Consider the following 57,671-nt stretch of genomic DNA (forward strand, 5'->3'; position numbering starts at 1 on the left):
GCCGGTCCCAAGGGTATGGCTGTTCGCCATTTAAAGTGGTACGCGAGCTGGGTTTAGAACGTCGTGAGACAGTTCGGTCCCTATCTGCCGTGGACGTTTGAGATTTGAGAGGGGCTGCTCCTAGTACGAGAGGACCGGAGTGGACGAACCTCTGGTGTTCCGGTTGTCACGCCAGTGGCATTGCCGGGTAGCTATGTTCGGAAGAGATAACCGCTGAAAGCATCTAAGCGGGAAACTTGCCTCAAGATGAGATCTCACTGGGATCTTGAATCCCCTAAAGGGCCGTCGAAGACTACGACGTTGATAGGTTGGGTGTGTAAGCGCTGTGAGGCGTTGAGCTAACCAATACTAATTGCCCGTGAGGCTTGACCATATAACACCCAAGCAATTTGCTGACGCAGATTGCCGTGGTGAAGACGAAACGAACCGAAAGTTCGCACTGCTCACAAAAGCACCACAGATATCGCATATCCGAATTCGCTGGGCTGTCCATCTGGACATTCTGGCAACAGAATTTCTTGACGACCATAGAGCATTGGAACCACCTGATCCCATCCCGAACTCAGCAGTGAAACGATGCATCGCCGATGGTAGTGTGGGGTTTCCCCATGTGAGAGTAGGTCATCGTCAAGATTCATTTCGCAAAACCCCTATCTGCGCACGCAGGTAGGGGTTTTGTCTTTAAGTAGGAACTACAGAGATTTGCAGGCACGTCCGAGGGACGGTCCAGCACACAGAATTTCTTGACGACCATAGAGCATTGGAACCACCTGATCCCATCCCGAACTCAGCAGTGAAACGATGCATCGCCGATGGTAGTGTGGGGTTTCCCCATGTGAGAGTAGGTCATCGTCAAGATTCAAATCCAAAGCCCCTGTCTGCGATGCAGACAGGGGCTTTGTCTTTTCCGGTGGGGCATCAGGCGAGCGCGCTTCCCGTGTAGGAGCGGCCTTGTGTCGCGATCGGAAGCGCAGCGGCCGCCATAGACTCAGAACTGATAGCTGACCGTAGCGCTGACATTGCGCTCTTCACCCATGTAGCAGTAGTTCAGGCTTGCACAAGAGGCGATGTAGCTTTCATTGGTAAGGTTGTTGGCGTTCAGGCGCACATCCATCCCCCGGAGGCCGACCTTGCCCAGGTCATAGCCGATCGAGGCGTCGAACAAGGTATAGGAAGGTACCTTCATGCTGTTTTCCGCATCCACCCAGCTGTACCCCACGTACCGCACCCCACCGCCCAAGCGCAGGCCATCCAGTGCCCCCTGGTGGAAGTTGTAGTCAGCCCAAAGCGAGAACATCTGTTTCGGTGCCTGGGTTGGTGAATTGCCCTTGTTATCAAGACTGGCCGACACCAGGCTGGGCATCGACTTTGCGTACTCGATATCGGTAAAGGTATAGCCGCCAAGCAGTTTCAGGCTATCGGTCAGCTGCACATGGGCCTCCAGCTCTAGCCCTTGTGAGCGCACTTGCCCTACAGGGCGATAGAAGTCCTCGTCAGGCTGCTTCGAGGCCAGGTTCTCCTGCTCGATGCGGAACACCGATGCGGTGAACAGGTTGTCGCTACCCGGCGGCTGATACTTGATACCAGCCTCCCATTGAGTGCCCTCGGTCGGTGCCAGAGGGCGGCCTTGCTGGTCGGATACGGTATTGGGGTTGAACGACTCCGAGTAGCTGGCATAGGGCGCAATACCGTTCTCGAACAGATAGAGCACACCCGCGCGGGTAGTGAACCTGGAGCGCTGGTCACTGATCTTTGTGTTGCTGTCGCGATTCTCCTCGGACACCTTCACCCAGTCCTGGCGCAGCCCCAACGAGAAGCGCCATTGGTCCAGCTCCACCAGGTCCTGCAGGTAAACGCCCGTTTGCTGCAGGCGCCGCTGGTAGCGGTTCTCGCCAAGTACCTGAAGGTTGCCATTGCCGTACTGCGGGTTGCCGGCATCCAGCGGGTCGACTGTGCCATAACGCCAGGCCACGTCGGCCTTGCGTCGCTGGTAGTCGGCGCCCAGCAGCAGGGTATGTTTGGCGGCCCCGGTGAAGAATTCGGCCTGCAGCATGTTGTCGATGATGTACGAATGCAGGCGTTCGTCGCCGCCGGTATAGGCGCGGTTGAGGATATTGCTGTTGGCGTCCGCCCAACCGGCGGAATACACCTGGTCCATCGACACGTCAGAATCCTGGTAGCGGAAGTTCTGTCGCGCAGTGAACACATCGTTCAAGCGATGCTCGAACTGGTAGCTGAAGGATTGTTGGGTGCGCTCGTAGTTGTCGATACCTGGCTCGCCTTCGAAGAAGTGGTCCGACAGACGCAAGCCGTTGCGCTTGTGCAGCATGCCGTCTGCAGGGTTACCGCCGTGGTAGCCGCCGTTTGGATCGTGTTGCAGGTAGGCCTGCAGGGTCAGCGAGGTGTCTTCGTTGAAGTCGATACTGACGGCCGGCGCGATGGCGTAGCGTTCTTCCTTGTTGTGGTCGAACTGCGTGTCGGAAGCATCCGCCAGGCCTGTCAGGCGATAAGCGATACGCTTGTCGTCATCCAAAGGGCCGCTGAAGTCGAAACCCGTGCCACGTTGGCCCTGTGTACCTAGGGTAGCCTGGACTTGATGGTAGGGGGTAAACAGCGGCTTCTTGGTAGTCAGTGCCACCAGGCCTCCTGGGGAGCTACGGCCGTACAGTACCGAAGACGGTCCCTTGAGAATATCGATGCGCTCAAGGAAGTACGGGTCCACCTGCATGGTGCTGTAGGTTCCGTTATCGCCCATCGACTTGAGCCCGTCGACGTAGATGTTGTCTACCGAACCGTCGTTGAAACCACGCATGGCCACATAGTCATAACGATGGGTCGCACCGTAGGGGTTGGTCAGCACCCCCGGTGTGTAGCGCATGGCTTGGGCGACGGTTTGGGAGCCTTGGTCGTCCATCTGCTGACGGGTGACCACCGAGACCGATTGCGATGTCTCTACCAGTGGCATGCTGGTCTTGGTCGCAACCTGGCTGTGGGTAGCGTTGTAACCCTCCATGCTGCCCAACGCATTGCCAAGGGTGAAGCTACGGACATCGGTGTCTGGCAATGACAATGCAGCGCCCTGGGGTTGTGCCTGCAGCACGTAGCTGCGGCCATCCTGACTGACGGCTTCCAGGCCGCTGCCATTGAGCAACTGGCGCAGTGCCTGATCGGTTGGGTACTGCCCCTGCAGGCCGTTCGACTGCAAGCCTTGGGTGAGCTGAGGTGTACTGGACAAGGTAATGCCAGCCTTTCGGGCGAACTGGTTGAGCACGTCATCCAGTTGGCCGGCCGGGATCGCATAGTAGTGGCTCACCTGGGCCGTTTCAGCTGCCATGGAAAGTTGCGGTGCGGCTGTCAGGCCCAACGCGGTGCCGAACAGGGCAGCACGGACTGCTTTGCGCAGTGGCGCTGATTGCAAGACAGGTCGAAAATCATTCGCGTTAAATGTGTGCGCGGAGTCGGTAGGCATGAGGGGTCCGTTGAGGTGTGAGGGCAGGAGGTGTCGCTTACTCTCCTAGCCGGACCGGCATTCAAAACCCGTCAAAAAAGTTGTTGCGGCGCGAAGCGGCCCTGAACGCAATAGCCGCCTTCAGTTCAGGCCAGCCCCTCCACGCGAACCCACCAGCGTGTACGTTGGCGAAGCCGAATGGGCAGCGTCCGTGGCAGCAGCTGCAGCAGTTGCTCCGGGTCTTCGAGGCGGAATACACCGGACAGGCGTAAATCGGCAATGTCGTCGCTGCAGCCCAGGTAACCGTGGCGATAACGGCTGACCTGCGCGAGGAAGTCGAGCAGGCGCATGTCCCGGGTGACGATCAGGCCCTCGGTCCAGGCCATCGCATCCATCGCCACCTGCTCTAGTCGGTGTGTACCTAGCGCATCCAGGCGCCAGTTCTGGCCGCTTTCGATCCATTGCAACTGGCCAGGCCGGTGTATCGCCACTCTGCCATGGCTGACACTGACCTGCGTGCAGTCGCTGTCCTGGCGTACCACAAAGCGCCCTTCGAACCCTTCCAGTAACGCGTCTCGAGTTTCTACAAGCAAGGAACGCTGCGGGTTGCAGGCAATCATCAATTCCCCTTGCTTCAGGCGGACCATGCGCTGCTGGTTATTGAAGACCAGGTCGACGGCACTGCGGGTATTGAGTTGCATCAGCGAACCATCGGGAAGCGTAAAGCTGCGTCGTTCGCCCGTGCCGGTGGCGTAGTCCGATGTCCAGGCGTTGACCGTATCAAGGTCTTTTCCCACCCATGCCGCCGTCCCCACCATGGCAGCGCCGCCAAGCAGCTTCAGTGCCTGCCGACGGTACAGGCGGCGCTGGCTGGTTTCCAGGGTCTGCAAAGCCAGCCCGGCGCCAGGGACGGCACGCAGGTCGAGGTCCTGATGCAGGTGAGTCACCCGTTGCCAGGCCTGTTCGTGTTGGTGGTGGGCTGTGCGCCATTGCCTGCACTCTTGCTGCAGGGCAGGGTCATGCCCGCTCTCGCGCAGCCTCAGCATCCACTGAATGGCCTGCTTTACCGCTGTTGCGCCAGGCTGTGCGGCGGTCATCGCGTCAGCACTCGTCGGCGTAACGCAGCAGGTAGCAATGGTAGAGCGCGTCGGCAATGTAGCGCTCCACGGTACGTACCGAGATCCCCATCTGGTCGGCAATGGCCTGGTGCTTTAGCCCCTCGCATTGGGCCAGCAGGAATGCGCGGCGTACTTTGGGCTTGAGGCCGTCGAGCATGCGCGCGATGCGCTCCAGCAATTCCAGCAGCAGCTCACGGGTTTCGGCCGAGGGGGCCTGTGCTTCCGGCACCTGGGCAAGTGCCTCGAGGTAGGCCTTGTGCAGTTCCTCGCGCCGCCAGTGATCGATCACCAACCCACGCGCAACAGTTCGCAGGAAAGCCCGAGGAGTGTTCAGCTGCAAGTGTTCGCGACGCTGCAGCAGGCGCACGAAGGTATCCTGGGCCAGGTCTGCGGCATCGGCGGCGTTGCCCAGCTTGCTGCGTAGCCAGGCATGCAACCAGCCGTGGTGGTCACTGTAGAGCGTTTGCACGGAATCGTTGCTGGGCATGGGGAGGGCGCTGCCACCAATGGACATGAATGATAATTAGTCTCATTGTTGACAAGTGCCGATCAATTTGCAACCCATCCGACCGCCCATGATGCAATCACTACTTGCTAGCGGCGCAGTTGAGTATCCAGGTACTTGCGGATTACCCGCGATGCGTTATTCAGGTGCCGTTCCAGCACCGTTACCGCTTCATCCACCAGCTTGTCGCCAGCGGCATCCGCCAGTGCGTTGTGATCATCCTGGGTGAGCTTGCCCAGGCCCATGGACGAAAGATGAAACCGCAGGAAGCGCTCTTCCTCGTTCAGTTCGTCCTCGATCAGGCGCAGCAGCTTCTTGTTCGGCGCTTTGTTGTACAGCGACATGTGGAACAGGCGATTGAGGCGGCCGATTTCAGCGTGACGGGTTTCGTTTTCCAGTTGCTGGATATACCCGCGCGCGCTGGCGATGTCGTTGGCATCGAGCAACGGAATGGACTGGCGCAGCGCCTCGGTCTCGAGCAATACGCGCAGGGCATAGGTGTCCACCGCGTCCTCGCCGATCAACGGCGCAACAACCGCGCCCTTGTGCATCTCAACCTTCAGCAGCGATTGCGCTTCGAGCTGGCGCAGGGCTTCACGAACGGGCATGCGGCTGACACCGAACAAGGTAGCGAGCTCTTGCTGGCGTATGGCAGTACCTGGGGGCAAGCGGCCATCAAGAATGGCGCTGCGCAGGCGTTCTTCAATCACGCCACGGGCCTGGTGCGGCAACAGCTGCTCGCTGGCCAGCACATTGCTCAATTTGATTTTCTCGGCCACGCGACGCCTGCCTCAACGATGACTAAAGTTGGATCCAATGACACTAGTAACAGCTCTTCGGGGTGTCAAACCTGTACTTGTGATGGAACAGGCGCCCCAAAGCGCGGCTATGGTGGATGAAGTCGCCGGGCAAAGGAAGCGACCTATAGAAGGTTATAACCAGAAAGTGTAGGTCGACTGACCGGCGGGTGCATGATTGCAGGGTGCCATTGTTTTTTGCCCTGGCAAGCCGCACCATCGCTGCTTTCGACTGGCCTGAACAGGGCTACGCAGTGGCGATATCCTGGATGCTCAAAACCGTTGTGCAACGTGTCGGCCTTGCTGCGCTGTTGGGCAGCCTGCTGCTGGGCGGCTTGCACGCGGATTGGGACTTTTCCCAGATCAGCCGCAAGTCGCAGGCCCTGTATGGCCCCTTGGGTGCCGGGCAAGGCCGTATCGATGCCTGGCAGAACCTGATGGCAACACAGAAGCAGGGTACGGAGCTTGAGCGGCTGCAGGTGGTCAACCGCTTCTTCAACCAGCAATTGCGCTATGTCGAGGATATCGACCTGTGGCGCGAGGTCGATTATTGGGCCACGCCGGTGCAGGCACTGATCAAGGGCGCAGGGGACTGCGAAGACTACGCCATCGCCAAGTATTTCAGCCTGCGGCGCATGGGCATCCCCAGCGAAAAGCTGCGCATCACCTACGTCAAGGCGCTGCGACAGAACCGGGCACACATGGTCCTGACCTATTATTCAAGCCCACAGGCACAGCCATTGGTGCTCGACAGCCTGATGGATGCCATCAAGCCGGCCAGCCAGCGTACCGACCTGCTGCCGGTATACGCCTTCAATGGTGAGGGTTTGTGGCTGACAGGCGCCGCAGGCAACAAGAAGGTCGGCGATACCAAGCGGCTGTCTCGCTGGCAGGATTTGCTGAAGAAAATGCAGGCCGAAGGGTTCCCGGCCGAGCCGGTTTACTGAAGGAGCACAGATGTCACTGTTCAAACAATTGCTGTTGGCCATTTGCCTGTTCCTGGTAGTCGCCTTCAGTGGCAGTTTCATGGTCAGCCTGGAAAGCTCGCGCAGCCAGTACGTCAACCAGTTGCGCTCGCACGCCCAGGATGCGGCGACAGCGCTGGCGCTGTCGCTGACGCCGAATATCGATGACCCGGCGATGGTCGAGCTGATGGTCAGTTCGATCTTCGACAGTGGTTACTACTCGAGCATCAAGGTTGTCGACCTGGGCTCCAATGCTGTGCTGGTGGAGCGCCACGCCGAGCCGGACCCCGGCGGTGTGCCGCGCTGGTTCGTGCACCTGATCGGCCTGGAAGCCGCCGGTGGCGATGCCATCGTCAGCCGCGGCTGGCAGCAGGCCGCACGCGTTGAAGTGATCAGCCACCCGATGTTCGCTGTTGCCAAACTCTGGCAAAGCGCCTTGGGCAGCCTGGGTTGGCTGCTGTTGTGTGGCGCGGCCAGTGCGGTACTCGGCGCCTTGCTCCTGCGTCGCCAGTTGCGGCCGCTGGACTACATGGTCGAGCAGTCCCACGCCATTGCCCGCCGCGAGTTCCTCAGCCTGCCCGAGTTGCCCCGCACGCCGGAGCTGCGTCGGGTAGTGCAGGCGATGAACCAGATGGTAGAGAAGCTCATGGCATTGTTCACCGAGCAGGCCGAGCGCAGTGAGCGGCTACGTACCGAGTCCTACCAGGACAGCCTGACCGGGCTGTCCAACCGCCGTTATTTCGAGATGCAGCTGAACACCCGGGTGAGCAACCTGGAAGAAGCGCGTGCTGGGTACCTGCTGTTGTTGCGGGTCCAGGGGCTGGCAGGATTGAACGCCCGCCTTGGCGGCCAGCGCACCGACCAGTTATTGCAGGCCGTGGGTGAGCAGTTGCGTCGCACCTGTGCCAGCTACCCGGAGACCAACGACCTGATTTCCCGCAGCCGCGGGGGCGAGTTCGCCGTGCTGGCGCCGGGCATGGTGCATGAAGAGGCGGTGCAGCTTGCCCAGGCCTTGGAAGCAACACTGCACAGCCTGCACGAAACGGGTGCCAGTGATATCGACCCGGTGGCTTGTATCGGCCTGGCGCCGTTCAGTCCCGGTGATTCACCACAGGCATTGCTGAAGCTTGCCGACGAGGCGCTGGCCCGCGCCGAGAACCAGCCAACGCCGGGCTGGGTGTGCCTTGAACAAGGTGTGGCAGCAGTTGCTGCGGATAGCCAGCATGTCTGGCACGAGCGGCTGGACCAGGCGTTCAACAACGGGCATTTCGAACTGTTCTTCCAGCCAGTGGTGGATTGCGCCTCTGCGCAACGGGTACTGCATCACAAAGTGATTTCGCGTTTGCAGGATGGCCAGGGCGAGGCGCTGCCGGCAGGCCGCTTCCTGCCCTGGCTGGAGCGCTTCGGGTGGATGCCGCGGCTTGATGTGCTGGTGTTGGAGAAGGTGCTGGCGCACCTTCGAGGGCATGATCAGGTGCTGGCACTGAACCTGTCCGCCGCCACCCTGGCCGATCCCAAGGCCCTTCAGCGTGTCTTCGAGCTACTGGGCCAGAACACGGCCCTCGGCCCTAGGCTGGTTTTCGAAATTGGCGAGGAACAGTTGCCTGAGCAGGCGGCCCTGGAGCAACTCACCCGGCGCCTGCACGCGCTTGGCTTCGGCCTGGCGCTGCAACGCTTTGGTGGGCGTTTCAGCATGATCGGCAACCTGGCGCACCTGGGCCTGGCGTACCTGAAAATCGATGGCAGCTACATCCGCAACATTGACCAGGAGCAGCACAAGCGGCTGTTCATCGAAGCGATCCAGCGCGCCGCACACAGCATCGATCTGCCGCTGATTGCCGAGCGGGTCGAGACGGAAGGTGAGCGGTTGGTGTTGAGGGAAATGGGTGTGGGCGGGATTCAGGGGCAGTTGGTTGGTGAGCCTGCCCCCTGGCGCTGACAACTTGCAAGTATCGACGAGGTATGCAGTCCCTTGTAGGAGCGGCCTTGTGTCGCGAAAGGGCCGCACAGCGGCCCCAGGATTTCAGCAAATATGCATAAATCGCTGGGGCTGCTGTGCAGCCCTTTCGCGACACGAGGCCGCTCCTGCCGCGATCACGGTAGGGATGGCGATCAACGCTCGCGCAACGCTTCCGAACGCGCTTTCATGATCGGCTTGAGCAGGTAGCTCATGATGGTTTTCTTGCCGGTCATGATATCGACCGTCGCCACCATCCCCGGAATGATCAGCAGTGGCTTCTCGTCAGTGCCCAGGTGGCTGCGGTCGGTGCGCAGCTTGATCAGGTAGTAGGTGGTCTTCTTGTCTTCATCGGTGATGGTATCGGCACCGATCTGCTCCAGCTTGGCCTTCAGCCCACCGTAGATGGTGTAGTCATAGGCCGTGAACTTGACCGTCGCCTCTTGCCCCGGGTGGAGGAAGGCGATGTCCTTGGGCAGGATCTTCGCCTCGATGACCAGTGAGTCGTCCAGCGGCACGATTTCTATGATGTCGCTGCCGGGCTGGATCACCCCGCCAATGGTGTTCACCAACAGCTGCTTGACGATACCGCGTACCGGCGAAGTGACCATGGTCCGGTGCACGCGATCATCCAGCGCCTTGCTGGTCGCCGTGGCCTTGCTCAGCTCGGTGCGCGCTTCGTTCAGTTGGGTCAGTGCTTCGCTGCGGAATTTGCCACGGGTCTCTTCGATCTTGCTTTGCACCTCGCGAATGGCCGCCTCGGCACGCGGGATGGCCAGCGCCGTGGAATCCAGCTGACCGCGGTTCTCCACTTCGGCACGGCGCAGGCGCAGCACCTCAACCTGGGAGATCGCGCCGGTGGCCACCAGGGGCTCGGACATGCTGATCTCCTTGCGCAACAATTGCAGGCTGTTGGCGTACTGGGCGCGCTTCGAGCTGAACTCACGCAGTTCCTGCTGGCGCTGGACCAGCTGTTGTTGCAAGCCACCAATTTCGTCCTGCAGTTGCTGGCGCCGGCTCTGATACAGCGATTCTTCGTTTGCTGCCTGGCTTGGCGCGGCTTTGCGCAGTTCCTCATCAATCTTCAACGGGGTGTCACCCACTTCGGCACTCAGGCGCTCGACGCGCAAGGCCATGGCCAGGCGGTCGGCCTCGGTTTCACCCACGTTGGAGGCGAAGCGGGTTTCATCCAGGCGCAGCAATGGCTGGCCCACTTCGACGATCTGCCCTTCCTTGGCGAAGATCTCGGCGACGATACCGCCCTCCAGGTTCTGGATCTTCTGCACCTTGGACGACGGAATGGCCTTGCCTTCACCCCGCGTAACTTCGTCGATGGGCGCGACGCTGGCCCACACGATCAAGAACACGAAGAACAGGATCACGCCCCAGATGGTCAGCCGCACGACTCGTGGCGCATCCTCGATCAGGGCCTTGTTGACCTCTGGCAGCGGCTGGCCACCCAATGAATCGGAACCTTTGAAATAACGCCGCAGGCCGTCCTTGAATTGCCCTACATCCAGCTTATGCAACACTGATCTGCCCCTTCTTCAGCGCATCCATGACCGCGGCTTTCGGGCCGTCGGCGACAATCTGCCCGCGATCGATCACGATCAGTCGGTCCACCAGTGACAGCAGCGAGGCACGGTGCGTGACCAGCAGCATCGTCTTGCTTTCCACTACCGCCTGCAGCCGTTGCTTGAGGCGTTCTTCGCCGGTGTTGTCCATGGCGCTGGTCGGTTCGTCCAGCAGCAGAATCTGCGGGTTGAGCAACAGTGCACGGCCCAGGGCGACGTTCTGTCGCTGGCCGCCGGACAGGTTCTGCCCACGCTCACCCACCTGCAGCTCGTAGCCGTCCGGGTGCAACCGGGCGAACTCGTGCACGCCTGCCAGTTCGGCAGCCTGCAGAATCAGCTCATCCTCGATGTAGCGGGCCCCGCTTACCAGGTTATCGCGCAGGGTACCGGCCAGCAGCTGGATGTCCTGAGGCACGTAGCCGATGTTGTGGCGCAGCTCGCTGACGTCGATCTGGCGAATGTCCACGCCATCGACCAGCAGCGAGCCGCCATCGGCCTCGTACAGGCCGACGATGAGCTTGGCCAGCGAGCTCTTGCCCGAGCCGCTGCGACCGATAATGCCCACTTTCTCGCCGGGGCGGATGGTGAGGTTGATGTTCTTCAGCGCCTGGTTCTGTTGGTTCGGGTAGGTGAAATCGACCCCGCGGAACTCTACGCTGCCCTGTAGCACCTTGCGGCTCAGCGGGCGTTCTTCGAAGTTGCGCTCTTGCGGCAGTTCCATCATGTGATCGGTGGAGACCATGGTCACCTTGGCTTGCTGATAGCGAGCGAGCAGCCCGTTGAGCTGGCCCAGCGGGCCGAGGGCGCGACCGCTGAGCATGTAGCACGCCACCAGGCCGCCCATGCTCAGGTTGCCGTCGATGATCAGGTACACGCCAACGCAGATCATTGCCACGCCTGCCAGTTGCTGGATCAGCAGGGTGATGTTCATTGCCAGGCTCGACAGCACCTTCACCCGCAGTTCCAGGCGGCTGAGGGTGCCGAGTGTCTGCTCCCACATGTACTGGCGTTCGCTTTCGGCATTGTTGACCTTTACCGCATCCAGGCCGGCAAGGGTCTCGATCAGGCTGGACTGGCGCTCCGAGGCCAGGGCCATGGTCCGCTCCATGGTCGCCATCAGTGGCCTTTGCAGTGCGTAACCGATGCCCAGGGCCAGCGGGAAGGCGATGATCGGGATCCACACCAGGTGCCCGCCGATGACAGCAATGACGATCAGGATCAGGACGGTGAACGGCAAGTCGATCAGGCTGGTCAGGGTCAGCGAGGCGAGGAAATCACGCAGGCCCTGGAACTCGTGAATGTTCTGGGCGAAGCTGCCGACTCTGGCTGGGCGGTACTTCATCGACATGCCGACGATACGTTCGAACAGCGTTGCCGAAATGATCAGGTCGGTCTTCTTGCCAGCCAGGTCCAGGCACAAGCCGCGCAGGCCCTTGAGGATCAGGTCGAAGATGTAGGCGCCGGCGATGCCGATGGCCAGGACCCAGAGGGTCGAGGTGGCCTGGTTTGGTACCACCCGGTCATATACGTTCATCACGAACAGTGGCGCGGCCAGGGCGATCAGGTTGATCACCAGGCTGGCAGCAATGGCGTCGATATACAGCCATTTGCTGCGCAGCAAGGTATCGCGGAACCACGACTTGGCCCGGGGGATGAGGTTGCCGTGGTTGACGTCGAACTTGTGCTGCGGCTGGGCAAAGAATACCCGGCCACTGTAATCGCTCTGCAGGGCTTCGCGGCTGACATGCACCTCGCCACCATCGCTCTCGCTGAGCAGCAGGCGTGCGGTGTCTTCGTTCTCCCAGCCCAGCAGGACGGCGCTGCGGCCTTCCTTGAGCAGCAACATGGCTGGCATGGCGATGCTCGGGATCTGCTCCAGCTTACGCTGCAGCAGGCGCCCCTGCAGGCCGGCCCTGGCGGCGGCGCGGGGCAGCAGCTCGGGGCTCAGGCGCTGGGCCGGCAGCGGTAGGCCGGTAGTCAGCATGACCCGGCTGGCGGGCTTCTGATGCAGGACACACAGGCTCAACAGACTATCCAGCAGGGGATCGTCATGCTGACTGCGTGGATCGTGGCTGAGTTGGACTCGACTGACTTCGGATTCCACGCGGCGCTCTCTTCATCCTTGGGTAGGTGGGGTGGGTGTTCCGCCGTTCAGGCTGGCTCACCCTGGCTTTCAACGGTGCTGCCAGGCAATGATCATGAGGCTACGGCACCTAGGCGTACGGGCCAATGGTCGCCTTGAATCGGTATTGAGTAAACAATTCTACGGTCTTCATTCCTGGCAGACGATGCTGGGAGGTGGATGTTTCATTTTTGATCCAGTCAGCTCCAAGCCGAATCAGTTTCAGCATAGCCTGCCATCTGGCTGACGACAGAGGTGTAGTCGGTATCGACTCATGCCACGTCAATAAGTAGGCGCTTATTTATTGACGGTGCTCAGTAAGTAAGTGCGCAAGATATATTTGTTGGCAAGCAGGTCGCCAACAGACTTGGCTGGACAATCGGCAACGCTTTCTCATTTTCGAGCTTGCAGTATTTGCACAGTGCCTCTATCTCCTTGATCTACAGCAAGTTACGCAGCGGTACCACCTTTAGGCAAGGTTTGTGCTTGTGTCCAAGCAATGGCCCGAGCTAGCGAAAGTAACTTGACGCTTGAATCTTTGTTAGCTGCCGATGAGCGGTTGTCCTGGCGCGGTCTTTACGATACTCAGGTCGGGAGAAGATGCTGAAAAGTACCCACTGAACGCGCTTTCGATGATGTACGGCACTTATTTACAAAACGCGTGGCTAGGATCCAAATATCAATGTGACATTACATTGTTGATTGTTTAGGATTGCATTATATAAGGTCAATTGTTTGGCATTTGGTCAATTCCAAAAAGTTATAGACGGGATATTGACGCCAGTAAGCGGCCAGAGATCATCGACATAGTTCCGCCTGAAGTGGTCTGCGAGCGCCGCTCTGGCAGGGAAGTACCCATCGGGTCACACGGAGAGTCCAATGAGCAGCGTTGTAGCCATCGTCAAAAGTATTGTCGGCCAGGTTATTGCGGTATCCCCAGAGGGCATTCGACGTGTTCTGATCGAAGGGGACCGCCTGCTGGCTGGTGAGGAAGTACTCACCGGCCCGGGCGGTGCAGTCACTTTGGAACTGGCCGATGGCCGTGTGCTCGACCTTGGGCGAGACAGCCAGTGGAGCGCTGATGCGCCGGAAAGCAGCACCGACCTGAGCCAGGCTACCGCGCAGGCCGCACCGTCGGTGGAGGAACTGCAACAGGCGATCGCTGCCGGTGTCGACCCGACTACCGAGCTTGAAGCGCCCGCGGCTGGCCCATCGTCGGCGGGCGGTGGTGGCGCACTGGGCGGTGGCCACAGCTTTGTCATGCTCGAAGAAACCGCGGGCCGGGTCGACCCTACCGTCGGCTTCCCGACCGACGGGCTGGGCTTTGCTGCCGTGCTCGATGGAGAAGAGGTTGGCGTGCTGGATACCACCAGCAACAACCAGGTGACTACACCGGCGGCGGACACCAACGTTGCTACCGACCTGGTTCTTGGCGCTACCCCTTCCATCAGCGAAGCGGGTGGCGTAATCGTTTATACCGCTACGGTTGGTCAAGCGCCGAGTACCAACCTGGTCATCACCCTTTCCAACGGGGCCGTAATAGTCATTCCGGCCGGGCAGACCTCGGGTAGCGTCAACGTCGTGGTCCCGGCAAACGATACCCCATATATCGACGGCGGCCAGATTTCGGCGACCGTAACGGGCACCACCGGGGGCGGCGGGCTGACGGTGACTGTGCCGCAAACGCCAGCGATTACCCAGGTTACCGATACCGTCGACACCACGACTGCGACTCTGACCGCTTCGCCAAGCGTGACTGAAGGCGGTGTCATCACTTACACCGTGACCCTGAGCAATCCGGCGCAGACGCCGGTGACCGTGACCCTGTCCAATGGCCAGACCATCACCGTTGAAGCCGGCAAGACCCAGGGCAGTGTCGACTTCCAGACCCCGGGCAACGACGTCTACAACAACGGCTCGACTGTCAGCACGACGATTACCGGTGCTACCGGCGGGAACTTCGAGCAGCTGACCCCGAATCCGACCCCGGCTCAAACCACGATCAACGACTCGGTCGACACCACCACCGCGACGCTGACGGCGACTCCGTCGGTGACCGAAGGCGGTGTGATCACCTACACCGTGACCCTGAGCAACCCAGCCCAGACTCCGGTGACCGTGACCCTGTCCAACGGCCAGACCATCACCGTCGAAGCCGGCAAGACCCAGGGCAGTGTCGACTTCCAGACCCCGGGCAACGACGTCTACAACAACGGCTCGACTGTCAGCACGACGATTACCGGTGCTACCGGCGGGAACTTCGAGCAGCTGACCCCGAATCCGACCCCGGCTCAAACCACGATCAACGACTCGGTCGACACCACCACCGCGACGCTGACGGCGACTCCGTCGGTGACCGAAGGCGGTGTGATCACCTACACCGTGACCCTGAGCAACCCGGCGCAGACCCCGGTGACAGTGACCCTGTCCAACGGCCAGACCATCACCGTCGAAGCCGGCAAGACCCAGGGCAGCGTCGATTTCCAGACCCCGGCCAACGACGTCTACAACAACGGCTCGACCGTCAGCACCACGATTACCGGTGCGACCGGTGGCAACTTCGAGCAGCTGACGCCGAACCCGACTCCGGCTCAAACAACGATCAACGACTCGGTCGACACCACCACCGCGACGCTGACCGCTTCGCCAAGCGTGACCGAAGGCGGTGTTATCACTTACACCGTGACCCTGAGCAACCCAGCCCAGACGCCGGTGACCGTGACTCTGTCCAACGGCCAGACCATCACCGTCGAAGCCGGCAAGACCCAGGGCAGTGTCGACTTCCAGACCCCGGGCAACGACGTCTACAACAACGGCTCGACCGTCAGCACCACGATTACCGGTGCGACCGGTGGCAACTTCGAGCAGCTGACCCCGAATCCGACCCCGGCTCAGACCACGATCAACGACTCGGTCGACAACACCACCGCGACGCTGACCGCTTCGCCAAGCGTGACCGAAGGCGGTGTTATCACCTACACCGTGACCCTGAGCAACCCAGCCCAGAGTCCGGTGACCGTGACCCTGTCCAACGGCCAGACCATCACCGTCGAAGCCGGCAAGACCCAGGGCAGTGTCGACTTCCAGACCCCGGGCAACGACGTCTACAACAACGGCTCGACCGTCAGCACCACGATTACCGGTGCGACCGGTGGCAACTTCGAGCAGCTGACCCCGAATCCGACCCCGGCTCAGACCACGATCAACGACTCGGTCGACAACACCACCGCGACGCTGACCGCTTCGCCAAGCGTGACCGAAGGCGGTGTTATCACCTACACCGTGACCCTGAGCAACCCAGCCCAGAGTCCGGTGACCGTGACCCTGTCCAACGGCCAGACCATCACCGTCGAAGCCGGCAAGACCCAGGGCAGTGTCGACTTCCAGACCCCGGGCAACGACGTCTACAACAACGGCTCGACCGTCAGCACCACGATTACCGGTGCGACCGGTGGCAACTTCGAGCAACTGACGCCGAATCCGACCCCGGCTCAAACCACGATCAACGACTCGGTCGACACCACCACCGCGACCCTGACGGCGACTCCGTCGGTGACCGAAGGCGGTGTGATCACCTACACCGTGACCCTGAGCAACCCAGCCCAGACCCCGGTGACCGTGACCCTGTCCAATGGCCAGACCATCACCGTTGAAGCCGGCAAGACCCAGGGCAGCGTCGATTTCCAGACCCCGGGCAACGACGTCTACAACAACGGCTCGACCGTCAATGTCACCATCGATAGCGCCACCGGCGGCAATTTCGAGCAACTGACGCCAGACCCGACGCCAGCATCGACTGTCATCAATGACAGCATCGATACCGTCACCGTTAGCATCGTCAGTAATGGCAACGTGACCGAGGACCAGCAGCCGTCCTTCACGGTGAAAGTAAGCCAGGCACTGGACCGTCCGTTGACGGTTACCTTGTTGAACGGCGACACCGTGACCATCGAGGCCGGCAAGACCGAAGTGGAATACAAGACCGCCGCCCAGGGGGATGACGTCATCCAGGATGCCGGCTCCGTCACGCTCAGCGTCACGGATGCCACCGTCTCGGGTGCCACCTTCGAGAAGCTGACCTTCGGAGGCCCGGCTACCGTTGAGATCTCGGACACCATCAGTGAAGTCGTCGCCAAACTGACTGCTACCGAGTCCGTCACCGAAGGTGGAGAAATTACCTACACCGTTACGCTGACCAGCAAGGATGGCCTGCCGCTCAACAACCAGTCGCCGCTGTATTTCACCCTCAGCGATGGCAAGACCGTTGTTGAGGTACCGGCCAACAGCACAACCGGTTCGATCACCGTTACCGCGCCAGACAACGTCTACATGGGCGCCAATCCGTCGGTGGTCAACGCGATCGACTCGGTCAGCGGTGCGGATGTGTGGAAATTCGAGAAACTGACCCTGGACAAGACCGAGGTCAGTACCACAGTGACTGACGAGCCCGGCACCCCCGGCACTGGGGGCGATCTCGTCCTGGTCAGCATCGAGGCCGACCAGGTGTCGGTCCCCGAGAACCAGAACCCGACCTTTACCGTGAGGGTCAACACCGTTCTGGCGCACGATCTTGTCGTGACGTTGAGCAACAATGCCCAGGTCACGATCAAGGCGGGGCAAACCAGCGCGCAGTACACCCACACCGAACAGGGTGACGACGTCTACCAGGATGCCGGCACCATCGGTGTTGGGATCAAAGCGGCGACCGATAGCGCAGGCAGCACTTTCGAGAACCTGCAGTTTGGCGGCGACGCGTCGGTGAAAGTGACTGACACCATCAACGAAGTGGTGGCCAGGCTGACGGCTACCGATTCCGTCACCGAAGGCGGCCAGATCACCTACACCGTCACGCTGACCAGCCAGGACGGCCTGCCGATCAACAACCATCAGCCGCTGTACTTCACCCTCAGCGACGGCAAGACCGTTATTGAGGTGCCAGCCAACAGCAACACTGGCTCGATCACCGTAACCGCGCCGAATGATGTCTATGTAGGCGCTCAGCCCGTAGTGAACGCGATCGACGCGGTCAGCGGCGCAGACGCCTGGAAGTTTGAAAAGCTGACCTTGGACAAGGCTCCAGTCAGCACAACGGTCACTGATGGCCCAGGCTCCGAGGACACTACCAGCCTGACGCTGTCTGCGACGCCGACAGTGGCCGAAGGCGGCAAGATCACCTACACCGCCACCTTGACCAACAAGGCAGGCACCGACCTGGTGATCAAACTGAGCAACGGTGAAAGCATCACCATTGCTGCGGGCCAAAAGGAAGCTTCGATCACCATCGACGCACCGAGCGACGACGTATATGTCGATGCCGCCAACCTGAGCGTGACCGTCACCGGTACCACCGGTGGTGATTTCGAGAAGCTGGATGTCAGCAGCACGGCAGCTGTGACCAAGGTGACCGACACCATCGACACCACCACCGTCACCCTGACGGCGACTTCGACTGTCGCTGAAGGCGGCGTTGTCACCTACACCGCGTCGGTCAACCACAAGGTCACCGGTTCCGACCTGGTGGTGAAACTGGCCAACGGCCAGACCATCACCATCCCGGTGGGCGAGTCGTCTGCTTCGGTACCGTTCACCGCGCCGAACAATGTCCACCACACCAACCTGGACCTGAGCAACAAGATCACCAGCATCTCGGGTGGCAACTACGAGAAGACCGTGGCGGTTGGCGAGCCAGTGACCACCGTCACCGACAACCCTGCGAACCCGGACATCACCACGCTCTCGCTGACTGCGACCGACACCGTGGCCGAAGGTGGCAAGATCACCTACACCGCTACGCTGTCCAACCCGGCGGGTACTGCTCTGACCGTCAAGCTGAGCAACGGCGAGAGCATCACCATCGCGGCAGGTCAGAAAGAAGCCTCGATCACCATCGATGCGCCGAGCGACGACGTCTACCTCGATGCTGAAGACCTGAGCGTGACCGTCGCCGGCACCACCGGTGGTGACTTCGAGAAGCTGGACGTCAGCAGCACTGCGGCTGTGACCAAGGTCACCGACACCATCGACACCACCACCGTAACCCTGACCGCCACGCAAAGCGTGGTCGAGGGCGGCGTTGTCACCTACACCGCATCGGTCAATCACAAAGTCACCGGTTCGGACCTGGTGGTGAAACTGGCCAACGGCCAGACCATCACCATCCCGGTTGGCGAGTCGTCTGCTTCGGTGCCGTTCACCGCACCGAACAACGTTCACAACACCAATCTGGACCTGAGCAACAAGATCACCAGCATCTCGGGTGGCAACTACGAGAAGACCGTGGCTGTAGGCGAGCCAGTGACTACCGTCACCGACAACCCTGCGACCCCGGATATCACCACGCTTTCGCTGACTGCGACCGATACCGTGGCCGAAGGCGGCAAGATCACCTACACCGCCACTTTGAGCAACAAGGCTGGCACTGACCTGGTCATCAAGCTGAGCAACGGCGAGACCATCACCATCGCGGCCGGCTCGAAGGAAGCGTCGATCACCATCGATGCGCCGAGCGACGACGTGTACCGCGATGCCGAAGACCTCAGCGTAACGATCACTGGCACCACCGGTGGTGACTTCGAGAAACTCGACGTCAGCAGCATTGCGGCTGTGACCAAGGTGACCGATACCATCGACACCACCACCGTGACCTTGACCGCGACTTCGACTGTCGCCGAAGGCGGCGTGGTCACCTACACCGCGTCGGTCAACCACAAGGTCACCGGTTCCGATCTGGTAGTGAAATTGGCCAACGGCCAGACCATCACCATCCCGGTTGGCGAATCGTCGGCATCGGTGCCGTTCACCGCGCCGAACAACGTCCACAACACCAACCTGGACCTCACCAACAAGATCACCAATATATCGGGTGGTAACTACGAGAAGACCGTAGCCGTTGGCGAGCCAGTGACCACTGTCACCGACAACCCGGCGACCCCGGACATCACCACGCTCTCGCTGACTGCGACCGACACCGTGGCCGAAGGCGGCAAGATCACCTACACCGCCACCTTGAGCAACAAGGCCGGCACCGATCTGGTGGTCAAACTGAGCAACGGCGAGAGCATCACTATTGCCGCGGGTCAGAAAGAAGCTTCGATCACCATCGACGCACCGAGTGACGATGTGTATGTCGATGCGAAAGACCTGAGCGTGACCGTCACCGGCACCACCGGGGGCGACTTCGAGAAGCTGGAGGTCAGCAGCACGGCGGCTGTGACCAAGGTCACCGACACCATCGACACCACCACCGTCACCCTGACGGCGACTTCGACTGTCGCTGAAGGCGGCGTTGTCACCTACACCGCGTCGGTCAACCACAAGGTCACCGGTTCCGACCTGGTGGTGAAACTGGCCAACGGCCAGACCATCACCATCCCGGTTGGCGAGTCGTCTGCGTCGGTACCGTTCACCGCGCCAGACAATGCCTACAACACCAACCTGGACCTGACCAACAAGATCACCGACATCTCGGGCGGCAACTACGAGAAGACCGTAGCTGTGGGCGAGCCGGTAACGACCGTGACCGACGGGCCAGGCACCAAGGACATGACCCACCTGACCCTGAGCGCGACACCGACGGTTGCCGAGGGTGGGAAGATCACTTACACCGCGACCTTGACCAATAAGGCGGGCACCGATCTGGTCATCAAACTGAGCAATGGCGAGACCATCACAATTGCTGCCGGCTCGAAGGAGGCCTCGGTCACTGTCGATGCCCCGGGCGACGACGTCTACATCGATGCTGAAGTGCTTCAGGTCAAAGTGACCGGAACCTCGGGTGGTGATTTCGAGAAACTGAATGTAAACAGCGGCGCAGCCGTGACCAAGGTCACCGACACCATCGACACCACTACCGTGACGCTGACGGCGACTTCGACCGTAGCAGAAGGCGGCGTGGTCACCTACACCGCATCGGTCAACCACAAGGTCACTGGTTCGGATCTGGTAGTGAAATTGGCCAACGGCCAGACCATCACCATCCCGGTTGGCGAATCGTCGGCATCGGTACCGTTCACCGCGCCGAACAACGTGCACAACACCAATCTGGACCTGAGCAACAAGATCACCAGCATCTCGGGTGGCAATTACGAGAAGACCGTAGCCGTTGGCGAGCCAGTGACCACTGTCACCGACAACCCGGCGACCCCGGACATCACCACGCTCTCGCTGACTGCGACCGACACCGTGGCCGAAGGCGGCAAGATCACCTACACCGCTACGCTGTCCAACCCGGCGGGTACTGCTCTGACCGTCAAGCTGAGCAACGGCGAGACCATCACCATCGCGGCGGGTCAGAAGGAAGGCTCGGTTACCATCGACGCGCCTAGCGACGATGTGTACCTCGATTCGGGTAACGTGCAGGCCAAGATCGATAGCGCCAGCGGCGGCGACTTCGAGAAACTGGAAGTCAGCAAGACGGCAGCCGTGACCAAGGTGACCGATACCATCGACACCACCACCGTGACCTTGACCGCGACTTCGACTGTCGCCGAAGGCGGCGTGGTCACCTACACCGCGTCGGTCAACCACAAGGTCACCGGTTCGGATCTGGTAGTGAAATTGGCCAACGGCCAGACCATCACCATCCCGGTTGGCGAATCGTCGGCATCGGTACCGTTCACCGCGCCGAACAACGTCCACAACACCAACCTGGACCTGACCAACAAGATCACCAGCATCTCGGGTGGCAATTACGAGAAGACTGTAGCCGTTGGCGAGCCAGTCACGACTGTCACCGACAACCCGGCGACGCCAGACGTCACCACGCTGACGCTGACTGCGACCGACACCGTGGCCGAAGGTGGCAAGATCACCTACACCGCTACGCTGTCCAACCCGGCGGGTACTGCTCTGACCGTCAAGCTGAGCAACGGCGAGACCATCACCATCGCGGCGGGTCAGAAGGAAGGCTCGGTTACCATCGACGCGCCTAGCGACGATGTGTACCTCGATTCGGGTAACGTGCAGGCCAAGATCGATAGCGCCAGCGGCGGCGACTTTGAGAAACTGGAAGTCAGCAAGACGGCAGCCGTGACCAAGGTGACCGATACCATCGACACCACCACCGTGACCTTGACCGCGACTTCGACTGTCGCCGAAGGCGGCGTGGTCACCTACACCGCGTCGGTCAACCACAAGGTCACCGGTTCGGATCTGGTAGTGAAATTGGCCAACGGCCAGACCATCACCATCCCGGTTGGCGAATCGTCGGCATCGGTACCGTTCACCGCGCCGAACAACGTGCACAACACCAATCTGGACCTGAGCAACAAGATCACCAGCATCTCGGGTGGCAATTACGAGAAGACCGTAGCCGTTGGCGAGCCAGTGACCACTGTCACCGACAACCCGGCGACCCCGGACATCACCACGCTCTCGCTGACTGCGACCGATACCGTGGCCGAAGGCGGCAAGATCACCTACACGGCTACCTTGAGCAACAAGGCGGGCACCGACCTGGTGATCAAGCTGAGCAACGGCGAGACCATCACCATCGCGGCCGGCTCGAAGGAAGCTTCGATCACCATCGATGCGCCGAGCGACGACGTGTACGTCGATGCGAAAGATCTCAGCGTGACCGTCACCGGCACCACCGGTGGTGACTTCGAGAAGCTGGACGTCAGCAGCACAGCGGCTGTGACCAAGGTGACCGATACCATCGACACCACCACCGTGACTCTGACCGCCACTCAAAGCGTGGTCGAGGGCGGCGTGGTGACTTACACCGCGTCGGTCAACCACAAAGTCACCGGTTCCGATCTGGTGGTGAAGCTCGCCAACGGCCAGACCATCACCATCCCGGTTGGCGAATCGTCGGCATCGGTGCCATTCACCGCACCGAACAACGTCCACAACACCAACCTGGACCTGAGCAACAAGATCACCAGCATCTCGGGCGGCAACTACGAGAAGACCGTGGCGGTTGGCGAGCCAGTGACCACTGTCACCGACAACCCTGCGGCCCCGGACATCACCACGCTCTCGCTGACTGCGACCGATACCGTGGCCGAAGGCGGCAAGATCACCTACACCGCCACCTTGAGCAACAAGGCCGGTACCGACCTGGTGGTCAAACTGAGCAACGGTGAGAGCATCACCATTGCCGCCGGCTCGAAGGAAGCGTCGGTCACCATCGACGCACCGAGCGACGATGTGTATGTCGATGCCGCCAACCTGAGCGTGACCGTCACCGGCACCACCGGTGGTGACTTCGAGAAGCTGGACGTCAGCAGCACTGCGGCTGTGACCAAGGTCACTGACACCATCGACACCACCACCGTGACCTTGACCGCGACTTCGACTGTCGCTGAAGGTGGCGTGGTGACTTACACCGCTTCGGTCAACCACAAGGTCACTGGTTCGGATCTGGTAGTGAAACTGGCCAACGGCCAGACCATCACCATCCCGGTGGGCGAGTCGTCTGCTTCGGTGCCGTTCACTGCACCGAACAACGTCCACAACACCAACTTGGACCTCACCAACAAGATCACCAATATATCGGGTGGTAACTACGAGAAGACCGTGGCGGTTGGCGAGCCAGTGACCACTGTCACCGACAACCCCGCTAGCCCGGACATCACCACGCTCACCTTGACCGCGACGGATACCGTGGCCGAAGGCGGCAAGATCACCTACACCGCCACCTTGAGCAACAAGGCGGGCACCGATCTGGTGATCAAGCTGAGCAACGGCGAGACCATCACCATTGCGGCCGGCTCGAAGGAAGCGTCGATCATCATCGATGCGCCGAGCGACGACGTGTACGTCGATGCGAAAGATCTCAGCGTGACCGTCACCGGCACCACCGGCGGCGACTTCGAGAAGCTGGACGTCAGCAGCACTGCGGCTGTGACCAAGGTCACCGACACCATCGACACCACCACCGTGACCCTGACCGCCACGCAAAGCGTGGTCGAAGGTGGCGTGGTGACCTACACCGCGTCGGTCAACCACAAGGTCACCGGTTCCGATCTGGTGGTGAAGCTCGCCAACGGCCAGACCATCACCATCCCGGTAGGCGAGTCGTCTGCTTCGATGCCGTTCACTGCACCGAACAACGTCCACAACACCAACCTGGACCTGAGCAACAAGATCACCAGCATCTCGGGCGGCAACTACGAGAAGACCGTGGCGGTTGGCGAGCCAGTGACCACCGTCACCGACAACCCGGCGACCCCGGACATCACCACGCTCTCGCTGACTGCGACCGACACCGTGGCCGAAGGTGGCAAGATCACTTACACCGCCACCTTGAGCAACAAGGCGGGTACCGATCTGGTGATCAAACTGAGCAACGGCGAGACCATCACCATTGCGGCCGGCTCGAAGGAAGCGTCGATCATCATCGATGCGCCGAGCGACGACGTGTACGTCGATGCGAAAGATCTCAGCGTGACCGTCACCGGCACCACCGGTGGTGACTTCGAGAAGCTGGACGTCAGCAGCACGGCGGCTGTGACCAAGGTCACCGACACCATCGACACCACCACCGTCACCCTGACGGCGACTTCGACTGTCGCTGAAGGTGGCGTGGTCACCTACACCGCGTCGGTCAACCACAAAGTCACCGGTTCCGACCTGGTGGTGAAACTGGCCAACGGCCAGACCATCACCATCCCGGTTGGCGAATCGTCGGCATCGGTGCCGTTCACCGCACCGAACAACGTCCACAATACCAACCTGGACCTCACCAACAAGATCACCAATATCTCGGGTGGTAACTACGAGAAGACCGTGGCGGTTGGCGAGCCAGTGACCACCGTCACCGACAACCCGGCGACCCCGGACATCACCACGCTCTCGCTGACTGCGACCGACACCGTGGCCGAAGGTGGCAAGATCACTTACACCGCCACCTTGAGCAACAAGGCGGGTACCGATCTGGTGATCAAACTGAGCAACGGCGAGACCATCACCATTGCGGCCGGCTCGAAGGAAGCGTCGATCATCATCGATGCGCCGAGCGACGACGTGTACGTCGATGCGAAAGATCTCAGCGTGACCGTCACCGGCACCACCGGTGGTGACTTCGAGAAGCTGGACGTCAGCAGCACGGCGGCTGTGACCAAGGTCACCGACACCATCGACACCACCACCGTCACCCTGACGGCGACTTCGACTGTCGCTGAAGGTGGCGTGGTCACCTACACCGCGTCGGTCAACCACAAAGTCACCGGTTCCGACCTGGTGGTGAAACTGGCCAACGGCCAGACCATCACCATCCCGGTTGGCGAATCGTCGGCATCGGTGCCGTTCACCGCACCGAACAACGTCCACAACACAAACCTGGACCTGAGCAACAAGATCACCAGCATTTCGGGCGGCAACTACGAGAAGACCGTGGCGGTTGGCGAGCCAGTGACCACCGTCACCGACAACCCTGCGACCCCGGACATCACCACGCTCTCGCTGACTGCGACCGACACCGTGGCCGAAGGTGGCAAGATCACTTACACCGCCACCTTGAGCAACAAGGCGGGTACCGATCTGGTGATCAAACTGAGCAACGGCGAGACCATCACCATTGCGGCCGGCTCGAAGGAGGCGTCGATCACCATCGATGCACCGAGCGACGATGTGTACGTCGATGCGAAAGACCTCAGCGTGACCGTCACCGGCACCACCGGTGGTGACTTCGAGAAGCTGGACGTCAGCAGCACGGCGGCTGTGACCAAGGTCACCGACACCATCGACACCACCACCGTCACCCTGACGGCGACTTCGACTGTCGCTGAAGGTGGCGTGGTCACCTACACCGCGTCGGTCAACCACAAAGTCACCGGTTCCGACCTGGTGGTGAAACTGGCCAACGGCCAGACCATCACCATCCCGGTTGGCGAATCGTCGGCATCGGTGCCGTTCACCGCACCGAACAACGTCCACAATACCAACCTGGACCTCACCAACAAGATCACCAATATCTCGGGTGGTAACTACGAGAAGACCGTGGCGGTTGGCGAGCCAGTGACTACCGTCACCGACAACCCGGCGACTCCGGACATCACCACGCTCTCGCTCACCGCGACCGATACCGTGGCCGAGGGTGGCAAGATCACCTACACCGCCACCTTGAGCAACAAGGCCGGCACCGATCTGGTGGTCAAACTGAGCAACGGCGAGAGCATCACTATTGCCGCGGGTCAGAAAGAAGCTTCGATCACCATCGACGCACCGAGCGACGATGTGTACGTCGATGCGAAAGACCTCAGCGTGACCGTCACCGGCACCACCGGTGGTGACTTCGAGAAGCTGGACGTCAGCAGCACGGCGGCTGTGACCAAGGTCACCGACACCATCGACACCACCACCGTCACCCTGACGGCGACTTCGACTGTCGCTGAAGGTGGCGTGGTCACCTACACCGCGTCGGTCAACCACAAAGTCACCGGTTCCGACCTGGTGGTGAAACTGGCCAACGGCCAGACCATCACCATCCCGGTTGGCGAATCGTCGGCATCGGTGCCGTTCACCGCACCGAACAACGTCCACAACACAAACCTGGACCTGAGCAACAAGATCACCAGCATTTCGGGCGGCAACTACGAGAAGACCGTGGCGGTTGGCGAGCCAGTGACCACCGTCACCGACAACCCTGCGACCCCTGATATCACCACGCTCTCGCTGACTGCGACCGACACCGTGGCCGAAGGCGGCAAGATCACCTACACCGCTACCCTGAGCAACCAGGCCGGCACCGATCTGGTGGTCAGGCTGAGCAACGGCGAGAGCATCACCATCGCGGCGGGTCAGAAGCAGGGTTCGATCACCATCGACGCCCCGGGCGACGATGTGTACGTTGATGCAGGGAACGTTCAGGCCAAGATCGACGGTACCACTGGCGGCGACTTCGAGCTGCTGGCAACCAACGGTGCCTATGCGGTTACCAAGGTCACCGACACCATCGACCAGACCGGCCTGAGCCTGAGCGCCACGCCGACCGTCGCAGAAGGTGGCCAGATCACCTACGTCGCCACCCTGACCAACAAGGCTGGCACCGACATGACGATCAAGCTCAGCAACGGTGCTGTGATCAGCATTGAGGCGGGCAAGTTCTCCGGCTCCGTTACCGTTCCGGCGCCCGCCGATGACGTCTATATCGATGCTGGCAATGTTTCGGCGAAGATCACCGAAACCAACGGTGGCAACTTCGAGAAGCTGAACGTCAGCGATACGGCGGCGGTCACCGCGGTCTCGGACACCATCCAGACCACCACCCTGAGCCTCAGCGGTACCACTGCCGTCGCTGAAGGTGGCAACGCCACATACGTCCTGAACCTGACCAACAAGGCCGAGACCGACGTCACCGTCAAACTGAGCTACACCGGCACCGCAGCCGATGGCACGGACTACACCGGCGTCGCCACGGTGGTGATCAAGGCCAACACCACGCAGGCAACGTTCACCATCCCGACCCTCAAGGACAGCATCACCGAGGGTACCGAGCACTTCACGGTCAAGATCGATTCGGCCACTGGCGGCAACTTCGAGAAGCTCGACATAAGCTCCAGCGCCGGCAGCGTGACCACCCAGATCTTCGAGCCGGCCCCGGTTCTGGACCTGGATGGCAACGACTCCAGCGGCAAGACCGGTGCCGACTACCAGACCACCTTCACCGAGAACCAGCCAGGCAGTGGTGTGTCGATCGGCGATGTGGACGTCACCATCACCGACTTCGACAGCTCGAAGCTGACGGGCGCGACGGTCACCCTGACCAACCGCCAGCCGGGTGACGCGCTGAACCTGGGCAACAGTGTCAACGGCATCACGGTCAACGCCAACAGCACAGACGGCAAGGTAGTCCTGACCCTGAGCGGCGCTGCATCGCTGGCCGACTATATCCAGGCGATCAAGAACATCACCTTCATCAACAGCAGCGAGAACCCGAGCACCACGCCTCGCGTCATCACCGTGACGGTGACCGACGGCGTGAATACCTCGAACACCGCCACGACCACGGTGAACGTGATCGCAGTCAACGACGCACCGGTCGCCACCGGCGGCGCCGTCACCGGGGTCGAAGATACGCCGCTGGTGCTGACCTGGAGTGACCTCAATATTTCCGACGTCGACAGCGCCCTGTCGAGCCTGGGTGTGACCTTCACCCAGCTGCCAGCAGGCTCGCTGCAGCTCTTCAACGGCACCGCCTGGGTCAACGTCGCCCAGAACCAGACCGTCAGCCAGGCCGACATCGCTGCCGGCAACCTGCGGTTCGTGCCGAAACCCAACGAGTCGGGTATCGACGGATATGGCGGAACGGGCGTCGGCAACAAGCAGGCCGACTATGCCCAGATCAAGTACAAGCCTACCGACGGTACCGCTGCTGGCAGCGAGGCCACACTGAAGGTCGATATCACGCCTGTAGCCGACAAGCCTGGCCTGAACATCGGCAGCAACACCCCCGATTCGCTTGGCCTGACCAAGGAAACCTGGAACAGCCTCACGGGCCTGGGCACCAACGGCAACGGTATCAGCGGTACAGCGCTGAAGAGCGTGTTCGCCAACTCTGGCAGTGCCAGCAAGAGCGAGCAGGTTACCAGTGCCGACTCGGGCGGCAGCGTTGCCGCCGGCACTGGCTCCAAGACCTCCGGCCTGATCTACCTGGAAGCCGGCCAGACCTACACCTTCAGCGGTACCGCCGATGACAGCCTGCAGGTCTATATCGGCAAAACCAGCGTGGTCGGTGCCACCTGGGGTGGGGGCGGTACGATCTCAGGCAGCTTCTCGCCGCCTGTCAGCGGCTACTACACACTGGAGATCTACCACGCCAACCAGTCCGGCCCGGGTAGCCTGGATATCAACGTCAAGGTCGGTAACGGCCCGGTGACCGACCTGAGCAGCTCGGCCATCCCGATGTACCCGAACGTTGCGGCGATGGGTAACGCCGGGCTTTCCGTGTCCGACCTCCATGGCAGTGATGGCCAGGGCTACTACGACGGTTACAAGCTCAATGAAGGGCCGGAGAACGGCACCGTCAAGCTGGTTGGCATTTCCGCCAACCTGACCGACACCGACGGCTCCGAGACCCTGAGCGTCAAGCTGGACGGCATTCCGGCAGGTTCGGTGCTCAGCGATGGCGCCGGTCATACCGTAACCATCGGCGCCACTTCGGTTGACGTCACCGGCTGGAACCTCAACGGCCTGAGCATCAAGCCGCCGGCGTACTACCAGGGCAGTTTCGATGTGAAGGTAACCTCGACCGCCACCGAGAACGTGGGCGGCAGCAAAGCCTCCACCGAAGGCACGATCAAGGTAACCGTCTATCCGGACACCTACACCGCCAGCAACCTGACCACCGACAGCGACAGTTTCACCGGCACCGCAACCAGCGACGTTATCGTTGCCGACATCAGTGGCCTGCACGTGACGCCGGGTCAGGACTACAACATTGCGTTCATCGTCGATACCTCAGGCAGCATGGGCAGTGCGGTGGATGCCGCGCGCAACTCGCTGAAGTCGGTGTTCGATACCTTGGCCAACAGCGTCAAGGGTGCGCAGTCCGGCACAGTGAACATCCTGCTGGTGGACTTCTCCACCCAGGTGAACAGTACGGTTTCGGTCAACCTGGGCGACAAGAACGCGTTGAGCTCGCTCTACACTGCACTCAATACGCTCTATTCCAGCGGCTCGACCAACTACGAGGATGCCTTCAAGACTACCGCCAACTGGTTCAAGCAATTGATGGACGCGGGCAACACCGGCAGCCGCCAGACGTTCTTCATCACCGACGGCCAGCCGAACGTGTATCAGGCCGGCGAGCATGAGGTCACGCTCATGAATTCCAGCTACACACTGGATGCCGCGCTGAAGTCGATCAACTACAAGTTGGGCGATGTGGTCATCAACAAGCTGGTGGGCAACTACAACCGCGTCAGCATTGATGCCGCTGGTAACATGACCGCCCAGTACAGGACCGCAAATAACAACAATTGGCGTGACGACAGTGACGCAAGCGGACAGTTGCACGCTCAGGGAGATGGTACCTATGAGTTTTCCTACGCTACTTCCGACCGCTGGACCGACTACTATGCAGACCTCAATTCCCAGCAGAGCTTCCTGTTGTTGTCCAAGCTGTCTGGCGTGGAGGCCATTGGCCTCAACAGCGCGGTCAATGTCAACGACCTGAAGCCTTACGACACCGATAGCAAGCCGCAGACCAATATCGACCCGAGCAAACTGGCGGAAGCGATCCTGGGCCACACCGAAGCCACCGTGCCTGGCAATGACACCGTCAACGGTGGTGATGGCAACGACATCATCTTCGGTGACCTGGTGAGTTTCGGTTCGGTCGCCGGCAACGGTGTCGAAGCCATACAGGGCTATGTCGCAGGCCAGCTGGGTGTAGCCCTGGGTGATGTCGACGGTCGCGTGCTGCACAAGTACATCGTCGAGCACGTCAGCGAATTCGATGTCTCGCGCAGCAACGATGGCAATGACATCCTCAACGGTGGCACGGGCAATGACCTCCTGTTCGGCCAGGGCGGCGACGACACCCTCGACGGTGGCAAGGGCAATGACATCCTGATCGGCGGCGTGGGCAAGGACACCCTGCTCGGTGGTGAAGGCAATGACATCCTGCTTGGCGGCAAGGGCGATGACACCATGACCGGTGGCAGCGGTGCCGACACCTTCGTATGGAAGGCTGGCGATATCGGCAAAGACGTTATCAAGGACTTCAAGGTAGCCGAAGGCGACCGTATCGACCTGAAGGACCTGCTCCAGGGCGAGAAGGGCAGCACCATCGACAATTACCTGAAGCTCACTACGGTGGAAGGCACGACCACGCTGCAGGTCAGCAGCGAAGGCAAGCTCAATGCCACCGGTGGGATCGCCAACGCCGACGTGACCATCAAGCTGGAAGGGGTGAACTGGTCCAACACCACGATCAACTCGTTGATCAGCGGAGCTGACCCGACCATCATCATCCACAACAAGGACAGCTGACGCCAATGGGCTGCCCTGCAGCCCATCGCCATCACAAGCGTCAGGCTGGCACGAGCCTTCTTGATGTAGCCGGCCTTTCCCGCAACTCCATGACAGCGCATACTCTGGCGCCGGGCCTGCGTGACCGGCGATCTTTGCCTATGCTGCTGTCTACCACCAAGGAACCAACGTGACGAGGGACACCGCCATGTTCTACGTGCAACGCGATGCCGCCGGCCAGTTGCGGCGGGTAGAAGCGGCCGCTTTCGACGAGTTCACCGAAATGCTCCCCGCCGACCATGCCGATATCCAGGAATGGTTTGCCGATGATGTCGTGGAAAACAGCCTCAACCAGCTCAAGCAAAGCGACCTCGACATGATCCGCGTGCTCGAGGACCTGATCGATGTACTGACCGCCAAGGGTGTGTTCAACATCACCGATCTGCCCGCTGGCGCGCAGGCCAAGCTGCTCAACCGCTCCAAGGCGCGCAAGGCGCTCAGCAGCCTGACCAACCTCATTGAAGAAGAAGAGCACGGCGGGTTGATCTGATCACCGGCGAGCAAATACCGGTGCTATGGTTATTCTCTAAAGGTATTTAAATTATTGCTCTTATGACTTTATAGTCACTGCCACTGCGTACCCGTCGACCAATCGATGCGCCGCACGACTTGAACCCACACGGGAAATCCCCGTGCGTTTCTGATCGTTGCGCGCCATTGAAGTCGCGCACTGCGTGGGAGTGAAAAATGTCAGCCGCCTCGAACGCCTTGTCGATCATCGACAGCGCCCAGCCGCAACACTTCGAAATCCGCCCGTTCTCCGGCGCCGTAGGCGCCGAGATCATCGGCCTGGACCTGGCCATACCAGTCAACGCCGAGGATTTCGCCCGTATCCATCGCGCCCACCTCGACCACCATGTGCTGGTGTTCCGCGACCAGCGCATCAGCCCCGACCAGCAGATCGCCTTCAGCCGCCGTTTTGGTCCGTTGCAGATCCACGTGCTCAAGCAGTTCCTGCTCGCCGGCCACCCCGAGATCCTGATCGTTTCCAACATCATTGAAAACGGCCAGAACATCGGCCTGGGTGATGCCGGCAAGTTCTGGCACTCGGACCTGTCGTACAAGGAACTGCCCAGCCTCGGCTCCATGCTGCATGCCCAGGAGCTGCCCGACGAGGGCGGCGATACGCTGTTCGCCGACATGCACAAAGCCTGGGATGCCGTACCCGCGGCCCTGCGCAAGGTTGTCGAAGGCCGCAGTGCTGCGCACTCTTACACCGCCCGCTACGCCGAGACCAAGTTCGAAGGCAACTGGCGTCCGTCCCTGACCGCCGAGCAGCTGGCGCAGGTACAGGAAGTCATCCACCCGGTGGTTCGTACCCACCCGGAAAACGGCCGCAAGGCGCTGTTCGTCAGCGAGGGCTTCACCACCCGCATCGTCGGCCTGCCAGACGACGAAAGCCGCGACGTGCTGCAACAGCTGTACGCCCTGAGCGTGCTGGAGCAGAACATTTACCGCCACCAGTGGCAGCCCCACGACCTGGTGTTCTGGGACAACCGCTCGCTGATCCACCTGGCCACCGGCTGCCCCGCACACCTGCGGCGCAAGCTTTACCGCACCACCATCCAGGGCGATGCCCCGTTCTGACGACTGAGGAAACCCATCATGCGTAAATCCATCAGCCGCCTGGCGGCAAGCATCGGCCTGGGCGCAAGCCTGGTTGTCGGCAGCCTGGCGGCCCCCGCCGCGGCCCAAGCAGAAGGCAAGATTCGTATCGCCGAGCAGTTCGGCATTGTCTACCTGCTGCTGAACGTAGTACGTGACCAGCATCTGATCGAAAAGCATGGCAAGGAGCAGGGCATCGACATCGAAGTCGATTGGGCCCAGCTGTCGGGTGGTTCGGCCATCAACGACGCCCTGCTGTCCGGTTCGGTGGACATCGCCGGCGCTGGCGTCGGCCCACTGTTGACCGTGTGGGACCGCACCAAGGGCCGACAGAACGTCAAGGCCGTGGCTTCGCTGGGCAACTTCCCGTACTACCTGGTCAGCAGCAACCCCAACGTGAAGACCATTGCCGACCTCTCCGACAAAGACCGCATCGCCGTGCCGGCGGTAGGCGTTTCGGTGCAGTCGCGCTTCCTGCAGTATGCCGCCGCCCAGCAATGGGGCGACAAGGAATACAACCGCCTCGACAAGTACACCCTGGCCGTGCCGCATCCGGATGCCACTGCCGCGCTGCTGGCCGGCGGCACCGAACTCAACGGGCACTTCTCCAACCCGCCGTTCCAGGACCAGGTGCTGGCCAACAAGAACGTGCATGTGGTGCTCAACAGCTACGACCTGCTTGGCCCCAACTCGCCGACCTTGCTGTTCGCCACCGAGAAATTCCGCAAGGACAACCCCAAGACCTACAAGGCCTTCGTCGATGCGCTGACCGAAGCCGCAGACTTCGCCCAGAAGGACAAGGCAGCCGCCGCCGACACCTACATCCGCGTGACCAAGGCCAAGATCGACCGCGACACGTTGATCAAGCTGATCGACAACCCGCAGTACGAATTCACCATCACGCCAAAGAACACCTACAAGCTGGCCGACTTTCTCTATCGGGTAGGCGCCATCAAGCACAAGCCGGAATCGTGGAAGGACTACTTCTTCCAGGATGAACGCCCGCTGCAGGGGAGCTGACCGATCATGACCGCCCCATTGCCAGGCCACACGGCCAGCAACCTGAGCCGTGTCGCAACGCCACCTTTGCTCAAGGTGGATAATCTCAGCCTCGAATACCGCACCGCGCAACGCGTAGTACGGGCCACTCACCAGGTCAGCTTCGAAGTCGACCGTGCCGACCGCTTCGTGCTGCTCGGCCCCTCCGGGTGCGGCAAGTCCACTTTGCTAAAGGCCGTGGCCGGGTTCATCTCGCCCCAGGAAGGGCAGATTCTGCTGCAAGGTCAGCCAGTCAGCGGCCCAGGCCCCGACCGCATCGTGGTGTTCCAGGAGTTCGACCAGCTGCCGCCGTGGAAGACGGTGAAGCAGAACGTCATGTTCCCTCTGCTGGTGTCGGGCCAGCTGAAACGCGCCGAAGCCGAAGAGCGAGCGCTGCATTACCTGGAAAAAGTCGGCCTGGCAGCCTTTGCCGATGCCTACCCGCATACCCTGTCGGGCGGGATGAAGGCGCGCGTGGCGATCGCTCGTGCCCTGGCCACGCAGCCGAAGATCCTGCTGATGGACGAACCGTTCGCGGCACTTGATGCGCTAACCCGGCGCAAGATGCAGGAAGAGTTGCTGCTGCTGTGGGAAGAAGTGCGTTTTACGCTGCTGTTCGTTACCCACTCCATCGAAGAAGCACTGGTGGTCGGCAACCGCATCCTGCTGCTGTCGCCCCACCCAGGGCGGGTGCGTGCCGAAGTGCACAGCCACCAGTACGACCTGGGCAGCCTGGGTGGCAGCGACTTCCAGGCCAGTGCCCGGCGCATCCATCGCTTGCTGTTCGATGAGGCGGACAGCCCCGAACAGCCCGACGATCTTGGTTTCAACGATATCCGTATCGCCTACTGACAGGAGCTTCAGCCATGACCACTACACCTGTACGCCAGGAATACGAGGTGCAGCTGGAGCCTTTGCTCAGTGTGCCTGTGGAACGCAACCTGCCGTTGGCTCAGCGCCTGTGGCAGCACGGCTGGCTGCGCAAGGCGGTCATCCTGCTGGCGATCGCAGCGCTATGGGAGGCCATCGCCCGCTACCAGGGCAACGATCTGCTGCTGCCGACCTTCGTGCAGACGGCCACGGCGCTGTGGGACAGCCTGCTCAGCGGTGAGTTGCCGGACAAGGTTGGCGTGTCGCTGGTGATTCTGCTCAAGGGTTATTTGCTGGGGATCATCCTGGCCTTCGGCCTCACCAGCCTGGCAGTGTCGACCCAGCTTGGGCGCGATCTGCTGGGCACCCTGACCTCGATGTTCAATCCGTTGCCGGCGATTGCCCTGTTGCCCTTGGCCTTGCTGTGGTTCGGGCTGGGTGACAACAGCCTGATCTTCGTGCTGGTGCACTCGGTACTTTGGGCGTTGGCGCTGAACACCTATGCGGGCTTTCTCGGGGTGTCCGAGACCCTACGCATGGCGGGACGCAACTACGGCCTGAAGGGGCTGCGGCTGGTGCTGCATATCCTTGTCCCCGCAGCGCTACCGTCGATCCTGTCGGGGCTGAAGATCGGCTGGGCGTTTGCCTGGCGCACACTGATCGCTGCCGAGCTGGTGTTCGGGGCCAGCAGTGGTAAAGGCGGGTTGGGCTGGTACATCTTCCAGAACCGCAACGAGCTGTACACCGACAAGGTGTTTGCCGGGTTGGCGGTGGTGATCCTGATCGGCTTGCTGGTGGAAGGGCTGGTGTTCAATACCCTGGAGCGGCTGACGGTACGGCGCTGGGGGATGCAGCGCTAGCCAGTAAGCCTGCACCGGCCTCTTCGCGGGTAAACCCGCTCCCACAGGATTTCCATCGGCCTTGAGAGCGGTGCAGTACCTTGTGGGAGCGGGTTTACCCGCGAAGAGGCCGGTACAGGCTAAAAATTCAAATACTGCGCAGCCGCATTGCTCAGGATCTTGCCAATTTCCTCGCGCAATCCGGCTGGCTGTTCCACCACCACCCCATCCCCATGGCTCAACAGCCACCAGCGCAAAGGCCAGCCGTCGCTCACCGTGGCCTGCAACCGATGCCCGTGCTCCAACGCCGTCAGCTGCATGTCGCTACTCAACGGCGCAACCCGCAACTGCCGTGCCAGCGTATCGCTGATCCGCGCCACCAACTCCACCCCCTCACCCCGAGCCGGTTGCAGCGCATCACCGCGCAGGTGCGTCAACAAATCGAAATTGCCGCGCAAGTCGCCCACTGCGCTCGCCGACCAATGCCAGCCAAACGGGATGCTCTTGTCATTGCGCTCCAGCGGAAATATCAACGACAGTTCATTGAGATCACGTTCGACAGTGCGTTTGCTGACAGTGAAGCCCACGTCACGCAGGCGCCAGACCAGTTCGGCGCTGGTAATGCCTGGGGAACGGCTGGGCAGCTGGCGCAACAGCGCCCACTGTCGGCTGAGGGTGGCGCGAGTGGTGGCGAACGGCAAAAGGTAACGTCCTTGTCTAGGCTTGCCGCAACAGGATGGCGGCAGGCGTGGGGCATGGCAATTGGCCACAGCCTGCTCAGATCAAGGAAGTCGCATTTGGTTGCCTGGTGCCGAATCGTTCGCGACAGGTTTTGACGTTACGTCACGCAGAATCACGCCTCATCACAGCCGAAGGTTGGGGTTGTGTGTCGTTCAATGAGGATGAACATGTCTGCTGCCAGCAATATCCATTCGCTGCTTGCCCGCCTTCTGCCCGAGCGGGTGATCGCCCCACCGGCCGCTGTCGGAAGGCGACAGCGGCTGTTTGCCGGGATAGGCTTGCCCAGCCAGCGCTCGCTGCTGGTCAGCCGCCTGGACGAAGCCAGCGACTTGCAGGCGGTGTACAGCGACCTGCGCCGCCAGGCCTTGCAAGGCAACGTGGCAGCGCTCAACGACCTTGGCTGGATCTGGCTCAATGGCAAGTATTGGCGCGCCGACACCGTATTGGCTGGCCACCTGTTGCGCATGGCGGCCCTGCAAGGCCATGCCGCGGCATGGTTCAACCTTGGGCAGCAACATTACTTCGGCAAAGGCATCGAGCCCTCTTACCTGCAGGCGGCGGAGTGCTACCGGCAGGCTTTCGAGCGGGGCATGCTGCATGCCGCTGCCGCGCTGGGTGACCTGTACGAGGAAGAGGTGTGTGATGGCGGCCTGCAGTGGCAGGTCGACCTGGTGGAGGCTTACCAGTGGTTCTTGCGCGGGGCCGAGCGGGGTGAGGCACGCTGCCGTTTCGAGGTAGGTTACCGGTTGATGCACGGGCTGTACGTGGAGGCTGATCTCAAGGCCGCGTTGTACTGGCTGGAGCTGGCGGCTGCGGCGGGGGTAGTGCAGGCGGCCGAAGAGCTGGCGGTGCATTTCAGCAGCCGTGACGAGGGCCGCTATCAGGAGTGGCGTGACCGGGCGGTGCAGATGGGCAGCACACTGGCCTTGACCATGAAGCTGGAAGACCAGATACAGCCTTGAATTCTTTGTTGTCTGTCCGGGCCTCTTCGCGGGTAAACCCGCTCCCACAGGTACTGTGCATGGCTTGAATCCTGTTCAGCATCTGTGGGAGCGGGTTCACCCGCGAAGAGGCCGGCACAGTCAGGCCATAACCCCAGCATGAACAACAATTCATCCATGCCTCCGGTTGACGACAGGGGGAGGCACAGGCGTATATTGATAGTTAGCAAACTATGAATATCCTTGGTTCCTGTCATGTCCCTTGATCTCCTGCGCCTGCAAGTCAGCAGTGGCATGGTGGTTGCCGCTCGCCATTGGCGGCGCATCTGCCATGCCGCGCTGACCGGTTACGGCATTTCCGAGGCCTGTGCCGCGCCGCTGCTGATGATCGTGCGCCTGGGTGACGGTGTGCATCAGGTGGCCGTGGCCCAGGCCGCCGGCCTGGAAAGCCCGTCGTTGGTGCGCCTGCTCGACCAGTTGTGCAAGGCTGGCCTGGTATGCCGCAGCGAGGACCCGCTGGACCGCCGCGCCAAGGCCCTGAGCCTGACCGCCGAAGGCCGCACCCTGGCCGAATCCATCGAAGCCGAACTGGTGCGCCTGCGCCGCGAAGTGCTGCATGGCATCGACCAGGCCGACCTGGAGGCCGCCTTGCGCGTGCTGCGTGCCTTCGAAGCCGCCGGCCTGGGCAACACAGGCGCGGTAGCATGAGCGGTTTCTTCAGCTCGGTACCACCCGCCCGCGATTGGTTCTATGGCGTGCGTACCTTTGCCGCTTCCATGATCGCCCTGTACATCGCCCTGCTCATGCAGTTGCCGCGCCCCTATTGGGCCATGGCCACGGTGTACATCGTCTCCAGCCCGTTCCTTGGCCCCACCAGCTCCAAGGCTCTGTACCGTGCCGTGGGCACGCTGCTCGGCGCCGGCGGGGCGATTTTCCTGGTACCACCGCTGGTGCAGTCGCCGTTGCTGCTGAGCATCGCCATCGCCCTGTGGACTGGCACCTTGCTGTTCCTTTCGCTGAACCTGCGCACTGCCAACAACTACGTGCTGATGCTGGCTGGCTACACCTTGCCGATGATTGCCCTGGCGGTGGTCGACAACCCGCTTGCGGTGTTCGATGTAGCGTCTTCCCGCGCGCAGGAAATCTGCCTGGGAATCGTCTGCGCGGCGGTGGTCGGGGCAATCTTCTGGCCACGGCGGCTGGCGCCGGTAGTAGTCGGTGCCACTGGTAGCTGGTTCACCGAGGCGATCCGCTACAGCGACACCTACCTGGCCCGCCAGGCCAGCGCAGACCAGGTTGGCGGCATGCGCGGGACGATGGTCACCACCTTCAACTCGTTGGAGCTGATGATTGGCCAGCTCGGCCATGAAGGCGCAGGTCCGCACACCCTGAAGAACGCCCGCGAGTTGCGCGGGCGCATGATCCACCTGCTGCCGGTAATCGACGCCCTCGACGACGCCCTGGTCGCCCTCGAAGGCCGCGCCCCAGCACAGTTCGCCCAGTTGCAACCGTTGCTCGATGCCGCCCGCGAATGGCTCAAGGGCACCCTCGACAGCGCCTCGGTCGCCCGCTGGGCCGCCCTGCACGAACAGATCGAGCGCCTGCAGCCGGGCGCCGCGGCCCTCGATCAGCGCGCCGAACTGCTATTGTCCAACGCCCTGTATCGCCTGACCGAATGGGTTGATCTGTGGCAGGACTGCTGCAGCCTGCAACATGCCCTGCGCAGCGACGATTCCAAACCCTGGCGCGCGGTGTATCGCCACTGGCGCCTGGGTCGCCTGACGGCGTTCTTCGACCGTGGCCTGATGCTGTATTCGGTGGCCTCCACCGTGCTGGCGATCGTTGTCGCCTGTGGCCTTTGGATCGGTCTGGGCTGGAACGACGGCGCCAGCGCAGTGATCCTCGCCGCCGTGTCGTGCAGCTTCTTCGCCGCCATGGACGACCCGGCGCCGCAGATCTACCGGTTTTTCTTCTGGACGCTGATGTCGGTCATCTTCTCCAGCCTGTACCTGTTCCTGGTGCTGCCCAACCTGCACGATTTCCCGATGCTGGTGCTTGCCTTCGCCGTGCCGTTCATCTGCGTTGGCACCCTGACCGTGCAGCCGCGTTTCTACCTGGGTACCTTGCTGACCATCGTCAACACCTCGACCTTCATCAGCATCCAGGGCGCCTACGATGCTGACTTCTTCACTTTCCTCAATTCCAACCTCGCCGGCCCCGTGGGGCTGCTGTTCGCCTTCATCTGGACCTTGGTGATGCGCCCGTTCGGCGTGGAGCTGGCGGCAAAGCGCATGACCCGCTTCGCCTGGCGCGACATCGTTGAAATGACCGAGCCGGCCACCCTGGCCGAGCACCGCCAGGTCGGTGTGCAGATGCTCGACCGCCTGATGCAGCACCTGCCGCGCTTGTCGCAAACCGGGCAGGACAGCGGCGTGGCACTGCGCGACCTGCGGGTGGGGTTGAACCTGCTCGACCTGCTGGCCTACATGCCGCGTGCCGGGCAGCAGGCTCGTGAGCGGCTGAACACGGTAGTCGAGGAAGTCGGCGCGCACTACGCTGCCTGCCTGCGCGCCGGCGAGCGCCTGCACGCCCCGGCCGCGCTGCTGCGCAACATGGAGCGCGCGCGCCTGGCGCTGAACCTGGATGAGCTGTACGAGCGCGGCGATGCCCGCACCCACCTGCTGCACGCACTGAGCGGCCTGCGCCTGGCACTGCTGCCGGGCGTGGAGGTGATGCTCGAGCCAGCCGAACAACCGCAACTGCCCCCCGGCCTCGACGGAGCACCCCTGTGATTGGTGAACTGGATATCAGCGGGGTATTCCTGCCCACGCTGCTGGTGATGATGTTTGGCACCTACCTGCTGTTCCTCGGGGTGCACGCGGTGCTGGTGCGCCTGCATTTCTACCGCCTGGTCTGGCACCGGGCGTTGTTCAACGTTGCCCTGTATGCCGTGCTGCTTGGTGCGGTGGACCACTTTTGCCGAAACCTGATGCTGCCATGAAAAAACCTTTGCTGACCCTGGGCCGTGTGGTCCTGACCTTGCTGGTAGTGACCTTCGCCGCCGTGCTCGTCTGGCAGATGGTGGTCTACTACATGTTTGCCCCTTGGACCCGCGACGGCCACATCCGCGCCGATGTTATCCAGATCGCCCCGGACGTGTCCGGGCTGATCCAGAAGGTCGAGGTACGTGACAACCAGACCGTCAAGCGCGGCGATGTGCTGTTCACCATCGATCAGGACCGCTTCACCCTGGCCCTGCGCCAAGCCAAGGCGACCCTGGGTGAACGCCAGGAAACCCTGGCCCAGGCCACCCGCGAAGCGCAGCGCAACCGCAAGCTTGGCAATCTGGTGGCCGCCGAACAGGTGGAAGAAAGCCAGTCCCGCGAGGCCCGTGCCCGTTCGGCCGTCAGCGAAGCACAGGTGGCCGTCGATACCGCCCAGCTCAACCTCGACCGCTCGGTGGTGCGCAGCCCGGTGGACGGTTACCTGAACGACCGAGCACCGCGTAATCACGAATTCGTCACCGCCGGCCGCCCGGTGCTGTCGGTGGTCGACAGCGCCTCGTACCATGTCGATGGCTACTTCGAGGAAACCAAGCTTGGCGGTATCCACATCGGCGATGCCGTGGACATTCGCGTCATGGGCGACAACACCCGCCTGCGTGGCCATGTGCAAAGCTTTGCCGCCGGCATCGAAGACCGCGACCGCAGCAGTGGTGCCAACCTGTTGCCCAACGTCAACCCGGCATTCAGCTGGGTGCGCCTGGCCCAGCGTATTCCGGTGCGCATCGCCTTTGATGAAGTGCCGCAAGACTTCCGCATGATTGCCGGGCGAACCGCCACGGTGTCGATCATCGAGGGCCAGCGCCCATGAAACAGCTGATCCTGGCGGGGCTGTGCCTGTCGTTGGGGGCCTGCATGATGGTCGGCCCCGACTATGAGGTGCCGAAGGACGCGGCGGTGCAACGCAGCGAGCTCAACGGCCCGCTGCGCCAGGATGCCGACAGCGTGGTATCGGCACCGGTGCCTGAGGACTGGTGGCAGCTGTATCAGGATCAACGGCTGAACGAGCTGGTGCGCCAGGCCCTGAGTGCCAACACCGACCTGCGCGTGGCTGCCGCCAACATTGCCAAGGCGCGCGCCCAGGTCGAAGTGGCTGAGTCGCAAGGTGGCTTCAACGGCGGCGTCAAACTTGGCGCCCAGCGCCTGCAGGAATCGGGCGAGGCCTTCCTGCTGCCAGAGAAAGTGCCGGTGGCCAACATCGGCGAGGCCATCATCAGTGCCTCGTACCAGTTCGACCTGTGGGGTACTTTCAAGCGTGGCACCGAGGCGGCCAAGGCCAATGCCGACGCAGTGCAGGCCGCCGCCGATACCGCCCGCATCACCCTGGTGGCGGATGTGGTCAAGGCCTACACCCAGGTGTGCTCGGCCAACGAGGAATACCACATTGCCCGCGAGTCGCTCGACCTGCAGGAGCAGAGCGTGAAGCTCAACCAGCGCCTGCGTGATGCCGGGCGTGGCGACGAACTCCAGGTCACCCGCTCGCAGACCCAGTTCAAATCCTTGCGCGCCGAACTGCCACGCTTCAAGGCGGAGCGCGAGACCGGTATGTACACACTGGCTGCCTTGTTGGCAAAACCGGTTGATCAGCTGCCTGCCGGCACTGCCGATTGTGCCGAGCTGCCGCACCTGAACCAGCTGGTGCCGGTGGGCGATGGCGCGGCGTTGCTCAAGCGCCGTCCAGACGTGCGCCAGGCCGAACGGCAGCTGGCCGCTGCCACTGCCTACATCGGCGTGGCCACCGGCGCCCTGTACCCCGACATCAGCATCGGCGCCCAGGTTGGCACCATTGGTATCCTCGAAAACCTTGGCGAGCCGGCGACCAACCGCTGGGGCTTTGGCCCGCAGATCAGCTGGACCATTCCCACCAACGGCACCCGTGCCCGCATTCGCATGGCCGAAGCCTCGACCCAGGCAGCCCTGGCGAATTTTGATGGGGTGGTGCTGAACGCCATTCGCGAGACCCAGACCCGCCTGGCGCAGTACAGCGCCCTGCTGGACCGGCGTGACGCGCTGGCCGAGGCGGAGAAGTCGGCCAAGGAAGCGGCGGACCAGACGCACCGGTATTACCAGGCGGGGCGTGAATCGTTCCTGGCCGACCTGCAGGCGACGCGCACCTACACCGACATGCGCGCGCAGCTGGCAGCGGCCAATAGTCAGGTGGCTCAGGGGCAGATTGGTGTGTTCCTGGCGTTGGGTGGGGGGTGGAAGGACACCGCCAAGCCTTGAGGCCCAATCGCCGGCAAGCCAGCTCCCACAGGTACTCCACCGCTTTTGAGACCTGTGGTTCACCTGTGATAGCCGGCTTGTGCATGCCTTGAAATTGGTACGGACCATGGGAGAGCTGGCTTGCCGGCGATCGAGGGCAAAGCCCTCGCCCAGGTTCTAGAGCTGGAAGACATTTCCGAACCAGAAACCAAATGCTTCAGTTCGAACGCCCTGTCGAATTATCCTACAGCACCTCTCGGAAGGTGCTGTCTTGGCTGGGAAGCACACCAGGTTTAATGTCCTTGGCTCGCCTTTTCAGGTGAGTTGCCTCACTTCTGTTGCCCATTCCTTTCTGTTTATTCGTTGTCGATAAAGGACATTTACAGGCTTGATGTTATATCGGTATCGATATAATTTGTGTGCAGGCTCCTGAAATCTGTGCATTGCCATGTACGCCAGAAAGGTGCAGCGGCATGACCAAACACACGGGTGAGGCATGAGGCGCAAGCGCAGCTGGCGATTGGAGCGATGGCGAAGGGGTATGCGGCATGTGGGACGGTCAGAAGCCTATCGAATGGGTAGGCGGCAGCAAGGATGATGTGCGCAGGTTTCCACCAGCGGCGAGGCAGCGGGCTGGGTATCAGCTGGACTTGATCCAGTCCGGTGAAGAACCTACCGACTGGAAGCCGATGGAGAATGTGGGGCAGGGTGTGCGGGAGATCCGCATCAAGTGTCAAGACGGTGCTTTTCGCGTGTTCTATGTTGTGAACCGCCCGGAGGCTGTCTATGTCCTGCATGCATTCCGCAAGACAACTGAAAAGACGGATAAGCGCGATATTGATGTGGCGAAAGCCCGTTTCAAGTCGCTGGACTGAGAGGTGATCAACAATGGCGAATGAACGCTCGGCATCTGTATGGGACGCGTTGGCTGATACGCCAGAAGAGGCCGACAACCTTCGGCTGCGCTCGCAGTTGATGCGTATTTTGGTCAAGACGGTGCGTGCCTGGGATCTACCTCAGAAGGATGCGGCGCGTCGGCTACATGTCACTCAACCGCGCTTGAGTGAGCTTTTGAATGGGAAGATTGACAAGTTTTCCCTGGATGCCCTGGTAAATCTGCTGGCCAATGCCGATCTGGAAGTGGATTTCACGGTGAAGGAAAAGCTCGCCTGAATCGGTGGCTGGACCATGAGGGCCAGGCCTTGCCGTTTTCAACCCGCACCGAACTGAGGCGTCGTAAGACATTTCCGAACCTGAAACCAAATGCTTCAGTTCGGATGCCCTGTCGAATTATCCTACAGCGCCTGTCGGAAGGTGCTGTCTTGGCTGGAAAGTGTTCCCGGAATACTGTCGTCGGGTCGCCTCGCAAGGCGATCGGGCGTGAGACACCCGGATTTCATTCGGTAGCACCGCTTTATGGCGGTCGTGTGCGGACAGGCTTCGGCCTGGCCGGGGTTACCGTATGTCCCGTGTCTCACACCGTGCACGACTGCCACCCAACTTCGTGAGACAAGGAGGAGAGCAGTTCAATCCCCCATACGGAGTTCTGCCATGAACAAGCTCGTCCCCGATCCACCAGTTACCGATCTGCTTCTGCTCGACCCTCCCGCGCTCTCACTAATCGATCCTCTCAGCCCCAAAGACTGCGAAGAGCTGATCAGCGCTCTCACCCTGACGATCGACCACACCACCATAGTCCTGCTCGACAACCCTCCCGGCGACACGCGCAATGCCATGGGCATGAATATTCGATTGCTCTGCCGCCTGATCAATGCCGTGTGCGACCGCACCCATGCAACCCGCCACGATCAAGGAGCGACCCGATGAGCGATGATCCAAGAGACTCTGCAACCGCAGGTGTGGAAACCTTCGACTTGTTCCGCCTGCAGCCAAATGTGCCGTTCAGCCATGCTTTCTCGCAGCTATCTGTGCTGCTGGGCTGTATACGCCACCTGACCACCGAAGCGGAAATGGAAAACGACCGCATTGCAGGTAGCGCTGCGCGGATACTAAGCGAGATGGCCAAGGCCTTGAACGATGATATGGAGCGGGGGATGAACAAGGTTCTTCAATAACCCTAAAGACCCCGGGGCCGCTATGCGGCCCATCGCCGGCAAGCCAGCTCCCACACCTGTACGCCACTGCTATCGAGTCCTGTGACTTACCTGTGTGGCTTGCCGGCGATGAGGCCCAGACAGGTCAGCGCCTGCCACAGGCCTGATGAGTACTCTGTGGGAGCTGGCTTGCCGGCGATAGGGCCCTGACAGGCAAAGCCCCATCAAAGCCAAATTGCATCCCAATGCGGATAATCCCCAACCCTCGCGACCAATCCTGCCCGCTTCGGATTCATGACAATGTACCGCGCCACCGCCTGCACATTCTCCTCCCGGCGCAATGCCCGGTCATGAAATCCCTTCTGCCAGAGCTGGCCGCTTCGCCCTTGATACCTGTTGATCATCATGGTGCTGCGAGATTTCACCCTGCGCATCAAGCGCTTCAGGCTGCCCGGTCCAAGCTCGACCAGCCAATGAAAGTGATCAGGCATCACCACCCAGGCCAGCGATCTTACGGCACCTTCCTCCTCAGCCTGGCGCAACTCGGCAACCAGCAAGCGGGCCGAGTGAAGGTCATTGAATATTGGGGCCCGGTCAAGGGTTGTGCTGGTAAGCAGATACAATCGACTGGTTTCCGAAAAACGGCCAAGCCGTAACTGGTCTGAGTGGGGACGATCCATGTTCCCTGTCTCCTGATGGTTTGCTCCTCAGGCTAGTGGCTATGGATCTGCGAATAACCAATCAATTGGTACCCGGTGTTTCCAGTGACATCGGCGCAGCCTTCATCGCCGGCAAACCAGCTCCCACCTCGACCGCATCTCCCTCAAGCCATGTGCAATACCTGTGGGCAGGCAACACAAGACAGAATCTCCCACAGGTTCAGCGCATTCCCCTCTTCATCTGATTTGTAGCAAGATTTTTCATGAAATCCGCCCAGCACCCTTGAGTGAAGCAAAGTGGGAGTGAACAATGTTCTCTTTCGCATTCCCTTCGAGACTGGCCATGAAAACCCGTTCCCGTCTGCTTGCTTGGCTGCCGGTTATTTTGCTCGGCCCGGTGCTGGCGCTGTGCAGCACCCTGGCGCTGGCCGAAGCCCCCGCCGAGGCCACCAAGGCCCTGCACCTGCTGGACTACATTGGCGCCGACTACCCGCCCACCGTGCAAGACGGCAAGGTGATCGACGATGGTGAATACCGCGAGCAGCAGGAGTTCAGCGCGGTATTGGCCGACTTGGTCAAAGGCCTGCCTGCGCATGCTGAACAAGCAGCCCTGGAGCAGGGCGTCCAGGCGCTGCGCCAGGCCATCGACCAGCGCCAGGACGGCCCGGCTGTTGCCAGGCAGGCCCGCCAGCTGGGTGCGCGCCTGGCGGTGGCCTACGAGGTCAGCCAGGCTCCGGTAATTACTCCGGACCCGGCCCGCGGCGCTTCGCTGTATGCGCAAAACTGCTCGATCTGCCACGGCGAAACTGGCGCCGGCGACGGCCCGGCCGGCGTGGGCCTGGAGCCTGCACCCGCCAACCTGCGCGATGTTTCGCGCCTCGACCAGTTGAGCCTGTTCGACCTCTACAACACCCTGGCCCTGGGCATCGATGGCACCGAGATGCCTTCGTTTGCCGACCAGCTGGACGACCGCCAGCGTTGGGATGTGGCTGCCTACATCGCCAGCTTCACCGCCAAGCCAGAAGCCGGCAAAGGCGACAAGGCCTGGAACATCGCCGACCTGGCCCGCCAGACCCCGGCCGAAGTCGCCGCCAGCGAAGGTGCCACGGCCGTGGAGGCGTTCCGCGCCCAGCGCGCGCAGCCGCCGCAGGTCAAACGTGGCCCGGCGCAATTGCTCGAATACACCGCGAGCACCTTGGACAAGAGCCTGGCGGCCTACCGCGCAGGTGATCACGACCAGGCCTATGACCTGTCAGTAGCGGCCTACCTGGAAGGCTTCGAGCTGGTGGAAAGCTCGCTGGACAACATCGACACCCAGGCGCGCAAGGACACCGAAAAATCGCTGATGGCCTACCGTCAGTCGCTGCAGGACGGCTTGCCCGTGGCCCAGGCCGAGCAACGCCTGAGCGAAGCCAAGGCCAAGCTCGAGCAGGCTTCCAAACTGCTGGGCAGCGATGGCCTGAGCTGGTCGCTGAGCTTTGTATCCGGCTTGCTGATCCTGCTGCGCGAAGGCCTGGAGGCGATTCTGGTGCTGGCGGCGATCCTGGCTTTCCTGCGCAATACCGGCCAGCAGTCGGCGGTGCGCAGCGTCAACATCGGCTGGGGCCTGGCGCTGGTGGCCGGTTTCGCAACCTGGGCGCTGGCAGCCTACGTGATCGACGTTGGTGGCGCCCAGCGCGAGCTGCTGGAAGGCTGCACGGCGCTTTTCGCCGCGGTGATGGTGCTGTGGCTTGGCGTGTGGATGCACGACCGCCGCCATGCTGCCGCCTGGCAGGATTACATCAAGAGCAGCCTGGTCAGTGGTGGCGGACGTTTCGGTTTTGCCGTGCTGGCGTTCTTCTCGGTTTACCGCGAACTGTTCGAAGTGATCCTGTTCTACGAAACCCTGTGGCTGCAGGCCGGCCCAGCCGGGCACCAGGCGGTGCTGGCGGGTGGTGCCACGGCGCTGGTGCTGCTGGTGGGGTTGGCCTGGGTGATCCTGCGTGGCTCGGCCAAGCTGCCGCTGTCGCTGTTCTTCAGCATCAACGCCGCGCTGCTATGTGCCTTGTCGGTGGTGTTCGCCGGGCATGGCGTGAAGGCGTTGCAAGAGGCCGGGGTACTTGGCACGCGGCCGGTGGCGTTCTTCGAGTTCGACTGGCTGGGGGTTCACGCTGACGCCTACTCGCTTTCGGCGCAGGCGCTGGCCTTGCTGGCCATCGTGTTCCTGTACGGGCGCTCGCGCCTGGCGGAAAGGCGCAGGGCGACAGCTCACTGACCGGCCTGCTCGGTCCCTGTGGGAGCGGGTTTACCCGCGAATCAGGCGACGCGGTGTATGGCACCGGCTGCGCCGGTGTTCGCGGCTGAAGCCGCTCCCACAGGGACCGCGCAAGTTTCAAAGTTTGACCAAGTCCGCCATTCAGGCCGGCTGTGGCGCCTTGAGAATGTTCTGCAGCAACTGGACACTCTCGACAGCGTCATGACCCAGGCTGGTCAGATAGCCGCCATCAGGTTGATCGGTCAGCCCTTTTTCATGCAGGCGTTGCGCGGCGGCTACCAGGGCAGGGGAAGCGTTCTTGTGAATCTTGATGCCTTCCTGGCTGCTGTCGTGCTTGAACAGCGAAAGTACTTCCAGTTCAGCGATCAGATCGGGGGTAAAAGGCATGGCGACTCCTGACTTCCAGACAAGGATGACGGCACCGTTCTACGGTGCCTGATCTTCGAGTGTAGCCGGGTTATTCGTCCTCGCCTTGATCCATCTCAGGTGGCAGCTCGGGCAGCGCACGCAGGGCGCTCTCGTACCACTCGCGGTCGAACTCGCGGTCTTCCACCAGCATGTTGTCAATTTCGAAGGCCAGTACATGGGCCATCAGGTTGAGAATGTCTTCGCGCTCGTAACCGACCAGGGTCAGTTTGTTGAACGTGGCTTTCGCCGCCGCCGGGTCGCCGCTTTCGATCTGGTTCTCGATGGCCTGGGTCAGCGTTGCCTCGGCGAAGGCTTCGTCGTCGTCATTGTCGATTTCGGTGGGCTCGCTCATGGCGGTACTCCTGTGATGGGATGCACAGTGTGCCACGCCCGTGGCGGCAATGCCCGGGCATTGACGGGGCGCATGACGCTGGTCAGCGGCGGGCGTACGGTCTATAAAAGCCGGGCCAACCCCTTACGGCCTGGAGGCTGTTACCTCATGCTCAAGCTTCATGGATTCTCTGTCAGCAACTACTACAACATGGTCAAGCTGGCCCTGCTGGAAAAAGGCTTGCCCTTCGAGGAAGTCACTTTCTATGGCGGCCAGGCGCCACAGGCGCTGGAAGTGAGCCCGCGAGGCAAGGTTCCGGTGCTGCAGACCGAACATGGCTTCCTCAGCGAAACCAGTGTGATCCTCGACTATATCGAGCAGACCCAGAGCGGCAAGGCGCTGCTGCCGGCCGACCCGTTCGGGCAGGCCAAGGTGCGCGAACTGCTCAAGGAAATCGAGCTGTACATCGAGCTGCCGGCGCGTACCTGCTATGCCGAGTCTTTCTTTGGCATGCAGGTCGAGCCGCTGATAAAGGAAAAAGCCCGTACCGACCTGCTGGCAGGTTTTGCCACGCTCAAGCGCAACGGCCGCTTCGCACCCTATGTAGCGGGTGAACAACTGACCCTGGCAGACCTGATGTTCTGCTTCTCGGTCGACCTGGCCTGTGCCGTGGGCAAGAAAGTGCTGAACATCGACTTCCTGGCGGACTTCCCGCAGGCCAAGGCGTTGTTGCAGCTGATGGGCGACAACCCGCACATGGCGCGGATCGTGGCGGACAAGGAGGCGGCGATGCCGGCCTTCATGGAGATGATTCGTAGCGGTAAACGCTAAGAATAGTGTTGGGGCATTCGCGGGTAAACCCGCTCCCACAGGTACAGCACTGCTTTTGAAGCCTGTGCAATACCTGTGGGAGCGGGTTCACCCGCGAACGAGGGCGAAGCCCTCGCAATGGGCCTTAACGCGAAGCCAGCAGCGCCTTGCCGCGGGCAACCGCCGCACGCACCTGCGCCGGTGCAGTACCACCAATGTGGTTACGAGCATTCACCGAGCCTTCCAGGGTCAGCACGGCAAACACGTCCTGCTCGATCTGGTCACTGAACTGGCGCAGTTCGTCCAAGCTCATCTCGGCCAGGTCCTTGCCGGTGTCGACGCCATACTTCACCGCGTGCCCCACGATCTCGTGGCAATCACGGAACGGCAGGCCACGGCGTACCAGGTAGTCGGCCAGGTCGGTAGCGGTGGAGAAACCGCGCAGGGCCGCTTCACGCATGATGGCGTGCTTGGGCTTGATTGCCGGGATCATGTCGGCAAAGGCACGCAGCGAGTCGCGCAGGGTGTCGGCGGCGTCGAACAGCGGTTCCTTGTCTTCCTGGTTGTCCTTGTTGTAGGCCAGCGGCTGGCCTTTCATCAGGGTCAGCAGGCCGGTCAGGGCGCCGAATACACGGCCGCTCTTGCCGCGTACCAGTTCCGGCACATCCGGGTTCTTTTTCTGCGGCATGATGGAACTGCCGGTGCAGAAGCGGTCTGGCAGGTCAATGAACTGGAACTGCGCGCTGGTCCACAGCACCAGCTCTTCGGAGAAGCGCGACAGGTGCATCATCGCCACGCTGGCGGCGGCGCAGAATTCGATGGCGAAGTCGCGGTCCGACACGCCGTCCAGCGAGTTGCCGGCCACGGCTTCGAAGCCCAGCAGCTTGCAGGTAAGTTCGCGGTCGATCGGGTAGGTGGTGCCTGCCAGCGCGGCGCTGCCCAGGGGCATGCGGTTGGCACGCTTGCGGCAGTCGACCAGGCGCTCGTAGTCGCGGCTGAGCATTTCGAACCAGGCCAGCAGGTGGTGGCCGAAGGTGACCGGCTGGGCAGTTTGCAGGTGGGTGAAGCCGGGCATGATGGTTTCGGCTTCACGCTCGGCCTGCTCCAGCAGGCCCTGCTGCAGGCGGGTGATTTCGGCCAGGATCAGATCGATTTCGTCGCGCAGCCAAAGGCGAATGTCGGTGGCCACCTGGTCGTTGCGGCTACGGCCGGTGTGCAGCTTCTTGCCAGTGATGCCGATACGGTCGGTCAGGCGTGCCTCGATGTTCATGTGCACGTCTTCGAGGTCGACACGCCAGTCGAAGGTGCCAGCCTCGATCTCGCCCTGGATGGTCTTCAGGCCATCGATGATGGTGTCGCGCTCGACATCGCTGAGCACGCCGACCTGCGCCAGCATGGTGGCATGGGCGATCGAACCCATGATGTCGTGGCGGTACAGGCGCTTGTCGAAATCGACCGAGGCGGTGAAACGGGCGACGAAGGCGTCGACGGGCTCACTGAAGCGGCCGCCCCAGGACTGATTGGTCTTGTCGGTGCTCATGGATTCACTCATTGCAGGCGTGAACGAAAAAGTGGCGCCGATAATAGCAGGGTTGGACTGGCTGCCGCAGGGCGCCGGTCGAGAGAAATGCCCGGAAAATGGCTGAGAAGGATTTCAAGGAATGAACGGCAGTGTTCCACGGACCGTCTACAGTTGGACAGAGGACTGGCAGTGAATCTGCCGGCCGAGTGAATCTTTGGCCATCGCACCGGTCTAGAGCGTGACCTTGTGTCGCTCGAACCATACCTGTCTACGCTATACCTGTGCGAGACTCATTCAGGAATCCAGCGCAATTATGAATGTCCTGATCGTTGATGACGAACCCCAAGGCCGTGAGCGCCTTAGCCGGCTGCTCGGCGAACTGGAGGGTTACACCGTGCTGGAGCCTAGCGCCACCAACGGCGAGGAGGCCTTGGCGCTGATCGAAAGCCTCAAGCCCGATGTGGTCCTGCTGGACATCGGCATGCCAGGCCTGGACGGCCTGCAGGTTGCTGCTCGCCTGTGCGAGCGCGAGGCGCCGCCGGCGGTGGTGTTTTGCACCGGGGACGATGAATACGGTGCCGAGGCTTTCAAGGACAGTACCCTCAGCCATGTGACCAAACCTTTCCAGGCCCAGGCCTTGCGCGATGCCTTGCGCAAGGCCGAAAAACCCAACCGCGCCCAGTTGGCGGCGCTCACCAGGCCGGCCAACGAAGGCGGCGGCCCGCGCAGCCACATCAGTGCCCGCACGCGCAAAGGCATCGAGCTGATCCCTTTGCCCCAGGTGATCTATTTCATTGCCGACCACAAGTACGTGACCTTGCGCCACGAGGCCGGGGAGGTGCTGCTCGACGAGCCGCTCAAGGCCCTGGAAGACGAGTTTGGCGAACGCTTCGTGCGTATCCACCGCAATGCGCTGGTCGCCCGTGAGCGTATCGAGCGCCTGCAGCGCACGCCGCTGGGGCATTTCCAGCTGTACCTGAAAGGCCTTGACGGCGACGCCCTGACCGTAAGCCGCCGGCATGTGGCCGGTGTGCGCAAGATGATGCAGACCCTCTGATACGGCGCCCGCATGGTAAGGGCTGCGCCCTTGTTCGCGGCTGAAGCCGCTCCCACAGGTATGGTGCCGCTCTGAAGGCAGTGATGAACCTGTGGGAGCGGCTTTAGCCGCGAAGAGGCCCTCAGCTGATCCACATCTGCTAGCGATACCGGCGATGCTGTTATCATCGGCAGCATTTATCTGGATCGGGGCGTTCCATGTCCACTCGCGAAATCCGCATTGCCACCCGTAAAAGTGCCTTGGCCCTGTGGCAGGCCGAATACGTCAAAGCCCGCCTCGAGCAGGCTCACCCCGGTCTGCTGGTGACCTTGGTTCCCATGGTCAGCCGTGGCGACAAGCTGCTCGACGCGCCGCTGGCGAAGATCGGCGGCAAAGGCCTGTTCGTCAAGGAACTGGAAACTGCCCTGCTGGACAATGAAGCCGACATCGCCGTGCATTCGATGAAGGACGTGCCCATGGACTTCCCCGAAGGCCTGGGCCTGTACTGCATCTGCGAGCGCGAAGACCCGCGCGATGCCTTCGTTTCCAATACCTTCGACAGCCTCGAAGCGCTGCCTGCCGGCAGTATCGTCGGCACCTCCAGCCTGCGTCGCCAGGCCCAGCTGCTGGCGCGTCGCCCGGACCTGCAAATCCGCTTCCTGCGCGGCAATGTCAACACTCGCCTGGCCAAGCTGGATGCCGGTGAGTACGACGCCATCATCCTCGCCGCCGCCGGCCTGATCCGCCTGGGCTTCGAAGAACGAATCACCTCCACCATCAGCGTCGATGACAGCCTGCCGGCTGGCGGCCAGGGCGCGGTGGGCATCGAGTGCCGTAGCGCCGACCAGGAAATCCATGCGCTGCTGGCGCCGCTGCATCATGCCGATACCGCCGACCGGGTGGTGGCCGAACGTGCCCTGAACAAACGCCTGAATGGCGGCTGCCAGGTACCGATCGCCTGCTATGCGGTGCTGGAAGGTGACCAGCTTTGGCTGCGTGGCCTGGTAGGCCAGCCCAGCGGCGGTACACTGCTGGTGGCCGATGCCCGCGCACCCCGTACTGCCGCCGAAACCTTGGGCGTGCAGGTGGCCGAGGACCTGCTGGGGCAGGGCGCCGAGGCCATCCTCAAGGAAGTCTACGGCGAGGCCGGCCACCCGTGAGCTCCTGGCGCCTGTTGCTGACCCGGCCTGCCGAGGATTGTGCGGCACTGGCGCAAAGCCTGGCAGCGGCGGGGGTAGCCAGCAGCTGCCTGCCGCTGCTGGCAATCGAGCCCGTCGCTATGGATAACCAGCAACGCCTGTTGCTGGAAGGCCTGCAGGGCTTCCAGGCGATCATTGTGGTCAGCAAGCCGGCAGCCCGGTTGTTGCTTGAGCAACTGGCCGATGCCGGCCTGCAGCCACCCGTGCAAGGCTGGTTCACTGTGGGCGAGGCGACCGCCGCCGTGCTGCAGCGGGCGGGCCTGACGGTGAGCTTCCCGCCAAGTGGCGATGACAGCGAAGCTTTGCTGGCACTGCCGGTCCTGCGCCAGGCAGTTGCCACGCCGGCACCGCGGATCTTGATCGTTCGTGGTGTCGGAGGTCGCGAACTGCTGGCAGAGCGTCTTGCAGAGCAAGGTGCTAGTGTCGATTATCTGGAACTGTATCGTCGCTGCCTGCCGGCTTACCCGGCGGGCACCCTGATGCGCCGCATCGAAGCGGAACGCCTCAATGGCCTGGTGGTCAGCAGTGGGCAGGGTTTTGAACACTTGCAGCAGATGGCCGGCGCCGATTGGCCGCAGCTGGCGCGTCTGCCGCTGTTCGTGCCCAGCCCTCGGGTTGCAGACCAGGCCAGGGCCGCCGGGGCCCAACAGGTTGTGGATTGCCGTGGCGCCAGTGCCACGGCCTTGCTGGTAGCCGTGCAGCGCAGCGCTGCACCTGCCTCTTAAGGCGCTAAGCTGAACGCGATGCGCCCCCATGCAAAGGATGGATACGTGAGCGAGACTGTCTTGTCCAATAACGATCAGCCGTCGGCACAGGCGCCGGCGGAACCCGTCACCGCCCCACCTGCCAAGCGCTCCGGCAGTGGCCTGGCAACGCTGGCCCTGCTGTTGGGCGCGGCCGGAGTGGCGGTAGGTGGCTGGGGTGTCTGGCAGGTGCGTCAGCTGCAAGGCAGCGAATTCAACCAGGGCCAGCACATCGAGGCGCTGAACCAGCGCGCCGAGGCCCTGCAGCAGCGCGAACAGCAGATCAGCGCACAGCTGGCCAGCCTGCCGGCGGCCAGCGAGCTGGAAGACCGCCGCCGCCTGGTGGCACAGCTGCAAGGCGACCAGCAACGCCTCAGCCAGCGTCTGGAAACCGTGTTGGGCGAAAGCCGCAAGGAATGGCGCCTGGCCGAGGCCGAGCACCTGCTGCGCCTGGCCACCCTGCGGCTGTCTGCGCTGCAGGACATTACCAGTGCCAAGGCCTTGGTAGAGGGTGCCGACGAGATCCTGCGCGAGCAGAGCGATCCGGGTGCCTTCGCCGCCCGTGAGCAACTGGCGCGCAGCCTGGCCACGCTCAACAGCACCCAGCAACCGGACCGTACCGGCCTGTTCCTGAAACTGGCCGCTCAGCGCGAGCTGGTGCAGCAACTCAGCGCCCAGTCGCCGGAGTTCGACACCAATGCCGATGCCCTGGGCGCGCTCACCGCCGATGGTGACGGCGCCAGTCGCCTGTCCCAGTGGTGGGCCGAGATCTCCAAGTACTTCCAGATCGACTTCAACGCCGATGACAACGTGCGTCCGCTACTGGCCGGGCAGCAACTGAACCAGCTGCGCCTGGCCCTGAGCCTGACCATCGAGCAGGCCCAGTGGGCAGCGCTCAATGGCGATAGCAAGGTTTACACCCAGGCGCTGGACGACGCCCGCAGCGTACTGTTGGCCAACTTCAACGCCGACAACCCGCAAAGCAAGGCCATGCTTGACAGCCTCAATGCCCTGGCCGAGCAGCCGGTGTCGGTGGTTACCCCTGACCTCAGCGAAAGCCTGGCTGCAGTGCAGGCCTATATCCAGCGCCGCCACCTGCCGGCCGAGGCAGAAGGGGGCAAACCATGAAACGTGTCTACCTGCTGGCCGTGCTGGCGATCGTGGTCGCCGCGGCGCTGGGTATTGCGGTCGCCAAGCACAGCGGCTACGTGCTGATCTCGTATGGCAGCTTCCGTTACCAGTCGGGGCTGTGGGCGGCCCTGGCGGGTTTGCTGGCCGTCGTGCTGCTGCTGTGGCTGGTGCGCTACCTGGTCGGCCTGGTGCTGACCTCCAGCGGCGTGGTCAACCCGTGGTCGCGGCGTAACCGCAGCCGGCGTATTCGCCTGGCCATCGAGCAGGGCCAGCTGGACCTCGCCGAGGGCCGCTGGGCCAGCGCCCAGCGCCACCTGCACCGGGCTGCCGAGGCCGAGCGACAGCCGCTGCTGTTCTACCTCGGTGCCGCGCGTGCGGCCAACGAGCAAGGCCGTACCGAAGACAGCGACAACCTGCTGGAGCGTGCCCTGGAGCGCCAGCCGCAAGCGGAACTGGCCATCGCCCTGACCCATGCGCAGTTACAGATGGACCGTGGCGAAAGCGATGGTGCGCTGGAAACCCTGCTGGCCATGCAGGAGCGCCACCCGCACAACAGCCAGGTGCTGCGCCTGTTGCAGCGCCTGTATCTGGAGCGCGGCGACTGGTCGGCACTGATCCGCCTGCTGCCCGACCTGCGCAAGCACAAGGTGCTGCCAGCTACCGAACTGGCGGCCCTCGAGCAACGTGCCTGGGGCCAGAACCTGAGCTTGGCCAGCACCCGTGGCGAGGATGCGCAAAGTGCCCGTCAGGCGCTGGAGCGCGCCTGGCAGCAACTGACCGCAGCCCAGCGCCAGGAGCCACAACTGGTGCTGGCCTATGCCGAGCAACTGCGCCAAGTGGGCGCCCAGAGCGAAGCCGAACAGGTGCTGCGCACTGCCCTCAAGCGTGACTACGAAAGCCACCTGGCCCGCCTGTACGGCCTGGTGCGTGGCGATGACCCGGCGCGCCAGCTGCAAACGGCCGAAGGTTGGCTCAAGGCCCACCCCCAAGATGCAAGCCTGCTGCTTACCCTGGGCCGCCTGAGCCTGCAGAACCGCCTGTGGGGCAAGGCGCGCGACTACCTCGAAAGCAGCCTGCGCATGGAGCGCAACCCCGAGGCCTGTGCCGAGCTGGCGCGCCTGCTCGCCGGCCTTGGCGAGACCGAGCGCAGCAACCAGCTGTTCCAGGAGGGCCTCGGCCTGCTTGACGAGCGCCTGCTAGCCCTGCCATTGCCCGAAGGCGTACGCGCCTGACCTACCCCAGGGCCCGCGCAAAGGTGCGGGCTCCGGGGGGCAGGTAACTTTCCTTTCGATGTAAGTTAGATCTGCAGTCCATTTCTTCAGACGTTTCCTACCGCATGGTTGGAAATTTCCTTCGCGATTCAGCGACTTGTCATTGCCGTCGCGCCTTGAAACAAAGCGCGTCTTTCCTCTACCGTTTCAAGCCACTTCATTATCCCGGGACCTTCACCGCCCATGCTGCCGGCCCGTTTGCGCACCTTTTTCCTACCTGCCTGCCTTGCTGCACTGGCGGTACTGGCCGCGTCCGTCCACCTGGAAAGCGTCCTCGGGCTGGTGCCCTGCCCGTTGTGTTTCAGCCAGCGGCTGCTGCTTGGCGTGTACGCGCTGCTGTGCCTGGCGGCAGTGCTGCAGGCGCCGGGTACGGCGGGCATTCGCTGTTACGCGCGGGCAACGCTGGGCTGTTCGCTGGCCGGGGCGTTGCTGGCAGCGCGACATGTCTGGTTGCAAGGGGATGACGGGGCCATCCCTGTCTGCCCGGTGCCGCTCGGTCGGCTGTTCGAACAATCCTGGGGCGAGGCGGCCCGGCAGTTGTTGTTCGGCGGCCCGGATTGCAGCTCTCTGACCTGGAGCTTTCTCGACCTGACCCTGCCCGAGTGGAGCCTGCTGGCTTTCCTGCTGTTGGCGTTGCTGCCCTTGAGCTGCCTGCTGGCGTATCGTTTCCGCAGCCTGGCGAGAACATGACCTGGCGCAAGGTTGCGCCATTGGTACGACCAATGGCCGTGTAACAGGGTATTAAACACTTGTATGAACTTTGTCCGCTGCGTACCTTGAAGGCCAGCCCGTGCGGGAATAATCTCCCAGCACGCATACCGAAAACACAACTGCTCGATGCCGCCTGCTGATGTCACCTTTGTGCTGCATGGTCGTGGTGCGAGGTGCAGCGGCATCTACCCAGAAGGGAAGAGATAGCCATGCTCGATAGTTGCCAGAACGCTCAGGAACGCTGGGGTGGGGTTCATAAACTGATCGACCGCTGGCTGGAGGAGCGCCAGGAACTGGTGCAGGCTTTCCGCGCATTGCGCGATGCGAAGCCGGCCTTCGCCGACAAGGACACGAACGGGGAGTTTTGTGCGCTCCTTGTCGACTACGTTTCGGCGTGGCATTTCGAGGTCTGCGAGCAGCTGGTCAGTGAGGCCAAGGCCTTCGGAGACGAGAAGGCGTTGAAGCTGGCCGAAGAGATCAACCCACGGATCAATGACAGTACTCAGATCGCACTGGCCTTCAATGACCATTGCGCCAAGGGTGAGTGCAAGGACACCGAACGCTTTGCCGAAAAGCTGGGCAAGCTGGGTGGCCTGCTGCACGAGCGCTTCGAGCTGGAAGACTGCCTGATCGAAGTGTTGCACAACGCGCACAAGGAAGAAGGCGCGGTCCAGGCCTGAGGGTTGGCGTCAATCGCCAACCGCCAGCAGCTCGATCTCGAACACCAGGGGTGTGTAGGGTGCGATCAGGTCCCCTGCGCCCTCGGCGCCATAGGCTTGCGCTGAGGGAATCACCAGGCGCCATTTGGCGCCAGCGTGCATCTTTGGCAAGGCTACCTGCCACCCTTCGATCACCGAATCCAGGCTGAACCACTGGGGCGTCTGGTTCTGGTCGAACACCGAGCCATCTGGCAGCCTGCCCACATAACGCACCTGCACCTTGCCACCGGCTTTGGGCTGCGCGCCCGTACCTGCTTGCAGTTCGCTGTAGAGCACGCCCTCCGGTAGTTCGCGTACGCCATAACGACCACGCTCGTTGGCCATGAAGCGTGTTTCAGCAACTTGCAGCTTTTGCATGGCGGCATCGCCTTCCTGCGCTTCCTGCTGTTGGAGCAAGGCCTGCATGCGTGCCTTGTCGAGTTTCAGCGGTTGTCCCTCATAGGAATGGCGCAGGCCTTCTATCAGCGCATCCAGCTGCAGGTCAGGCACATCCTGGCGCAGTCGCTCACCCAGGCTGGCGCCGATGCTGTAGGCAAGGTCATGTTCTTTGCTGTCGGCCAAGGCGATGGGTGCCAGCAGGCATAAACCTAAAACAAGATATCGAGACATGGTCAGTTCCTGCGCCAATGAGCGGGGAAGTATGCCAGTGTTCACTACTTGTATTGGCCTTTTCATGGTCCTTGTGGGAGCGGCCTTGTGTCGCGAAAGGGCTGCAGAGCAGCCCCGGCGATATTTGCCCTGGCGCTGAAACCGGGGGCCGCTCCGCGCCCCATCGCGACACAAGGCCGCTCCTACAGAGGGGCTGTGCAGTACAGATAACTGCCAAATATCAGCAATGATTTATTCAGCAACTACACTTGCTCGGAGCTGCAAGATAACAACTTTGCCCAGGCATGCAACGCGGCGTAAATAATACTGTCAACATGCCCTAGCGGCGGTAGCAGCAGAAGCATAGTATGAGCCGCAAACTCGTCAGCCAGGAGGTAAACCATGTCGGCTAAAAAGAAGCCAGTAAGCACGCCGTTACACCTGCTCCAGCAACTTTCGGGCAGCTTGCTCG

The 57,671-nt window shown here is 61.8% G+C and carries 40 protein-coding genes and 3 rRNA genes (2 of these 43 only partly in view); 31 read left to right on the plus strand and 12 right to left on the minus strand.

Annotated elements, in window-relative coordinates; all coding sequences use genetic code 11:
* From R9B85_RS13220 to rrf (R9B85_RS13230), 3 genes are all read left to right on the plus strand, one after another.
* Positions 1–373 (plus strand): 23S ribosomal RNA (locus R9B85_RS13220) (it extends 2,519 nt beyond the left edge of the window).
* Between the two features lie 144 nt (positions 374–517).
* Positions 518–633 (plus strand): 5S ribosomal RNA (gene rrf / locus R9B85_RS13225).
* A gap of 109 nt (positions 634–742) precedes the next feature.
* A 5S ribosomal RNA gene (gene rrf, locus R9B85_RS13230) occupies positions 743–858 on the plus strand.
* Between the two features lie 130 nt (positions 859–988).
* On the opposite strand, the gene R9B85_RS13235 is transcribed toward rrf (R9B85_RS13230), so the two are convergent.
* From R9B85_RS13235 to R9B85_RS13250, 4 genes are all read right to left on the minus strand, one after another.
* Positions 989–3,403: a TonB-dependent siderophore receptor gene (locus R9B85_RS13235; protein WP_423771064.1), complete on the minus strand. Its 2,415-nt coding sequence runs from the start codon at positions 3,401–3,403 to the stop codon at positions 989–991.
* Positions 3,404–3,594: 191 nt separating this feature from the next.
* Positions 3,595–4,545: a FecR domain-containing protein gene (locus R9B85_RS13240; protein ID WP_207877657.1), complete on the minus strand. Its 951-nt coding sequence runs from the start codon at positions 4,543–4,545 to the stop codon at positions 3,595–3,597.
* Positions 4,546–4,549: 4 nt separating this feature from the next.
* Positions 4,550–5,053, minus strand: a complete 504-nt coding sequence (locus R9B85_RS13245; RefSeq protein ID WP_112251649.1) for a sigma-70 family RNA polymerase sigma factor — start codon at positions 5,051–5,053, stop codon at positions 4,550–4,552.
* 107 nt (positions 5,054–5,160) lie between these two features.
* Positions 5,161–5,850 carry a GntR family transcriptional regulator gene (locus R9B85_RS13250; RefSeq protein ID WP_112251646.1) on the minus strand — a complete coding sequence of 230 codons (690 nt, stop codon included), beginning with the start codon at positions 5,848–5,850 and terminating at the stop codon, positions 5,161–5,163.
* Positions 5,851–6,053: 203 nt separating this feature from the next.
* Here R9B85_RS13250 and lapG point away from each other — a divergent pair, with 203 nt between their 5' ends.
* Together lapG and lapD are read left to right on the plus strand one after the other, a co-directional pair.
* A complete protein-coding gene (lapG, locus tag R9B85_RS13255; RefSeq protein WP_181457321.1) occupies positions 6,054–6,815 on the plus strand; it encodes a cysteine protease LapG in 762 nt (253 codons plus the stop codon).
* A gap of 10 nt (positions 6,816–6,825) precedes the next feature.
* Positions 6,826–8,772: a cyclic di-GMP receptor LapD gene (gene lapD, locus R9B85_RS13260; RefSeq protein WP_423770283.1), complete on the plus strand. Its 1,947-nt coding sequence runs from the start codon at positions 6,826–6,828 to the stop codon at positions 8,770–8,772.
* Between the two features lie 173 nt (positions 8,773–8,945).
* On the opposite strand, the gene R9B85_RS13265 is transcribed toward lapD, so the two are convergent.
* Together R9B85_RS13265 and R9B85_RS13270 are read right to left on the minus strand one after the other, a co-directional pair.
* Entirely contained in the window at positions 8,946–10,322 is a 1,377-nt protein-coding gene (locus R9B85_RS13265; RefSeq protein WP_112251644.1) for an HlyD family type I secretion periplasmic adaptor subunit, read from the minus strand.
* Positions 10,312–12,468 (minus strand): type I secretion system permease/ATPase, encoded by a 2,157-nt coding sequence (locus tag R9B85_RS13270; RefSeq protein ID WP_133969874.1) that lies wholly within the window; start codon positions 12,466–12,468, stop codon positions 10,312–10,314. The genes R9B85_RS13265 and R9B85_RS13270 overlap by 11 nt, the downstream gene beginning before the upstream one ends.
* An 897-nt stretch (positions 12,469–13,365) precedes the next feature.
* Between R9B85_RS13270 and R9B85_RS13275 the strand changes: the two genes are divergently transcribed.
* The 6 genes from R9B85_RS13275 to R9B85_RS13300 all read left to right on the plus strand — a co-directional run bounded on the left by R9B85_RS13275 (position 13,366) and on the right by R9B85_RS13300 (position 34,835).
* Positions 13,366–30,423, plus strand: a complete 17,058-nt coding sequence (locus R9B85_RS13275; RefSeq protein ID WP_423770284.1) for a retention module-containing protein — start codon at positions 13,366–13,368, stop codon at positions 30,421–30,423.
* A 187-nt stretch (positions 30,424–30,610) separates the two neighbouring features.
* Positions 30,611–30,952 (plus strand): tryptophan synthase subunit beta, encoded by a 342-nt coding sequence (locus R9B85_RS13280; RefSeq protein WP_112251153.1) that lies wholly within the window; start codon positions 30,611–30,613, stop codon positions 30,950–30,952.
* A gap of 197 nt (positions 30,953–31,149) precedes the next feature.
* Positions 31,150–32,049 (plus strand): TauD/TfdA dioxygenase family protein, encoded by a 900-nt coding sequence (locus R9B85_RS13285; protein ID WP_112251155.1) that lies wholly within the window; start codon positions 31,150–31,152, stop codon positions 32,047–32,049.
* A gap of 18 nt (positions 32,050–32,067) precedes the next feature.
* Positions 32,068–33,087, plus strand: a complete 1,020-nt coding sequence (locus tag R9B85_RS13290) for an ABC transporter substrate-binding protein (protein WP_207877648.1) — start codon at positions 32,068–32,070, stop codon at positions 33,085–33,087.
* A gap of 6 nt (positions 33,088–33,093) precedes the next feature.
* Positions 33,094–33,957 carry an ABC transporter ATP-binding protein gene (locus R9B85_RS13295; RefSeq protein ID WP_112251159.1) on the plus strand — a complete coding sequence of 288 codons (864 nt, stop codon included), beginning with the start codon at positions 33,094–33,096 and terminating at the stop codon, positions 33,955–33,957.
* 14 nt (positions 33,958–33,971) lie between these two features.
* Positions 33,972–34,835 carry an ABC transporter permease gene (locus R9B85_RS13300; RefSeq protein WP_207877646.1) on the plus strand — a complete coding sequence of 288 codons (864 nt, stop codon included), beginning with the start codon at positions 33,972–33,974 and terminating at the stop codon, positions 34,833–34,835.
* Between the two features lie 119 nt (positions 34,836–34,954).
* Here R9B85_RS13300 and R9B85_RS13305 read toward each other — a convergent pair whose 3' ends face one another.
* On the minus strand, positions 34,955–35,515 hold the full coding sequence (locus R9B85_RS13305) for a WYL domain-containing protein (protein ID WP_112251163.1): 561 nt from the start codon (positions 35,513–35,515) through the stop codon (positions 34,955–34,957).
* A gap of 207 nt (positions 35,516–35,722) precedes the next feature.
* Between R9B85_RS13305 and R9B85_RS13310 the strand changes: the two genes are divergently transcribed.
* The 10 genes from R9B85_RS13310 (at position 35,723) to R9B85_RS13355 (ending at position 43,838) form a co-directional block, all read left to right on the plus strand.
* Positions 35,723–36,517 carry a tetratricopeptide repeat protein gene (locus tag R9B85_RS13310; protein WP_112251165.1) on the plus strand — a complete coding sequence of 265 codons (795 nt, stop codon included), beginning with the start codon at positions 35,723–35,725 and terminating at the stop codon, positions 36,515–36,517.
* Between the two features lie 234 nt (positions 36,518–36,751).
* A complete protein-coding gene (locus R9B85_RS13315; protein ID WP_112251167.1) occupies positions 36,752–37,204 on the plus strand; it encodes a MarR family winged helix-turn-helix transcriptional regulator in 453 nt (150 codons plus the stop codon).
* A complete protein-coding gene (locus R9B85_RS13320) occupies positions 37,201–39,288 on the plus strand; it encodes an FUSC family protein (protein WP_423770285.1) in 2,088 nt (695 codons plus the stop codon). Before R9B85_RS13315 ends, R9B85_RS13320 begins: the two co-directional genes overlap by 4 nt.
* Positions 39,285–39,497 (plus strand): DUF1656 domain-containing protein, encoded by a 213-nt coding sequence (locus R9B85_RS13325; RefSeq protein ID WP_003255905.1) that lies wholly within the window; start codon positions 39,285–39,287, stop codon positions 39,495–39,497. Before R9B85_RS13320 ends, R9B85_RS13325 begins: the two co-directional genes overlap by 4 nt.
* On the plus strand, positions 39,494–40,369 hold the full coding sequence (locus R9B85_RS13330; protein WP_023662453.1) for an HlyD family secretion protein: 876 nt from the start codon (positions 39,494–39,496) through the stop codon (positions 40,367–40,369). Before R9B85_RS13325 ends, R9B85_RS13330 begins: the two co-directional genes overlap by 4 nt.
* Complete coding sequence (locus R9B85_RS13335) at positions 40,366–41,784, plus strand: efflux transporter outer membrane subunit (protein ID WP_423770286.1); 1,419 nt, start codon at positions 40,366–40,368, stop codon at positions 41,782–41,784. The genes R9B85_RS13330 and R9B85_RS13335 overlap by 4 nt, the downstream gene beginning before the upstream one ends.
* Before the next feature lie 527 nt (positions 41,785–42,311).
* Positions 42,312–42,638, plus strand: a complete 327-nt coding sequence (locus tag R9B85_RS13340) for a type II toxin-antitoxin system RelE/ParE family toxin (protein WP_112251173.1) — start codon at positions 42,312–42,314, stop codon at positions 42,636–42,638.
* 13 nt (positions 42,639–42,651) lie between these two features.
* On the plus strand, positions 42,652–42,936 hold the full coding sequence (locus R9B85_RS13345; protein WP_003260206.1) for a helix-turn-helix domain-containing protein: 285 nt from the start codon (positions 42,652–42,654) through the stop codon (positions 42,934–42,936).
* A 378-nt stretch (positions 42,937–43,314) separates the two neighbouring features.
* Positions 43,315–43,590 (plus strand): hypothetical protein, encoded by a 276-nt coding sequence (locus R9B85_RS13350; RefSeq protein ID WP_112251175.1) that lies wholly within the window; start codon positions 43,315–43,317, stop codon positions 43,588–43,590.
* Positions 43,587–43,838: a DUF3077 domain-containing protein gene (locus R9B85_RS13355; RefSeq protein ID WP_423770287.1), complete on the plus strand. Its 252-nt coding sequence runs from the start codon at positions 43,587–43,589 to the stop codon at positions 43,836–43,838. The genes R9B85_RS13350 and R9B85_RS13355 overlap by 4 nt, the downstream gene beginning before the upstream one ends.
* A 203-nt stretch (positions 43,839–44,041) precedes the next feature.
* Here the strand turns inward: R9B85_RS13355 and R9B85_RS13360 are convergent, their stop codons facing one another.
* Positions 44,042–44,497 (minus strand): REP-associated tyrosine transposase, encoded by a 456-nt coding sequence (locus R9B85_RS13360; protein WP_112251179.1) that lies wholly within the window; start codon positions 44,495–44,497, stop codon positions 44,042–44,044.
* A gap of 289 nt (positions 44,498–44,786) precedes the next feature.
* Between R9B85_RS13360 and R9B85_RS13365 the strand changes: the two genes are divergently transcribed.
* Entirely contained in the window at positions 44,787–46,730 is a 1,944-nt protein-coding gene (locus R9B85_RS13365; protein WP_207877641.1) for an FTR1 family protein, read from the plus strand.
* A 141-nt stretch (positions 46,731–46,871) separates the two neighbouring features.
* Here the strand turns inward: R9B85_RS13365 and R9B85_RS13370 are convergent, their stop codons facing one another.
* Both R9B85_RS13370 and R9B85_RS13375 read right to left on the minus strand, forming a co-directional pair.
* Entirely contained in the window at positions 46,872–47,117 is a 246-nt protein-coding gene (locus R9B85_RS13370) for a TIGR02647 family protein (RefSeq protein WP_015268535.1), read from the minus strand.
* Positions 47,118–47,187: 70 nt separating this feature from the next.
* Positions 47,188–47,490, minus strand: a complete 303-nt coding sequence (locus tag R9B85_RS13375) for a hypothetical protein (protein WP_023661318.1) — start codon at positions 47,488–47,490, stop codon at positions 47,188–47,190.
* A 147-nt stretch (positions 47,491–47,637) separates the two neighbouring features.
* Here R9B85_RS13375 and R9B85_RS13380 point away from each other — a divergent pair, with 147 nt between their 5' ends.
* Complete coding sequence (locus R9B85_RS13380; protein WP_207877637.1) at positions 47,638–48,300, plus strand: glutathione S-transferase; 663 nt, start codon at positions 47,638–47,640, stop codon at positions 48,298–48,300.
* Positions 48,301–48,424: 124 nt separating this feature from the next.
* Here the strand turns inward: R9B85_RS13380 and argH are convergent, their stop codons facing one another.
* A complete protein-coding gene (gene argH / locus R9B85_RS13385) occupies positions 48,425–49,819 on the minus strand; it encodes an argininosuccinate lyase (protein ID WP_112251186.1) in 1,395 nt (464 codons plus the stop codon).
* A gap of 295 nt (positions 49,820–50,114) precedes the next feature.
* Between argH and R9B85_RS13390 the strand changes: the two genes are divergently transcribed.
* The 7 genes from R9B85_RS13390 to rsd all read left to right on the plus strand — a co-directional run bounded on the left by R9B85_RS13390 (position 50,115) and on the right by rsd (position 56,572).
* Positions 50,115–50,858, plus strand: a complete 744-nt coding sequence (locus R9B85_RS13390; protein WP_015268539.1) for a LytR/AlgR family response regulator transcription factor — start codon at positions 50,115–50,117, stop codon at positions 50,856–50,858.
* Positions 50,859–51,055: 197 nt separating this feature from the next.
* Positions 51,056–51,997 (plus strand): hydroxymethylbilane synthase, encoded by a 942-nt coding sequence (hemC, locus tag R9B85_RS13395; protein ID WP_112251188.1) that lies wholly within the window; start codon positions 51,056–51,058, stop codon positions 51,995–51,997.
* A complete protein-coding gene (locus tag R9B85_RS13400) occupies positions 51,994–52,761 on the plus strand; it encodes a uroporphyrinogen-III synthase (RefSeq protein WP_112251190.1) in 768 nt (255 codons plus the stop codon). The genes hemC and R9B85_RS13400 overlap by 4 nt, the downstream gene beginning before the upstream one ends.
* A gap of 45 nt (positions 52,762–52,806) precedes the next feature.
* On the plus strand, positions 52,807–53,907 hold the full coding sequence (locus R9B85_RS13405; protein ID WP_025337277.1) for a uroporphyrinogen-III C-methyltransferase: 1,101 nt from the start codon (positions 52,807–52,809) through the stop codon (positions 53,905–53,907).
* A complete protein-coding gene (locus R9B85_RS13410; RefSeq protein ID WP_112251192.1) occupies positions 53,904–55,142 on the plus strand; it encodes a heme biosynthesis protein HemY in 1,239 nt (412 codons plus the stop codon). The genes R9B85_RS13405 and R9B85_RS13410 overlap by 4 nt, the downstream gene beginning before the upstream one ends.
* 222 nt (positions 55,143–55,364) lie before the next feature.
* Positions 55,365–55,871 carry a disulfide bond formation protein B gene (locus tag R9B85_RS13415; protein ID WP_112251194.1) on the plus strand — a complete coding sequence of 169 codons (507 nt, stop codon included), beginning with the start codon at positions 55,365–55,367 and terminating at the stop codon, positions 55,869–55,871.
* Between the two features lie 230 nt (positions 55,872–56,101).
* A complete protein-coding gene (gene rsd, locus R9B85_RS13420; protein ID WP_112251196.1) occupies positions 56,102–56,572 on the plus strand; it encodes a sigma D regulator in 471 nt (156 codons plus the stop codon).
* A 9-nt stretch (positions 56,573–56,581) separates the two neighbouring features.
* Here rsd and R9B85_RS13425 read toward each other — a convergent pair whose 3' ends face one another.
* Entirely contained in the window at positions 56,582–57,220 is a 639-nt protein-coding gene (locus tag R9B85_RS13425) for an FKBP-type peptidyl-prolyl cis-trans isomerase (protein WP_423770288.1), read from the minus strand.
* 381 nt (positions 57,221–57,601) lie between these two features.
* Here R9B85_RS13425 and R9B85_RS13430 point away from each other — a divergent pair, with 381 nt between their 5' ends.
* Positions 57,602–57,671: the beginning of an AlgP family protein gene (locus R9B85_RS13430; protein WP_423770289.1), read on the plus strand. It continues 1,058 nt past the right edge of the window; only the first 70 of its 1,128 coding nucleotides appear in the window; it begins with the start codon at positions 57,602–57,604; the stop codon falls past the right edge of the window.

The sequence above is a fragment of the Pseudomonas sp. NLJ1 genome (assembly GCF_049486705.1).
GTDB lineage: Bacteria > Pseudomonadota > Gammaproteobacteria > Pseudomonadales > Pseudomonadaceae > Aquipseudomonas > Aquipseudomonas inefficax.

Coding starts and splice junctions, on each gene's coding strand:
- R9B85_RS13340 (WP_112251173.1), top strand. CDS start 42,312: ATGTGGGACGGTCAGAAGCCTATCGAATGGGTAGGCGGCAGCAAGGAT.
- hemC (WP_112251188.1), top strand. CDS start 51,056: ATGTCCACTCGCGAAATCCGCATTGCCACCCGTAAAAGTGCCTTGGCC.
- R9B85_RS13300 (WP_207877646.1), top strand. CDS start 33,972: ATGACCACTACACCTGTACGCCAGGAATACGAGGTGCAGCTGGAGCCT.
- R9B85_RS13290 (WP_207877648.1), top strand. CDS start 32,068: ATGCGTAAATCCATCAGCCGCCTGGCGGCAAGCATCGGCCTGGGCGCA.
- R9B85_RS13285 (WP_112251155.1), top strand. CDS start 31,150: ATGTCAGCCGCCTCGAACGCCTTGTCGATCATCGACAGCGCCCAGCCG.
- rsd (WP_112251196.1), top strand. CDS start 56,102: ATGCTCGATAGTTGCCAGAACGCTCAGGAACGCTGGGGTGGGGTTCAT.
- R9B85_RS13295 (WP_112251159.1), top strand. CDS start 33,094: ATGACCGCCCCATTGCCAGGCCACACGGCCAGCAACCTGAGCCGTGTC.
- R9B85_RS13425 (WP_423770288.1), bottom strand. CDS start 57,220: ATGTCTCGATATCTTGTTTTAGGTTTATGCCTGCTGGCACCCATCGCC.
- R9B85_RS13330 (WP_023662453.1), top strand. CDS start 39,494: ATGAAAAAACCTTTGCTGACCCTGGGCCGTGTGGTCCTGACCTTGCTG.
- R9B85_RS13245 (WP_112251649.1), bottom strand. CDS start 5,053: ATGCCCAGCAACGATTCCGTGCAAACGCTCTACAGTGACCACCACGGC.
- R9B85_RS13240 (WP_207877657.1), bottom strand. CDS start 4,545: ATGACCGCCGCACAGCCTGGCGCAACAGCGGTAAAGCAGGCCATTCAG.
- R9B85_RS13345 (WP_003260206.1), top strand. CDS start 42,652: ATGGCGAATGAACGCTCGGCATCTGTATGGGACGCGTTGGCTGATACG.
- R9B85_RS13390 (WP_015268539.1), top strand. CDS start 50,115: ATGAATGTCCTGATCGTTGATGACGAACCCCAAGGCCGTGAGCGCCTT.
- R9B85_RS13275 (WP_423770284.1), top strand. CDS start 13,366: ATGAGCAGCGTTGTAGCCATCGTCAAAAGTATTGTCGGCCAGGTTATT.
- R9B85_RS13380 (WP_207877637.1), top strand. CDS start 47,638: ATGCTCAAGCTTCATGGATTCTCTGTCAGCAACTACTACAACATGGTC.
- R9B85_RS13320 (WP_423770285.1), top strand. CDS start 37,201: ATGAGCGGTTTCTTCAGCTCGGTACCACCCGCCCGCGATTGGTTCTAT.
- R9B85_RS13415 (WP_112251194.1), top strand. CDS start 55,365: ATGCTGCCGGCCCGTTTGCGCACCTTTTTCCTACCTGCCTGCCTTGCT.
- R9B85_RS13315 (WP_112251167.1), top strand. CDS start 36,752: ATGTCCCTTGATCTCCTGCGCCTGCAAGTCAGCAGTGGCATGGTGGTT.
- R9B85_RS13335 (WP_423770286.1), top strand. CDS start 40,366: ATGAAACAGCTGATCCTGGCGGGGCTGTGCCTGTCGTTGGGGGCCTGC.
- argH (WP_112251186.1), bottom strand. CDS start 49,819: ATGAGCACCGACAAGACCAATCAGTCCTGGGGCGGCCGCTTCAGTGAG.
- R9B85_RS13350 (WP_112251175.1), top strand. CDS start 43,315: ATGAACAAGCTCGTCCCCGATCCACCAGTTACCGATCTGCTTCTGCTC.
- R9B85_RS13370 (WP_015268535.1), bottom strand. CDS start 47,117: ATGCCTTTTACCCCCGATCTGATCGCTGAACTGGAAGTACTTTCGCTG.
- R9B85_RS13375 (WP_023661318.1), bottom strand. CDS start 47,490: ATGAGCGAGCCCACCGAAATCGACAATGACGACGACGAAGCCTTCGCC.
- lapD (WP_423770283.1), top strand. CDS start 6,826: ATGTCACTGTTCAAACAATTGCTGTTGGCCATTTGCCTGTTCCTGGTA.
- R9B85_RS13360 (WP_112251179.1), bottom strand. CDS start 44,497: ATGGATCGTCCCCACTCAGACCAGTTACGGCTTGGCCGTTTTTCGGAA.
- R9B85_RS13280 (WP_112251153.1), top strand. CDS start 30,611: ATGTTCTACGTGCAACGCGATGCCGCCGGCCAGTTGCGGCGGGTAGAA.
- R9B85_RS13410 (WP_112251192.1), top strand. CDS start 53,904: ATGAAACGTGTCTACCTGCTGGCCGTGCTGGCGATCGTGGTCGCCGCG.
- R9B85_RS13365 (WP_207877641.1), top strand. CDS start 44,787: ATGTTCTCTTTCGCATTCCCTTCGAGACTGGCCATGAAAACCCGTTCC.
- R9B85_RS13355 (WP_423770287.1), top strand. CDS start 43,587: ATGAGCGATGATCCAAGAGACTCTGCAACCGCAGGTGTGGAAACCTTC.
- R9B85_RS13310 (WP_112251165.1), top strand. CDS start 35,723: ATGTCTGCTGCCAGCAATATCCATTCGCTGCTTGCCCGCCTTCTGCCC.